Genomic DNA, 57,671 nt, shown 5'->3' on the forward strand with positions numbered 1-57,671 from the left:
TGCGGAATAAGGAACAGCAGCGGAAAATGGCGGAGGACTCCTTAAAATTAGCGAATAAGCGCATATTTGAGATTTTGGACTACATCAATAAAGAATTTGCCGGGCCGCTCACCCTGAGTGGAGTCGCACAGCAATTTTATATCAGCAAGTTTTACCTGAGCCATGCCTTCAAAGACGTAACAGGTTTTACGTTCGTGGAATATCTAAATAATGTGCGCATCCGAGAGGCGCAGCGCCTGTTGACCAAGACAAGCCTGCCAGTCTCCCGTATTGCGGAGAAGACAGGTTTTGAATCCGTCACACATTTTGGCCGCGTGTTTAAAAAGATATCCGATGTGTCGCCGTTGCAATACCGAAAGCAGGAGAGAAGTGGACAGAGCCTCCTGTGAAAAGCATAATGGATCGAGGAATATACAGTGCTCCTCTCTCATATATATAGCAAAAGAAGAAATTGTGAGAGGATGATGAGCCTGTGGCGCAAACCATATATGTAGTCCAGCCGGGCGATACAGTCTACAACATAGCACAGAAGTTCGACGTGCCAGTAGAGGGAATCGTGATACTCAATGACCTGGAGAATCCTTCCCAGATCCAGGTGGGGCAGCAACTCCGAATTCCAGCCTATTTACAGGCGACGGTGCTGTACGAAGAAGTTCCAATCTATCAACAGCCGGTGCAGGAATCGGAAGAGTGGGGAAGGGTCCGCGCGGGAACGCACCTTCAGGTACTGGGAGTCGTGGAGGAGTTTTATCAGGTAACGTATTTGAATCATATTGGATGGCTATTGCGGGATGATGCCCAGCTGGAGGCCTATGATGGCACGCAGCCCATTGCGAGCATCCTCGGATTCTATACCTTGGAGGAGAGCCGGGAGCTTCCCTCTTCTTATGCGTCGTATACAGAGAATATTGATGCATTGTCGGAGGCAGGCCTGTTCTTTTATCGCCTGAATCCTGAAAGTCCGCTGGAGATCTCGCCGGAATTGGGACTTAGGGATCAGGACGTGGTGTTGCTGACAGAGATCGGCCATCAAAATAACGTTCGCGTCATGCCAGTGATCCATAACCTATTGTATGGCGATGTGACCATCTCCTATGAGGTCGTCAACACGATGCTGTCGTCAGAGGAAAATCGGCAAAGCTTTATCACGCAGATCATCAACCTAGTGGATCGGTTCAACTTCGACGGGGTCAATATGGACCTGGAGGATGTGTACGAGAGCGACGAAGAGCTGCTGTCCGTCTTTTATCAGGAGCTTGGGGAAGCGCTGCGGGAAAACGGAAAATTTTTGTCGGTCTCCGTGCCATCCCGCATTCGGGATGAGGACTACAATCCCTTTTCCGACCCGTTTAACTACAGCGCCATAGGCGTGGCGGTGGATGAATTTGTTGTGATGCTATACAATGAACACGGCTGGCCTGGATCGGGGCCAGGGCCCGTCGTATCAGCCGGGTGGATGCGCCAAGTTCTAACCTACGCCGTGGAGCGCGTGGACCCAGCCAAGATCATGGCTGCAGTGTCGGTATTTGGGTTTGACTTCAATTTGGTGACAGATCGTCCGCGCTATGTGAGCTATGAGCAGGCAATGGCTTTGGCTCAAGAGTACGGCGCCACCATCCGATTCGATGAAGAGAGTCAGACACCTACTTTCCGGTACACAGCGTCCAATGGCCAGGAACATGAGGTGTGGTTTGAAAACGCCGAGAGTCTGTTGGCCAAGATTCGGATTGCGGATGAGTTTGGAATCAAGGGCGTGGGCATTTGGCGGTTGGGTCTGGAGGATCCCGCAGTGTGGGATGAGCTGCGGAGTCAGGTTATTGTGCGGAAGTAAGGAATCAAGGGGCTGTCGCTGAAAACGTAGTTCAGCGACAGCCCCCTTTTTGCACGCCGGCAGATTCGAAACGACCAAGCTGGCGGAGAAACGAGATTAAAAATGCACGCCGGTATGATGAAGAAGGGCAGCGGCCAGCGGGCACACGGAGACAAATTCCTCCCCGCCACCGTCAAGACGATCGCGCCGTCGGTGAAATGAGATTAAAAATGCACGCCGGCACGATGAAGAACGGCATGGGCCAGCGGGCAAAAGGCGGCAAATTCCTCCCCGCCACCGTCAAGACGATCGCGCCGGCGGAGAAACGGGATTAAAAATGCACGCCGGCGAGGCAAAGAACGGCAGCGGCCAGCGTGGTAAAAGGTGGCAAATTCACCGCCGGCAGATTCGAAACGACCAAGCCGGCGGAGAAACGAGATTAAAAATGCACGCCGGTATGATGAAGAAGGGCAGAGGCCAGCGGGCACACGGAGACAAATTCCTCCCCGCCACCGTCAAGACGATCGCGCCGGCGGAGAAACGGGATTAAAAATGCACGCCGGCGAGGTGAGCAACGACAGCGGCTAGCGGGCACACGGAAACAAATTCCTCTCCGCCTCCGCCAAAACGACCAAGCCGGCGGAGAAACGGGATTAAAAATGCACGCCGGCACGATGAAGAACAGTAGGGGCCAGCGGGCAAAAGGTGGCAAATTCCCTGCCGTCACCGTCGAAACGATCGCGCCGGCGGAGAAACAGAATAAAAAATGCACGCCGGCACGATGAAGAACAGTAGGGGCCAGCGGGCAAAAGGCGGCAAATTCCCTGCCGTCACAGTCAAAACGATCATGCCGGCGGAGAAACGGGATTAAAAATGCACGCCGGCGAGGCGAGCAACGGCAGCGACCAGCGGGCACACGGAGACAAATTCTTCCCCGCCATCGTCAAAACGATCCCGCCGGCGGAGAAACGGGATTAAAAATGCACGCCGGCGAGGCGAGCAACGGCAGCGACCAGCGGGCACACGGAGACAAATTCCTCCCCGCCACCGTCAAAACGACCTAGCCGGCGGAGAAACAGAATAAAAAATGCACGCTGGCGAGGCGAGCAACGGTAGCGACCAGCGGGCACACGGAGACAAATTCCTCTCCGCCACCGCCAAAACGATCCCGCCGGCGGAGAAACGGGATTAAAAATGCACGCCGGCGAGGCGAGCAACGGCAGCGACCAGCGGGCACACGGCGGCAAATTCCTCCCCGCCACCGTCAAAACGATCCCGCCGTCGGAGAAACGGGATTAAAAATGCACGCCGGCGAGGCGAGCAACGGCAGCGACCAGCGGGCACACGGAGACAAATTCCTCTCCGCCACCGCCAAAACGATCAAGCCGTCGGAGAAACGGGATTAAAAATGCACGCCGGCGAGGCGAGCAACGGCAGCGACCAGCGGGCACACGGAGACAAATTCCTCGCCGCCATCGTCAAAACGATCACGCCAGCGGTAAAACGGGTTTAAAAATGCACGCCGGCGAGGCGAGCAACAGCAGCGACCAGCGGGCACACGGAGACAAATTCCTCGCCGCCATCGTCAAAACGATCCCGCCGTCGGAGAAATGGAATAAAAAATGCCCGCCGGCAAGGCGAAGAACGGCACCGCCAGCGGGCAAAAGGTGGCAAATTCCCTGCCGTCACCGTCAAAACGATCCCGCCGTCGGAGAAACGACATTAAAAATGCACGCCGGCAAAGCGAAGAACGACAGCGGCTAGCGGACACACGGAGACAAATTCCTCCCCGCCACCGCCAAAACGATCATGCCGACGGAGAAATGGAATGAAAAATGCCCGTCGGCGAGCAGTCTTCCAAATATATATAGGGGCAGGACGATCCTTTTCCCGACAGCCCCTAAAAAGATGGCGAACGGCTTCTATAATGGGAAGAACGGGGGCTAATGCCCGCCGGTTCCATTTTATGGGCATATTCACTAAAAAGGAAAAGGGGTATTTGTGCAACTAGACCATTGTGCTTCAAGAAGAATTTCAGTATAATAGGCTTGATGTAAAGGATTACATTTTTCGGAACGAGAATTAGACATAAGGAGGAACGAGAATGGCAACAACTGGTGATGCAGTATTAGGTCAGTTCAAACCAACGGAACATAACGATAGTGAGGAGTGCTGTTGCGGTAAAAAATTAAAGGTCGGAATTATCGGCACGGGCTGGATTGCGGAGGCTCATATTGAAAGCTACCTTAGAATGCCCGATGTAGAGATTGTGGCGGGAGCCGATCTGATCGACGGGAAAGCGGAGAAATTTTTCAAGCGGTATGGGGTTGAAAATGTTCGGTTATATCCGGACCACAAATCCATGCTGGATGCGGAAGAGTTGGATGCCGTCAGCGTATGCACATACAACGCGACCCATGCGGAGTGTACCATCGACGCGCTGAACAAGGGAGTCAACGTCCTTCTTGAAAAGCCCATGTGCGTAACCCTGGAAGAGGGTATTGAGATCATGAAGGCGGAGAAGAAGAGCGGAAAAATTCTGTCCATCGGTTTCCAGCCCCGTCTTGACGAGAACATGAAGATGGTCAAAAAGATCGTGGAATCCGGAGCGCTGGGCGAGATCTATTATATCCAGACTGGCGGCGGCCGTCGGCGCGGTATTCCCGGCAGTACCTTCATCGAAAAGAGAACCGCAGGTATTGGCGCCCTCGGTGACATCGGATGCTACTCTCTGGACATGGTCCTCAACGCCATCGGATATCCCAAACCCTTGACGGTTTCTGCGTATACTTCCAACTTCTTTGGAACGAGCACAGAGTATTATCCGCCGGAAGACGCCAATCGCTTTGATGTAGATGATTTTGCTGCGGCCTTTATCCGGTTGGAGGGCGGCATTATCCTGGACTTCCGTATTGCGTGGGCTATGCATCTTGACACGCCGGGCGATACGATTATCATGGGTAAAAAAGGTAGCCTTCGGATTCCGTCCACTGATTGCTGGAATGGCAGTGTCGGCGGCCCCATGACCATCTATCACGACGTAGCGGGAAGCCAGGTTCAGACCACAATTCCCATTATCGAAAATCGAGGCCCCGGCCTGTTTGACAAGAAGATTCGCTCTTTCCTGGATGCAGTGAAAAACGGCACCGAAGCGCCGGTTCCCACCAGCCAGATCATCTATAACCAGGCCATCATCGACGGAATTGCGAGATCGGCGGCTCTCAACCATGAGATTACGCTGGAAATTCCGGAAGTGTAATGCCTGGACTGAAAATCCAATCTCAATGAAAATACCATATGCCACAGAATGATTCCTCGTTCTGTGGCATATCTTATCCTATAGGAAAGTCCGCCGTGAGGCGGACCTAGATAAGTTTGCGGAACGCAAACTTTTTGTATCAATGGCTGAGTGCTATGGGTCAGGATTCATAGGGGCGGATCCGGAGCGGCACGCCTACTCTCTCACACACCCGACGGCACGCCTCCTGCTCTTGAGCTGATGTCACAACGTCAACAATGGTAAAGACAACTTTGGGCACATAGCGCTTACATTGCGCTGCAAAGTGGAGCATAGCGTCATAGGAGGGAAGGCCGAACTTGCTGCGGGTCAACTCCAGATACCGCTCCTTTGTTGAGGCGTTCAAGCTGATGGATACCATATCCACCAAGCCTGCCAGAAGAGGGGCAGTCTCTCTCTGCCAGATTAGGTCAGAGAGCCCATTTGTGTTGATTCGGACAGGGGGATTCCCCTGGGATTTGCAGTGGGCGGCAACCTTAAGCAGGACATCCAATCGTTCGGTAGGCTCGCCATATCCACAAAAGACAATTTCCTGGTAGGAGTCCAACTTGTAGGAGCCCAGAGCCTCCACGATCTCTTCAAGCGATGGCTCGTGCTCCAACCAGAGGGAATCACAGCCACCTACGCTATCGCCGTTTTGACGGAGACAGAAGGTACAGGAACAAGGGCAACGGTTTGTTATATTTAAATACAAGCTCTGATGTAGAACATATGCGATGGTCATATTGATCTCCATTTCTGCGCTGCTTATGTATTAGTAGGAAATCCGCCGGCAGGTGGATTCTACAGATAGGAAGTTGTGTCAAGCAACGCGGAGACACAAATCCAATGGGGATGGCCTTATTATAAACGTTGGATTCTATAAAAACAAGAGAAAAAAACGCTAAAAAAATGAACCTTTTGGTGCACTCATTCGTATCTGTATATGAGCACAAAAAGGTGAGGAGGCGCGCGGAGTGATCAATCAATATATTGCGCAATACGGAACAAGATTGTACGGTCTATGTCTGACTCTTTGTGCCAATACCTATGACGCGGAGGACCTTTACCAGGAAACATGGCTCAAGGTTCTGCGGAAAATTGAGAAATACGACGCCGCTCGCCCTTTTGAAGCCTGGCTGACCGGGATTTGTGTGAATGCCTATCGGGACGTGTTTCGTCGCAGGAAGAGGTGTCCCATTGAAGGGGCCTTTGCCAGCGGTGAGGAGAAAGAGCGGGCGATGGAGAGCGTGCCAGAGGAGAGAGCGCCCGATTACAGCTACGTCCGTGAGGCGGTGGACCGGCTGCCGGAAAAACTGAGAACTACGGTCATCCTGTACTATTTTCACGGATTCAGTGAAAAAGAGACCGCCATGGCGCTACATATTCCGCCGGGCACGGTGAAATCAAGGCTGCATAAGGCGAAGCGAGTGTTGAAGGAGGAATTGAGCGATGCCAATGATTTACAATTTTGAGGAGAAACAGCCGCCGGAGCTGAATGAAAAAATGCTGCGGGAGCGGTTAAAACACCGGGACTTATGTAGGCAGACGCTGATTCTGCGGATCGCGGCCGTCCTTGTAAGCCTTTGCTATATCCTATTTGCATTCTGCATCGCGCCAGAGTCCATGGCCCTTGCGGTTGTAAGCATCCTTGTGGCCTACGTGACCATTGTGGGGAATGGTGTAATCTCGATTGTATTTTATAAAAAAGGAGCGTGCCTCGAATGAAATTGTATAATTTGGAAGGCTCAGAACGGCTGGAGAGGAGTGACCGATCGTGCTGATTCCCATTATTTTGCTGGTGCTCATGGTGATGCTGCCCATTGCAATCGGAATTTATGTCTATCGGGATGCGAAGAACCGGTCAATGAATGCGGCGCTCTGGACATTGGTCGCCATTTTTGCACCTGGCTTTATCGGGCTAATCATATATTTAGTTGTCCGCAGCGAACACTCTGCGCTGCACTGTCCCCAGTGCAGCGCACCGGTGCAGGAGCGCTTTGCCGTCTGTCCGCGCTGTGGGGTTCCGCTGAAAGATCACTGCCGAAAATGTGATTTTCCTCTGGAACAGGATTGGAGCGTCTGTCCCAACTGTGGGGAGCCGATCCCGCCGGAGCAGCGGGAGAGCATGTCGGTTCGCGCCAAGACCGACACGGGGATCAAAAAATTGTTGGCCCTGGTCATCATCGCTCCAACCCTATTTTGCATTCTCCTGGTGGTGGGGGTCAGCGCGTACTCGGCTGGAGGAGTGAGCCAGAGCGTGTCCGCCACCATGTCCCTCGACGATCCAAGCCTTGAAAACCAGCAGATCCGAAGCTGGATAGACGGCTGTGACGGGGCGGGGGAAGGGATCTATGTTCTGAAAGCTGTATCCAAGGAAGGGGATGCAGTGCAAACCCAATATCTCATCTATCGAAATGATGGACATTATGATGTGGACGCCTCCATCAGCATGGGGGGCTGGCTTTCAAAATCGAGGGTGACCATCCGGTTTCGCGACGGCGAGGAAGCGCAAGATTACTCCTTATTCTATTATGAATGTACCGGGGACAAAGAAATTGATATTCGAATCCGGCAATTTAATCGAAGCGTAAAGTTTAGGATGGAGACTGCGGAGGCCATCCCTCTTCCGTGATCACAGCGGCAGCCCGCTGTGGTAAGAGCGATTGCCGACAACGGAGAGAAAAGAGTCCGTGTTTAAGCTTGTCAAGAGGGTAAGACTCAACTTTACAGCCTGTCGAAACAAATCCAGAAACGTATCACAGTGTAGGGATGCGTCCCAGGGGTTTTTCCAAGGACGGCGGCGCAAGTTCAGGCAATCAGCAAACCGCCTGGGATATTCCAACGTCAGCTTGTCGGAAGCCAGGTGAGATAAAGAGAATACCGATTCGACCCTATACAGGAATCGGTATTTTCGCTTTTTTGGGTCCCGAAGGAGACGGCAGCTGACACGGCCGAGGTCGATGGTGAGCCGCAGGAATCCGGGGGTAATGAAGAAGGAGCCGCACCTGAAGTATCGGCCGAACGCTTCTCGACAGCTGGCACTCATAAACTTTGATACGGCGAGACGGTCAACCTTCGGCAGCGAGAATACGGCTTCCTCATGCAAGTCCAGCACGCGCGCAGCCCGGAAATAAGCCAGTAAACTTTGATCGATGGCATTTTCTAATTCCGCGTGGCGGCTGTAATAGTATTTATCTACACCATTGGGATCAAAGCCAGTGCGGCCGTAGACGAAGGGATGGCATAGGCTGTCCAGGGCATAATGACATAAAAATCCCATCAGATAGGCGCGGCAGCTATCCTGCTCACGCCCGGCGGGCAAAGCCCATAGGACACGCTCTGCGCACGCGAAGAATCGGTTTGTATCGTGTTTGTGCATGAAAGAGCCGATATTGCGGCAATCGTGCATCTGCAAGAGTGGCAAGTTATAGTAAAATAAATCTGGGCCTTGAAGGCCTAGGCGGTACGAAGCGGTGTGGCGGCGAATACAGCACCGCAGGGATGGGTCTTGGAGGGCGCGGTAGACTTCCCTGCCCAATAAATCATGCGTTGCGAAACCAGGCATACTGTATACCTCCTCGTATTCAAAGAAAAGTGTCTCAATTTAATATATTAACATAAACGAAAATGAGTCAAAAGTCAAGGGGTGGCGCATCCTTTTCAAGGGAAATCGCCTTTTTGAAGGGTTGATCTTGCATATTTTTGGGAGGAGTGATAGAATAATTTTAAAGGATTAGGGAAAGGGGATGTGAGAATGAGTATTCCGCTATGGCTACTAGTTTGCGGCATTTTTTTGCTGTTTGTCCTGGTCGATATTGTAGGACATAAAATGTTAAAGATAGGCCGCACTTGGGTGCACTGGTGTCTGCTCATCGCATTGATAGGGGCAATGGGATTGAGCGGGTTTTTGGGACTTCGATCCACCTTGCGGACAAAGAGTGAAAATGATTTGAATTTATATTTGGCGTACCGGTATCTCCAGACTGGAGATGGACTGAACGCCTCCAAAAAGGCTGATTTGTGTGCAGGTGACGCGAAGGGGCATGATCAGGTGGTGGCTCTCTTAGCTGACGCCGTACAGGGAGACTACATAGCGGCGTATTTTGCCGCAACACAGATTATGGAAAGCCAGCAGGTAGACCAATCCCTCATGGGCAGTGTGGAGGCTGTGCGCAACATTGCCTCAGAGATTCTCGGCATTTCCGAGGGCGAGGGGGCAAAGAATGAACTGCCGTTGGTGGGAATCTCGCTGGAAAGCGATGATATGGCTGCGGTGGAGACCATAACAGCAGAGGAGGCGCTGTTGGAGATCGAGCAGGAGGTCAGCGCCTGTTTTGAAACTCTTGGATTCAGCGAGGAGCAAAAGCTTCACTACCACAATGTATATGAGCTGGACCGCATGATCAATTCCAGTGAACTGTCGCAGCTGGACAGCGCTTCGGTTGATGGGATGATCGAAAGCTATCCGAAAGATCCAGATATCCTGCGGCTTGGCGCCAAGTATTATATGTACAGCAAGCAGTACGACAAAGCGCGGGATTGTGCATATCGCCTGCTTCGGGAGGAGCGGTGCGCAGAAAACTATGTGGTGTTTACGGATGTGATCGCTCAGACAGCAGCGGAGCGGGGCTTGACGGCGGAACAGATGGAGGACGAGGAAGTCAAGAGCCTGTTCAAAAAAGCGGAGTCGCTGGAAGAGCAGGCGGCAGAGTATGAGGTCTTTGGCGACTTCGAGGCGGACAAGCGAGATGAGTTGCTCAACCAAGCCCAGGACTTGCGGGATCAGGCAGCTCGGATAGACATAAGCCGCGCGGTCAACTATCTGCTGGCAAAGAAGCCTCTGCTCGGGGATGATACGGGTCTTTTCGACATCCAGCTTGCCAAACTGTATATAGCGCTGGATGACCGGGAAACGGCGCGAAGTTACATCCATAAGGTGATTGACCGAAATAATGAAATTCGGGAGGACTCCCCCATCAAAAAGCCGCTGTTGGATGTGGTGGACGCGTACAACCAGCTGGGACAGGATGAGACCAGCCCTCTGCTGAGCAGCTCCGTCAATAAATTGGTGGTGGCGGAGAGCCAGGGCGTTATAACCGTAGCGGAAGGCAATATCAATGGGGAGCTTTCCAACTATATCACATCAACTCTTAAATACGATCGTATCTTCGTACATATCGGCAAAATCGACACCTCGCAGTACCCAACGATCCGCGCCTACGCCAATGTCAACGGGACGAAAGAAAAGATGTTTGGGCTTGTCAGCGATTTCAGCGAGAAGGATTTTGAGTTGATCGATACCCAGTACCAAATCCAAGATTTTTCCTTGATTACATCGGAAATGGACCGCGAGATCGCCATCGCCATCGTGATGGATAAGAGCGGAAGTATGTCGGGAACTCCCATCAACGACGCCAAGCTGGCTGCGGAGGAATGCATCAACAATATGGATACCTCCTCCCAGAAAATAGCCATCGTCTCCTACAACGATGGCGCGACGGTGGATGTTCCTCTTACGTCATCCACGGCCACGCTGACCAGCGGCGTTCGGGAGATCGGCGACGGGGGCGGTACCAATATTTCTGGGGGTATCCAGGCCGGGATTGAGACACTGGCCAGCGCCGGCGGAACCCGCGCGATTATTTTGCTCACCGACGGCCAGGATGGGAACAGTGAGGAGGCGATGAACGCCGCCATTGAACGAGCGAAGCAGGAGGACGTGGTGATTTTCGCCGTTGGATTTGGTGACATCAACAGCGAGTACATGCGAAATATTGCCGAGAGCACAGGTGGAAAATTCATCTATGCGGATAATTCCACAGAGCTTTCGGATATTTATCGGACGCTTCAAAAATATATCGTGAATAACTATTGCTTTGAATATACGGTGACGCAGAACCCTGAGACGGATCCCCGTACTCTGATCTTGAGCATTCCAACCTATCAGACCTCTGCCAGCAAAACCTACCGCATTTCGGGTGATCCCGTAGATGAGACAGAGCTGGAAGAAGGAATTGGGCTGGCGGAAAGCGGCGAACTGGCGGTGTTTTCTGTGGCCCCCGGCGGCGTATCCGCCCAAGAGCTACAGCGAGGTGTCAAGATTGTCGTCAAGGGTGCTGGTTTTGTGGAGGGACTGCACATCAGCGTGGGGGACCTGGTGGTGGATAATCTGAGAGTCCTGGACGCCAACACGGCGGAAGGGACCATAACGGGATCGTTGCCGGTAGGACGGTACCCGGTGCGCGTTACCCTCCCTGATGGGCGTGTGGATATGAAGACGGATACATTTCGAGTCTTTCGCGCTGGGGTATCAAAATCTGTGCGGTTGGGCACGGTGACCATCCTAGCGGACACCATTGGACAGGTGGAGGACAATACGTTTGTGGCCTCCGGAAACGTTAGCATCAATGGTTTTATCCACAGTGATGGGGATTTGAATATTGTGGCCGATTCTCTGCCAGATAACTTCGATATCAACAGCGGAAATTCTCCTTATCTAGGGGAGAATGGAAAGCTGGAGGGGAATGGAAAGCTGTATATCAGCTATCAGCAGGCGAAAGCTGTGGGGGAATCCGGCGGGGACCTTCAGAAGCTGGGCTCCAATACCTTTGCCGAGTTGGTGATGAATGGCAAGGACTACATCGTTCGAAACGGTCTATTCTCCATGGATGTGAATGGGACGGAGACGGAATTTACGGATACCGTGTATGACTTTGACGTTACGATCCCCAATATGGCGAAAATTGAGGTGGCAAAGTGTACGCTGTACGCGGACCGGCTACAGGTCGATGCATCGACGCTGGATGTGGGGGACATCGTGGATACGGTCAAGCAGGCTTTATCCGGCGGGGCGGCCGCGCCCAGTGAAGCGGCAAAACCGTATACTTCTAAGGAAGAAGCTTTTGGATTTAAGGGGATCGAAGGCAATCTGTCGATGGCCCTTTCCGCCGATGATATTCGAGTGGGAGGCGAAGTCAAGTTAAAAGTCAATGACGCCATTCAATTTGGATTTTTTGGAATTCGTGATTTTAGCATCAAATTTAACACCTTAGATGCGGATCAGGAGTACTGGAAGGTCGGCGGAAGTATTGATTTCTCGCACATTGTGCCTGGCTTAGGTGGCGCGGGGGTGGAAGGATTTGAGGCCTCTCTCGGGTCCTACTACTGGTATCCCGACACGGTTGTCTTCAACGCCAATTTAAATCCGGGCATCCCCATCTACAAGGTCATCTATATTGATAAGATCGGCGGCAAGGCTGAGGGGTTGAGTACCTTAATTATGTGGGCCCAGGGGCTTAGCTCGCAGATGCAGAAGGTTTTGGGAACGGATATCAACCTGGATGAGGTTTCGAAGAAAGATGTCATTTTGGCGGGATTGTTGGAAGCCGACGTCAATCTGTTCAAGAGCTTAAACCTTCCGGCATCTGAGGAGATATCCCGGTGGGGAGAGCTGGGGGCGATTCAGGATGGAGAGATCGGATTCAATTGCAGCCAGCTGGAGTTCTATGCCAAGGCGGACCTGGCCATCTTTCAGCAAAAAGTCGCCAACGCGGAGATTAGCCTTGGGAAGCCAGGGTTTCGCATAGCTGGCGGGGTCAATCTGGATGTTTCCGCCTTTGGCCTTTCCTTAGCTGGCGGCGTGGATCTGGGCGCCAAAGCGACGACCTCTTCCAGCAGTATCTGGTTTGCCGGCGATGCGCATTTGAGCTGCTCCTGGACACATACCAACTGGGATGGCGATGTGAGGGCCGAGTTTAACATCGAGAAAAATGAGTACAATGAAACTAGGCTGATCGAAGTCGTGCTGCGAAATGGCGCCCAATATGCCCGCTATTGGTACGATAAAGACAGCGGGGTGACGCTCTTCGGCCGAGTCCATCAGGAGGTCAATTTCTGATGGAGGTCTTTTGGGAGGTTAGCATGAAAAAAATCCTATCCTGTATTGTGATACTGCTTCTGGCGGCGAGTTGCTTTCCGGCCGCTGCCATGGCCAAGACGGAGACCGTGGAGATCAACGTTGGCGAGGGAGCGGAAAACTATGTATTTCAAATCGTTTGGGAAAATACGGACCAGGAAGCGCAAGTGGAGATAACGTCACCGGATGGCGTCGTCTATAGCACGGAGGAGACCCCAGAGGCAGTCTCGGGCGAGGGGTTGATTGTCTTCAATGTTGGCGCCGCAGCTGCCGGTACATGGCAGGTAGCGATTACTGGGGAAGCGTTGGGCAAGGTTCAAGTGGACGGCGGTGAGTTGCCGGGTAGTATGGAGATCCAAGAATTTCAAGTTGTGAATCGCAGCGGCGCATTCTATGTCTCCTGGAAAGTATTGGATTGTCCGGAGAGCCTGCGGTTTCAGGTATTTGCTGATACGGACGCAGACGGATTTGACGGGGAGGAGATTGCCTCCTTCACGGAAGCCGCGGAAGGGGAGCGGGAGATTCAACTGGACCGAATGGACACAGGTGAATATTTCCTATATCTGCGCGTCTCATCGGACTCGGGAATCTTTACTAAAAAATACGCAGATGGCGCAGTTTCCTGGGTTCGGGACAATGCCCCGGGAGAGCTCTCCAATGTGCGGGCTTGCATGTTGGATGGCGATGTAATGCTCCAATGGGACGAGGTGGAGGAGAATACGGCCTACCGCGTGATGATCTTCGATGGAACCACCCATGGATTGATCCAGGATGATACGGTGGAGGGAGAGACCCTCTATCTCTGGACATTGCCGGACCAGTACGATGAAGTGCTGGCAGGAGTTGCGGTATATGACCGGGGAACAGGAAAGTATCAGACATACCCGGTTAAGCGAAGCGCGGAACCCGACGCCACTGTCGTCTATCCGGAGGAAGATGTGATCAACTCGCGGACACTTATGGTCAAAGTGGAGTTTTCTGGCGCCTATGAGGTCAGCGCGGCGCTGAATGGGGAACTCCTGGTAGACGGAAGTACAGAGGCGGGCGAGTACCGTGTGGATATGAAGGAAGGCGATAACGCCATCGTGTTTTATTTGAAGGATGACGCGGGCAATCTGCACTCGTATGTGAAGAACCTGCAAGTCGACACGGTCCCACCTCAGCTTTCCATACAGCGCAATCTCGATGGACTCAAGACATCGGATTCGTATCTCTATCTGGAGGGACATTCGGAGCAAGGCGCGCAGCTCTCGCTCAACGGACAGGAAATTTCCATGATCAAAGGATATTTCAATATTCGCTGTGACCTATCTCTCGGGGAAAATCAAGTGACGCTTATGGCGAAGGACGCGGCTGGCAATGAAACGCAGTATACAGCGGTTATCACCCGCACGGTACAGGGGGGGCACGCCATGTATTGGATTATTGGCGGGGCAGTGTTTCTCGTGCTCCTTGTCCTGTATTTGATTCTTTTTATCCGCGGCGTCAAAAGGAGGAAGCGGCAAAATGAAAATCGTTAAAGGGATTCTACTGGCAATCACCATTGTGACGGTGTGTTTTGCGGTCTATGCGCAGATGGCGGTATTCGGGGAAAACCTATTGTACGCTCCATCCCAATGGGGATTTTTCCTTGCCAGAAGTTATCGGTGGATCACCATCGCCGCTGTAATCCTAGTCATTCTGACAACGGTGCTGTTCGTCCTGGGCGCACTGCGGAGGAAGCGGAAGGCGAAGGGCTTGCCCAAAGGGAAAGAGAGCGAGAAGAATCCGGGGTGAGAGGATGAATGGGGAGCTGATGGCTCTTCTTGAGCCTGTGACGCCGGAAGAGCAAAAAATCCTAAACGGGGCCAAGGAAATTGAAAAGGAACTGTACACCAGCGGTAAGGCTTTTATCGTGGACAGCAAGAAGATGCTGGGAAAAGGAAAGCTCATCGATATACGGCCTCATACCCGGTTTACGCCTTTTCCAGCGCATACCCACAATTATGTGGAGATCATGTATATGTGCAGGGGCAGCACCCACCATGTGATCAATGGAGGAATCCAGGTAACCTTGGAACAGGGGGATCTGCTCATGTTGAATCAGCGATCCTCCCATGAAATTCTCCCCGCGTCAAGGTCCGATATTGGGGTCAACTTTATCATACTGCCAGAATTTCTGGACGGGGCGTTGCGGATGCTCGGGCCCGAGACCATGCTGTACGGGTTTTTCATCAGCGCGCTGTATCGGGATGATGGAAGCGGTGGGTTTCTTCATTTTAAGGTGGCGGATGTGCTGCCGGTTCAGAATTTGGTGGAGAACCTGGTATGGTCTATCGTGCACAGGCAACCCCATGACCAGCAGATCAATCAGACAACGGTGGGGCTATTATTTTTGCAGTTGGCGAATTACGCCGATAAGGTGGAACAGGGCTATGCCCAGCAACAGGATAATCATATGATGGCGCGAGTGCTGGAGTACGTTGAGACCCAGTATCAGACGGCGCGGCTCTCGGAGATAGCGTCGACTCTTCATCAGCCTTTGTCGACTCTGAGCAAAATGATCAAGAATGGCAGCGGTCATACCTTCAAAGAGCTGCTACAGCGCGTCCGCCTGGACCGAGCCGGGGCCTATCTGCGGGATACGAATCTGCCCGTCACCAATATCATATATGCTGTTGGATATGATAATACGAGTTATTTTCACCGTATTTTTAAGGAGGCATATGGCATGAGTCCCAAGGAGTATCGCAGGCGTTTTCAAAACGGAATCAAGGGATGATGGAAAATAACGACGCTTATAATATAAAATAGCGTCGTTGTTTTCTTTTTTTAGATCGAGTATACTGACCATAAGAAATCTTTACAGAAAGGTGGAGTGACACGATGTATGATGTGAAAAAGGGCTTTGAGGTCGCAAAGGAGATCTTTGCCCAGTATGGCGTCGATGTGGAGGGCGCTATGGCGATCTGCGACAGCATACCGCTTTCCATGCATTGCTGGCAGGGCGATGATGTGGGAGGTTTTGAGAAGAAGGAGGGGGGCTTGACCGGCGGGATTCAGGCCACGGGCGATTATCCAGGCAAGGCGAGGACGGCGGAGGAGCTTCGCGCTGATATGGAATTTGCGATGCAGTATATTCCTGGTGTGAAGAAGGTCAATCTCCATGCCAGCTACTTGGAAGCGGATACCTTTGTGGACCGCAATGAGATTGAGCCGAAACATTTTGAAAAGTGGGCGGATTGGGCTGTCGAGAAGGGAATCGGGTTGGATTTTAATCCTACATATTTCTCTCATCCCAAGAGCGATAATGGAACGCTGTCTGCCGCCGACGAGGATGTACGGAGATTTTGGATTGAACATGGCATTCGCTGCCGCAGGGTCGGAGACTACTTCTATCAGAGGACAGGGAAACCCTGTGTGATCAATCATTGGACGCCCGACGGCGACAAGGAATTTCCCATTGACACCCTTAGCCCGAGGTTGCGAATGAAGGACAGCTATGACCAGATTTTTGAGGCGACCGAGGATGTTCAGGGAGTCGTCGATGGTATCGAGTCGAAAGTTTTTGGCATCGGTGCCGAGAGCTATACGGTGGGCTCCCATGAGTTTTGCATGGGGTATGTTATGTCGAAGAAGAGGGATCATATTATTTTGACGCTGGACACAGGTCATTTCCACCCCACGGAGGTGGTATCGGCCAAGCTGGGCGCGATCTTTGCATTTTCTGATTCCCTTCTTTTGCATGTATCCCGCCCCGTCCGCTGGGATTCAGATCACGTGGTGGCCATCGATGACGAGACAAAGACCATCATGGAGGAGCTGGTCCGTCTTGGAAAGCTGCAAGATACCTACATCGCCACGGATTTCTTTGATGCCTCCATCAACCGCATCGCGGCGTGGATCATCGGCCTGCGCAATACGAGAAAGGCTATGCTGGCGGCCCTGTTGCAGCCAGTTGACCTGATGAAGAAAGCGGAGGCTGACGGTGATGTCACTGCGCGCCTTGCTATGGCTCAAGAGTTTAGAGCCTCAGCCTTTAGCCTGGTTTGGGATTATTACTGCGCTGAGAAAAATGCGGGCGTAGGTCTTGACTGGCTGAAAGATGTGAAGGGGTATGAGGCCTCTGTTCTGGCTACACGGTAAGAGCGGTAGCGTGCTGTTGCACTTGTGGGAAACTCCCATGGGTGCAGCAGCTTTTTTTGTATGGGTTGTGGAGTTTAATGGTGTTGACTGTGAGTAAGCCCGCAGCCACCACACACGGAGGGAATGGCGTAGAAAACAGTCAGCCTATAGCTTTACTGGCACACCACTTCCATGGCAATTTCCGCCCACTGGCGGAGTCGCTCGGGTTCATGGCGCACAGTAGAGATATCCTTTAAAATGAATTCCAGATTCACATGGTTCCGCTTCGCGGCGTCATAGGTCCTTTGAAGATCCTGCCGCACAAGGTCACAGTCGAAATCATCGGTGGCCACGTAGGCAGGATTCGGCTTGTTGGACATTACGAGGCTGGGCCCGATCTTTTCTGCAAAGGCCTCCACGTGGCTCCAGGGACTGCACGAGACTTTTTTGAGATGGGGAATGCGCTTGATAATATCCAGCCGGTCATCGAGCCGGTCGCAGCAGCCATAATAGATCATGCCAAAGGCCTCGGCCATTCTCGTAATGTAGGGGAGTTCAAATTCCTCTGTCATATCAGGGGAAACCGAGGAGAAGAGCTGTGCCATCCCAAAAGCCCAGCAGTTTTGCGAATAGGGCCCCTTGCCTGCGCCGCTGTCGGGGAGAAGCTCGTCCGTATAGATGTAAGAGCAGTGACAGGTATTGAGAGTATCCCCGTGCAATCCAAGCGCGTTGGCCTGCTCGATTCCTGATAGGACGGACGAGGTAAAGCGCTCCATGATGGCGTGAAAAAATTCAGGGCGGTCTAGCAATTCATAATAGATGGTTTCCACGCCCATGAGCATGGAGATAGTATCCCAGACGCCAAGGTGAAATTGCATACCCCTGACGCGAACGGGCGCGATCCCCTTAAAAATTTCTTTTGCTTCTTCAAGATACTGCACGGTTTGATGGGAGTTGTAGGTCAATCGCATCGGCTGGATTTTTTCAATGTCTTCCCAATCCTTGAGAACATTCTCAAAATGCTGTGACGCCACACTTCCCTCTTCTTTAGCCAAAAAGGTGGTGACGGAGTTAATGCCATAGCCGGAATTGGTCATGGAGGGAGGGATGGCAATAAACGGGTCCACAACCATATCGACAGGAAAGTGATCCCAGGCATAAATCGTTTTTCGCAGTTGCCCCTCCACTCCGCGCCAGTAGGGATCTTGGACTTGACAGGTCAGAGCGCCAGTTATGTTGAGTTCATTCCAAGGATGTTGGTCGATGACGACCATAGGGCGCTGCATGGCGCCTCGATTTAAAGATTTCCAAAGGCTAATTTTTTCTTTTTGTACTGGCAAGACCGCAATTTCCATATAGCGGGAACCTAACTGCCGGAGCACATCTCGGTCCTGTTTCGAGAGATACATAGCAGACACCTCCACTTATTTTAGAGTGTCTTTATTATACTATGCGAAAATCGTAGATGGATAGGGCATATACTGTGATTCAATACGCAAATCTTGACTTTTTGTGAAAACGAGGTACAATAAAAGGGACAGGAGTTTCTTTGTTGGGAGGGGAGCGGATGGTACTGGACTTTGGAGATGGGCAGGTACAGCGCGGCTGGGGTGTGGAGGAAAAGATTGCCCCGGGCTTCTCAAGAGTGTATTGGGTTCAGGGCGGCGAAGTTTGGTATGAAGATGACAGGACATCCCAAAGGTTGCGACATAATCACGTGTACCTATTCCCATCCGCCTCCTGCTTCCAGATGCATCACAATCCTGAAGACCCACTGGTCTGTACGTATCTACACTTAGATTTATTCCCGACGCTGGTTCAGGAGCTGATTTCCATTCCTTTTTCCGCAGATGGAGTCTTGCAGGGACTTTTTCCGGCCCTTCGCGCCGCCATTGTATCAGGGCAGACGAAGCTAGTGTCTATGTTGTCCGATGTGTTCGAGGCGTATTTGCAAGAAAACGGAATTCTTAGGCAGCCGGCGTTTGAAATTTCGAAGGTTCTTCTGTACATAGCGGAGCACATACGGGAACCCATACATGTGGATGATCTGAGCGGTCTGTCAGGATACAATCCACAGTACTTTACCCGCCTTTTTAAAAAATCCGTTGGTCTCTCGCCTTATCAATACCTGATTCAGTACCGGATGAATGCCAGCATCAAACTTTTAAAAGATCGTGCGCTAACGGTGACACAGATTGCAGAGGCTGTGGGATACCCAGATACAAAGTCTTTTGATAGGGCCTTTCGGGATAAGTATGGAGTGTCGCCGGGAAAATTCCGGAAGTTTTACGTCCCGCTCCCCTAGGCTGGCTGTGGCTTGTCACCTATGTCTCCTTTTTTCATATACTAAGAAAAAAGGAGTTGGTGTTGATGTATTATGTTACCGTCGATCACAGGGTTAAAATCGCCGTATATGATCTAAATCCAACCTGTAAGAAAACGGTGGTGATGGTTCATGGATGGCCTCTGTCGGCTGCAATGTACGAGTATCAGACCAGAGTTTTGGCGGACAGAGGATATCGAGTGGTTACCATGGATTTGAGGGGGTTCGGGCGTTCCGACGCACCGGCATGTGGGTATGAGTATGACCGTCTATCCGACGATGTGTTTCAGGTTATCCAGGCTTTGCGGTTGAGCCGATTCGTCCTGGTCGGTTTTTCAATGGGTGGCGCCATTGTGCTCCGATATATGCGGCGCCATCAGGGCTTTGGTGTGTGCCGGCTGGCACTGTTAGGCGCCGCTGCGCCGCGCTATACTTGCTGTCCAGGATTCCCCTATGGTGTTCCGCGATCGACAGTAGAATCTCTGATTGCACTGTCGCAGACGGATCGCCCGCAGCAGGCGCAAGACTTTAGCCGGCAATTGCTCGCCTGCCCTCATAGCGACGCGATTAAGGATTGGTTTCGCGATCTAGCTCTGGAGGCATCCGGGATTGGAACTGTCAAAACGGCGTATGCCCTGCGAGATGAGGATGGATGTGCAGACCTGGAATGGGCAAAGGTTCCCACAGGTATTTTCCATGGCAAGAAAGATCAGATCGTGCCCTATGAGCTGGGATTAGTGCAGAAGGCATGTATTCCAGGTGCGCAGCTTTTTACCTTTGAGAACAGTGGACACGGTATTTTCTATGATGAATTGGAGCGATTCAATCGGGTGTTTATGGGATTTCTAGAAGACTAAAAAAGGGGCTGCCGCGGTGCGGCAGTCCCTTTTTTTCTAAAAAGTTCGCGGAACGCGAAGTTTCTCAGTCGATGACGATGGAATCAGCCCAGCTGAGGAATTGAGATTCAAATTTATCCTGCTTCGAAAGCTCACAGGCGAAAGTGCACATCCAAAACGCATCGCTGCCTTTAAAGATGGCTCCCAGATAAAAGAAATCTTTTCCATTGGCCGTATTGGTATACGTGAAATACTTATAGTTGCCATTGCTGCCATCCTTGGCAGCGGAGAATTCCGTCTGGTTGTTGGCTTCAACCGCTGCGATGTACTCGTCTAATGTCGAATCTTTTGTGATTCCAACGGACTCTAAAAGGGTAAATTCCTCTTTTAAGACAGTTAGCAGGGAGTCTGTGCTCTCATAGTAGTAGGTAACCGACGCCAGGTCCTTTTTGGTGAAACCTTCAGACATAGTAATCGAAAATCCATCTTCCTCATAGGTCTTTTCCTTGGCCTTACAGCCGGTTACAGCGCTCACCAGTAAGAGGACGGCGAGCAGGGCGGACATGGTTTTTTGCATTGTTTTCATTGTAGAATCTCTCCTTCTTTTTACTTTATATTTTATTCCTGAATCCCAGGAATCTTCGGTAGGCCAGCGAATCCGACTTCCAGATCCGCATCGGTTGGGATATAGTCTGTCATGGTGTGATCGTGAAATGCCGTGTAGGCGGTCATGTCAAAGTAACCGGTCCCCGTGAGGCCGAACAGGATCGTTTTGGCTTCGCCGGTCTCTTTGCAGCGCCGCGCTTCTTCCATGGCGGCATAAATCGCGTGGGAGGATTCAGGTGCCGGCAGGATCGTCTCCATCTTAGCAAACAAGGTAGCCGCCTCGAAGACCTTCGTCTGCTCTACGGAGATGGCGCTCATGTATCCATCGTGGTACAGTTTGGATAGAATTGGGGACATGCCGTGGTAGCGCAATCCTCCTGCGTGATTGGGCGAGGGGATGAAACCGCAACCCAGGGTATACATGCGGGCTAGGGGCGTTACCTTGCCCGTATCACAAAAATCATAGGCATAGCGGCCGCGGGTCAGGGAGGGACAGGATGCCGGTTCCACTGCGATGATTTGGGGATTGGCGCGACCTAGCAGCTTATCCTGCATGAAAGGCGCGATCAGTCCGCCAAGGTTTGATCCGCCACCGGCACACCCAATCACGACATCTGGGTACTCATCCAACAGCTCCATGGCGATCTTGCTCTCCAGTCCGATAATGGATTGGTGCAGCAGAACCTGATTCAGCACAGACCCTAACACATAGCGATATCCGGGAGTTGTGACCGCTTTCTCAACGGCCTCGGAGATGGCACAGCCGAGACTGCCGGTTGTATCTGGATGTTCCGCCAGGATCGCGCGCCCGGCGTTGGTCGTGTCGCTGGGGCTTGGAATCACGTTTGCATCGAAGGTCTGCATGATGGCCTTTCGATAGGGCTTTTGCTCATAAGAAGCTTTTACCATAAAGACCGTCAGGTCAAGCCCAAAATAGGAACAGGCCTCGGAGAGGGCGGTTCCCCACTGACCAGCGCCGGTCTCCGTTGTTAAACCGGTCATTCCCTGTTCTTTCGCATAATAGGCCTGAGCGATAGCGGAATTCAATTTATGGCTTCCAGAAGTGTTATTGCCCTCGAATTTGTAGTAGATGCGCGCCGGCGTATCCAGTGCTTTTTCCAGGTTATAGGCGCGAATCAGGGGAGATGGGCGATACATTTTATACATCTCCTGGATTTCCTCGGGAATATCGATGTAGCGGGTTTCATTGTCCATCTCCTGATGGGCCAATTTTTCACAGAAAACAGGGTAGAGGTCAGCCTCTGTCGCTGGCTGCATGGTCGCCGGATTGATAAGCGGATCCGGGAGTTCTTTCATATCGGCGCGGAGATTGTACCACTGCTTTGGCATCTGCTCTTCTGTGAGATATAAACGGTGCGGGACGGTCTTCATTGTATGAAATCTCCTTTCATGATAAGATTAAAAAGGCTCTTGTCTCAGCGTTTGCTGGGACAAAAGCCTGCTGCTTCTGCGGTACCACCCATATTGACGAATTTCTTCGCCCTCTTGCTCCATATACAACAATATATGCTCCCAGGATAACGGGTGGAGATCCCGTCAGGTACTACTAAGCACACGATACATGCCGTTCATCCCGCCCTTGCAAGCCCATTCGTCTAAGTGTTCGCATGCAGCCGTCCCACTATCGGCAACTCCCTGGAAAGGAACCTCTCAGAGTACTCTTCTCACGCATAGGTTTGATTAGATCATAGTTTAGCAGAAATAAACGTCATTGTCAAGGGGGGATATAATGAAAACCATGTCCCATTTCCATATTTCAGCACTTTTGGTATGAAAATGCGATGCTATGTGAACAAGTGATTGATTTTTAGACGAAACGGATGTATAATTTTTTTATTACGCGGTGCATAATTTCAAAAACATTCTGGTCTATGATGTACAGATTAAAAATTTGTGGAGGGATGCTATGAATACTCTTGAGAAAATCAGTCATGAAACCATGGTGTTTATGCGTGGGAAATACCGCTTAGATGAAATTGGGGATGGAAAAGATGAACTAAAATTTAAGCAGGGGCAAAAGACCATCCTTACCATCTATATACACGAGGACAGATTCACCTTTTTACTTATATTCGGAAAAAAAGAGCGTGAATCCTTTGAAGTGCAGAAGAATAGTTTTTCAGAGTCCATATGCAAGTATTACGACAACGCAAAAACGTACCATGATGGAAAATGGATGTTTCTTGATGTAACCACTATGGAACAACTGGAAGAGATAAAAAGGCTCATACAGATCAAGAAAAAACCTAACCGCAAGCCATTTCCTAAGGAAACGGCCGTTTATTCAAAATGTGGTCAGCGCTGTGATTTATGTGTCCACTATACTGGGACAACCGAAGAACAACGGGCTATGATGGAAGTGTATTTGACAAAAATGTGGGGCTCCACGGACTGGAGTATGCGCTGCAATGGCTGTTATAGCGCGGATTGTTATTGTAAAGATGACCCTTGTCCTGCGAAGGAATGCGCGCCCAAGAAAGGAATTTCAGAGTGTAGAGATTGCAGGGAGTTCCCATGTATTAAGGCAACAGCAGCCGACCACCGCTCAATGATACATACAGAGGTTCATTCTGCTGATGAAATTACATGGGGAATCCTTCCTTATGTTCCGTGGCAGTATGAAAAGTAATGGGATATGACAAAATTGAAGAGGAAAAACAGCTGGCCCGGCTGAGGCAGTATTCTGTAGCACAGATTGAGAAGGAGGAATTTGGAAATGAGAGAATGGAGGATGGGGAAGCCAAGCGAGGCAGGCGTCGAAGCCGGTGCCATTCTTCGGCTTTTGAATTCGTGGGAAGAGGCGCGACTGGGGGTTCATTCGGTGATGATCTTGCGCTACAATATCTGTATTGCCCAAGGATGGTGGAAGCCTTACCGGCCGGAGGAAAATCATGTCATGTTTTCGCTGAGCAAGAGCTTTACTTCGACTGCCATAGGGTTTGCGGTGCAGGAAGGACTTTTGAGCCTTGAGGATACAGTCCTCTCTTTTTTCCCGGATGTCCTGCCATACGCCCCCTGTGAGACCATGGGGCATATGAAAGTTAGACACCTTCTGACCATGGCCACGGGGCACAGCAGAGAGCCGTGGAACTTTCGAGATAATCAGGAGTCGGATTGGGTGTATGCGTTCCTGTCGTCCTATGTGGACAGGGAGCCAGGCAGTCAATTCGTCTACAACACGCCCGCGAGCTATATGCTTTCCGCGATTGTCCAAAAATGTACGGGCATGACGGTGTGTGAGTATTTGCGGCCTCGTTTGTTTGATCCCCTGGACATCCATGATATATGGTGGGAGACATGCCCTAGGGGAATCAATACAGGTGGCTTTGGGCTGAATATAAAGACGGAGGATATCGCCAAATTTGGTACTTTCCTCCTGCAAAAGGGCGCTTACGGAGGGAAGCAGCTATTAAATTCGAAATGGATTGAAGCGGCGAGCGCTTGGCAGATTGCAAATGGAGAGGGGCCGGGGGATTGGTCGCAAGGGTACGGGTACCAATTCTGGCGCTGTGAGCCGGAGGGGGTATTTCGCGGCGATGGCGCCCACGGTCAGTACTGCATCGTGATGCCGAAACAGGATATGGTCATTGCGATCACATCGGGAAGCGTAGATATGGGGGGGATTCTGACACGGATCTGGGAGCACTTGCTTCCAGGAGTAAAGTCCGAGAAGGGCTTGCCGGAGAATGAAGTGGAGCAGGCCCTCTTGACCGATACGTTGGCTTCCTTGCAGTTGCCGGTTCCGGAGGGGGCCGCACAGTCGCCACTCCATACGGGGCGGGAGGCCTTTCAGTTTGAGAACAATTGTGTTGGATTGGAGTCTATGGCATTCGATTTTGCAGAGAGTACGGTCTGTCTGAAAATAAAGGGCGACGAGCTGACGGGTGAACTAGGGTACGGCAGTTGGAAGGATGGCCATTCCACTGCGGCTCCCCACACTTCGTCCATTGGTCTTCGCGTCTATGAAAAGGCGGCCATGGCTGGGGCGTGGATTGGGGAGACGACCTACCGCTTTGCGGTGGTGTACTATACCACGCCATATGTGGACACGGTTACGGTTCAGCTGGACGAGGGGGTGGCGCTGGTAGAGTATAGTCGCAACTGTGGATTTGAAGAGGGAACGGTTCGGATTTTGGGCAAGCGATGGCAGTGCTGCTGATCACAGTTTACCACAGACGATTTTATTTGACGAACGTGCGATGTAATTCTTGATATAAAGAAAGACAGTGTCAAAAGCATTTCTGCCTTTCACGCTGTCTTACGCCGTTGCAACGCCCATATGCCATTGTTTACAGGTTGGCCTTAAGCCATTCACAGTCCGCCTTCAGGCATTCCCAACGATTTTGTGGTGTATTGTAGCTCCACTCCCGCTCTACGATGAACGTGGTTACGCCCTGGGCGTCAGCGGCGGCCTTCACCTGTTTCCAATCCACGATACCTTGACCGGTGGGGCAATTGAGCCTATTGCGGCGGGCATTTTCGGCAGCCCTTTCCTCCTCCGTAAGCGGAACCGCGTTGGGGTCCGGATTTGGGTTGTCCGCGCCGACGACATCGTTATTCTCCTTCACGTGGACGGACATAAGACGTCCCGGGTACTGATTGATGTAATCCTGGGGGATAATTCCAGCAGCGCTGGCCCACCCGCAGTCAAGCTGAAAGCCGACGTTCTCAGGATCCGTGTTTTGGATAACATAATCCAAGAGATATTGACCGCCATCCTGCCAGAATTCGCTGATGTGATTGTGATAGCCCACGCGGATTCCGTATTTCGCACCTTCCTCACCGCATTTGTTCAACCGTTCCGCGCAGCCCAGCGCTTCGTCGCGGTTGCCAAAACGATAGCCAGGACAGACGACCATTTTGGCGCCGAGCTCGGCTAAGTACTCCAGATCCTGGATGATGTTGTCCATTCCAACGTGGGAGGATACACACACCAACCCGGCGTCGGCCAGTGCCTTTTTCATTTCTTTCGCGTTCAATCCACCGTATCCGGCAAATTCGACGCCGCTGTACCCAATGCTGGCAAGCTTCTCCAGCTTCTCCGGCAAACTTTCCGGCTCCGCGCATACAGAATAGGTCTGCACATATACTTTTTCCATGATGATAACTCCCTCCTGATCATTCGGATTTGACGTTTCACAGAAACGTCGAAATTCGGACTAAGTATACTATACTCTGATGAAAATGTAAAGCATTACATTGTAATTTTTTTGATCCTTTTCTCTTAAGAGAAATCGATTCTTAAGCGTTTGCGTAGAGTATATGACAACAACGCCCGCCCAATTCTAAGTTTAGTTTTTGTCGTAAATTGAGTAAAGTAAAAATGTGTTTGGTTTAAATATAGGATAAAATTTACATATTATTCGAAATAATAGTAGAACGAAAGTAAGCAATATGATATAATGACTGCATAAAGCGTTACAATACAAGCGATTAAGGAGTGAGGTAATGGCGCGAGAAATATGTCTTCCTTATAACAAACCAGTATATACCTATTATACAACCATATCATTCCCTTTTGCCATATGTCAGCCGAAGGATTGGCTATATTCTCAATGTTTTAATTGGTATGCCGCGTACCACAGAAATGGTGGCATTAGTGCATATTATGGGAATAAAAGAATCGGCATTCTCACAGGCGACAGTCGTGGTGGAATGCCTTTTCTCTCATATGAATATTTAAAAAAGTCAGATCTTGATTCTCAATTGTACAAAGAAATCTTTTACGAGTGCCTCTCGAAGAAAAAATATATTTTTTTGGATATTAATTTTCAGGGATATTCCCATGATATAAATTCCGAATATACGCATAATGTTTTACTCCATGGAATCGATGAGAACAATTTGTATTTTTTAGGATACAATATGTTAAGTCGTGATGCTCTATCCCCGTATGAATCAAATAAAATGGAATTGGGGGTCGACAATTTATTTTCTGATTCAGCTGGCAATGAAGATGTCATCCTATTATCCCAAAAAGATGTAAAATGGAGCTTCTGTACCGATATTCTAAAGTACCAGATCCGAGATTACCTTGACAGTTCCCTTACAGAGCGATATTTTAAATACTATTTTTCTGAGGGAGAGTCGGAACAAACAAATACATATTTTACCTACTGGCATGATAAATTTTTTGGGCAAAAGATGAATGGAACATTTGCCTATGGATTACAAGTGTATGAATATTTCATCGATCATATAAAAGAATTTTGGGAGAAATATGAAGCTGATAAATCATCTGCGTATCCCGATGCAAGGATCTATAAATGTATGCAAGAACATAAAAGAATGATGGCAGACCGATGGCAATATGTTCAACGAAAGGGTTACGCGAAAGCAGATCTGAGCCCGTATATAGAAAGTGCGATAGAAGTAAGGGATGATGCGGATTGTATCTTTAATAAGCTGATAAAGCAATTTCTAAAGAGAGAATTTTCATATGAAAGCGTATGCGATATTATACAAAAATTAGAGAAAATCAGAAAGATAGAAGAAAATTATTTAGCTGAATTGTATGACAGACTTTAAAGGTTGCACTATTTAAAAGAACCCACCAACCGTTGTCCGCTTTATTGCCCTTGCCGGGGATGCAAGATGATGAGGGCCGAGCGAAATTGGAGGAAGCTATGGAAAAAGTAAAAAGAATTTGCCATGCATATCGATATTTACTTCATATTTTAAAAGAGGACAGCCCATTGCTGTTGGCGAGCACAATCATTGTATCCTTTGTTCAAGGTTGTTGTCCACCGCTGATGACATGGAGTATCAACCAAATTATTGAGAATGGAATGCGTGTGGCCAGCGGAACCCTCCCTCTCCCCCATATGGTTCCATTCCTAATCTTGTTTTTGGCTATTTCCTTAATCCCAAGTTTAGTCAGTCTATATGTTCAAAGTTTTGTACAGCCCCGCACTCAACTTGCGTTGCGCACAACCTTTCGCTCGAAAATGATCAAAAAGCTAAAGAAGTTAAAATATGAGCACTTTGAAAGTCCGCAATCAATGGAGATTATCGATAAAGCCTTCAATCGGACTGAAAATGCAGCAAGAATGCTTTTTCCTATGTATTTTACCTCGACCATTACGTCACTGGTTTCTGTTGTAGGATCATTTTATCTTTTGGCACAAGCGGAATGGTGGTTGGTTTTCACAGTTTTGATCCCTTTTTTGGTGGAGTTCTATTTTTCCCTCGGATTAAATTATGAAATTTATAATGAGATGGAAGCCTATTGGAGCATGGATTACAGCAATGGAATTCTTGGAAAATTCTTAAGTACTCGAGAGGTGGTAAAGGAAAATCGACTTCACCAGGCATCGGAGTATTTGGTTTCCGAATATCAAACTAGACAGAATCGGCGGAATCGCGAATATGAAAAATATTATAGAAAGCACTTGAGAAAAATTTTGACAAGTGGAAATTTGGCGCGCATTTCGATTATTTTGAATGTACTCGCACTCTTGTGGATGTACATTGGCCAGCGCATAGGTTTAGGAATGCTAGTGTCCCTGTCTTTACTCATATTTGGTTCTATGTATAAAGACTTAAACAAGATGACGGTTATACTGAGCGGCGGCCCTTATCATGCAAATACCTTTGAATATTATGAACGCTTTTTTGATCTTTCAGAAGAGCCTGAGGGGAACGATACGGAATTGCCAACAGACGGTTCCATCGAATTTCGAGATGTATGGTTTCGCTACCCTGGAACGGATCAGGATATTCTCAAGGGCTTATCTTTTAAAATCCAAGATGGAGAAAAAGTTTCGATCGTAGGGGAAAACGGAGAAGGGAAAACCACGATGATCAAATTGCTTCTCGGGCTATTCACTCCCGATAAGGGTGAGATTTTAGTTGGAGGGCAGTCGATGGACGACCTGCGATCTTCTTCGAAAATTTCACAACTGTATGGAACGGTTTTTCAAGACTTCATGCGATATAACATGACGGTAAAAGAAAATATTGCGGTAGGTGACATCCATCATACATATCCAGAACAAGCAATCCAGGAAGCGGCACAAAATGTTGGCGCCTATGATTTCATTAAAACCTTTCCTAATGGCTGGGATACCATTCTTGGGCGCATGTTTGATGAGGGCGTTGATCTATCTGGGGGGCAGTGGCAAAGGATTGCCATGGCCCGAGCCTTTTTGGGGGATAAAAAAGTATTGATATTAGATGAACCCACAAGTCAGCTGGACCCTATTGCAGAGAGCAAGCTGTATCAAGATTTCGCAAAGTTGGCGGACGGTAAAACTTCGCTGTTTATCACCCATCGTCTAGGCTCCACCGCGATTTGTGATAGAATTCTAGTGATAGCAGGCGGGAAAATTGTGCAGAGCGGCAGCCATGAAGAATTAGTAGCCGCTGACGGATTATATGCAAGTATGTTTAATGCCCAGAAACACTGGTATAAATCTTGCGAGTCATGATGTTCACTTTCTATACAGCCATGAAAAAACGGAGGGATTGATATGTCTGACCGAACAACGGCCATTGAAAATGATATCCTATCAACACAAAAGCCTGCTCTAAAGAATCTTGTGAGAATGTGGATATATGTTGTAAAGAATTCAAAAACAGTTGCGCTACTCTATTTAGGGCTTTATATTCTGTTGTCTCTGCTACGCCCACTGTCTGCTGTCCTGTGGGGGCGATATGTGGACTCATTATCGGGTGAAGTGCCCTATGAATCGTTAATAGGGGTTCTTTTGCTTCTTCTAGGCTATTATCTCATCAATATTGTGACGGATATATTATATCGCTGTCTTGAAGGGCAGGAAGACATCGAGCAGTTTAATATTGTACAGGAAAACCGTTTTCAAGAGCGTATTCTCTCCAATGTATACCGAAAACTCAACCGGATTCAATATGAATATTGGGAAGTCCCCCAGATGAATGATATCGTGAATCGAAATATGCAATTTATGAATTCTCGAGGGAATGGAATCAGCAAAGCGGTTATGCAGCAAAGCTATGCCATTGTAGCGAAAGCCATATCCGTCATCTCGATTGCAGCTACTTTGTATATCTATAGCCCCTGGCTGTGTCTCATCTTACTTGTCCTGCCTTTACCAGTTTTTTTTACCATTTTCGTCGATGAAAAAATTCGGTACAAATTTATTCAAGATAATTCAAAGCTTCAGCGCAAAGCAAACTATTATCAAGATATCATGCTCGGCGCCGGGGCAAAAGAGATTAAGACAATGGGGCTGCACGATTTTTTTTATGATAAATGGAAGAAACAGATCGAACACTATACCAAAAACGAAAAAAAACTTTACCGCAGCAGTACGATACTAAATTGCCTTACTTCTTTCATCACCAATCTGGCCAATATTGGAGCCTGTTTTCTCGCGATCCTGTTAATGACGGCTGGCAAAATCACGGTCGGCGCCTTGAGTGCGGTTTTATCCTTGATATCAACTCTACTATCGGACGTAGGGAGCCTTATCACGGGGATCGCCCAGTTCGTATCGAAACGCAATGAGGCAACGACATTTTTTCAAATTATGGATTTGAAGGAAGGCTTGGAAGAAAATAAGGAAGATCCGAATCTAACCATAGAGCAGATACAATTCAATACGGTTTCATATCGGTATCCCATGACGGATCAGGCCGTTTTAGATGATATCAACATTACGATCCGCAGAGGAGAAAGAGTGGCGTTAGTAGGGGAAAACGGAGCCGGAAAGACCACGTTTGTCAACTTACTGACAGGGATATTGGAGCCATCAAAGGGTTTGATTTCCTTTAATGGTCTGGATTCCGCCCTGTTAAGCTGTGAAAGCAAATTCTCGGCTACAAGTTGTGTCGTCCAGTTGCCATCCAAATATACAACGTTTACCGTTGGGGACAATGTGTATTTGGGGGACACGCATAGGCCGCGCAACGAAAAGCGGATTGAGGAAGCTTTGGAATTTGGGGGCATCAGCGCTGCAATGAAAAACGAGCTTCTAGGGAAGGACGTCGGCGGACGCGATATCTCAGGCGGGCAATGGCAAAAATTATCAATCAGCAGGGCATATTATCGAAATAGGAGCATAATTGTTCTTGATGAACCGACCAGCAATCTTGATCCGTTAGCAGAATCTGAGATATTCCAAAAGTATATTGATTTAGCGGGGGATAGGACTGTTGTATTTGTAACTCACCGAATCTCCGTTGCCGCACTGGCGCAAAGGATTATAGTTTTTGATAAGGGAAGAATTGTAGGGGATGGGACACACGATGAACTGATTAAAAATAATAGGGTCTATGCAAGGCTGTATCATGAGCAGTCAAAATGGTATGACCGTTAAAAATACGCACTTTACAAAAATGTATACTCCTGTTATGATAGAAAAATGACAGAATCCAGGAGGAGTTTCATGGGAGAGATCATCGCGGCGCGTTCCATGAACACGCTATACATCATCGTGGATGTTGTAATTCTGACCCTGCTCGCCATTTTGTTGCTGATCAAGAAGCGAAGGCTTACATTTTTGTTTGGAGTGGCGGGCGGACTGCTTTATTTCGCAGTGGATTACGGGATTTTCTATTTGGCCTTGGGAACGAGGCAGGTTGTGGGAGCGAATCCCGCCGTATTCTTGTTCTGGTTAAGTATGAGTTTTGGATTTACCAACTTTGTATGGATATGGGTATGGCTGAATCGGGACCTATACTTTAAGGAATTTACGCTGCTTATTGTAGCGGGATGGATGTGCAGCGGCCTGCTCAGCCAAAACTTTGGAGGGAGCTTTCAGGCCATTGAGATCAGCCGGGGAACCGCTTCCTATCACGGGGTTATGGCCGCCATTCTGTTTGTAGGCTACGCGATTGTTTGCGTGTACAACATGGCGGTGCGGGATCAGGGGAAGCGAATCAACGTCTTGTGGCTTCTCGCCACGGGCATTGGGGTACAATTTGGCTGGGAGGCAGCGCTACTTCTCTGTGGGATCCGGCCTGCGGGCATTGGTCCGCTCATTGTCAATTCCCTGATCGAAACCAATTTAGGCGTACCCTATATTTACTTTATTCAAAACGAAATTTATAAGAGGCGGAGAGAGGACCTTTCGCCTGTTCAATAAACAAAACATATACTGTCGGGAAAAGGATCGTTCTGCTCCTACATATATTTGGAAGACTGCTCGCCGGCGTGCATTTTGAATGTCGTTTCACTGCCGGCATGGTCGTTTCGAAGGTGGAGTGGAGGAATTTGTCGCTGTGTGCCCGCTGGACGCAGTCGTTTTTCGCCTCGCCGGCGTGCAAAAAGGGGGCTGTCGCTGAACTACGTTTTCAGGACAGCCCCATCTCCTCTTAAAATCCGATTTCTTTTGCGAGCTTTCTCAGTTTTTGGGCAGAGTCTCGAAATGCGGCGGTTTCCAAATCATCCAACTGAATTTCCAACACTTTTTCCACGCCTTCATGGTCAACGATGGTCGGCAGGCTCAGGCAGACGTCTTTGACCCCGTACTCACCTTGCATCAGCGTAGAGACCGTGAGGATGGAATTCTCATTGCCAATAATACATTCCACGATTCGGCGCACGGCCAAAGCCACAGCGTAAAAGGTAGCCCCTTTCTTCCCTATAATCTCGTAGGCGGCGTTTTTGACAGCCTGGTAGAGCTTATCCGTGTCGTCCAGGCCGCATCCATCACAGCGTTTACACGACTTGCAGAATTCATCGAGGCTCATACCGGCAATGCTGGTGGAGCTCCAGGCCGCCACCTCGGAATCCCCGTGCTCACCAATAATATAGGTGTGGACGTTCCGGAGATCCACCTTTGCGCGCTCCCCAATCATATATTTAAGGCGGGATGTATCCAGCACCGTCCCTGAACCGATAACTTTATGGGGAGAAAAATCCGAGAGCTTGTAGGTGATATAGGTGAGGATGTCCACAGGATTGGTGACGACCAACAGAATGGTATCGTCATGACAGTATTTTGTGATCTGCTGAATGATATCTTTGAAGATAGCCGTATTCCGCTGCAGAAGAGCGATTCTTGTCTCGCCAGGCTTTTGGTTTGCACCGGCGGTGATGATGACGATGTCGGAACCGCGGATCTGCTCATAGTCACCGGCGACAATGGTCATAGGCGAGATAAATGACATGCCGTGGTTCATATCCAAAACATCGCCCTCGGCTTTATCCCGGTTGATATCGAGAATAACGATCTCGGAGGCAACCGCGCCGAGCATCAAGGTATAGGCAGTTGTCGACCCCACTAGGCCATCCCCGATAATGGAAATTTTTCCTTTGAACAATAAAGTCACGTCCTTTCGAGTCTGTCAAATGAATGCAATACGCTTAGGAAACGTATACTATTTTGGGTTGATTCTCAAAAAATATGCATTCCGCAGGAAGGAGGCATCACAATCCATAGGAATTTTTGCATTCTAATTTCTTTATCCTGGGATGTCGCACAAAGAGAATAGGGGCCTTTGATGAAGATTATGGATTTTGACAAATTGTAAAAAGAAGCCGGATATGGTACAATCGAACAAAGAGGGAAGTCCCATGCACCGGTTCATAGCGCTACGAATGCCTTGAAACCTTAGGACGAAGATGGGAGAAGCGGGGCGGAATCTGCCCAAGGAATCCCTCCGAATTTGGCTCCCGGCTTCGCTGATATTCTGTAATCAGAGTGCAGGCCACCTGCGCTGCGGGAACGGCTAAGATCATCCCAACCCCGCCGAAGAGAAGTCCGCCGCAGGTGACAGAAGCTAAAACCCAGAAAGGGCTGACGCCGGACAGATCCCCAAGAATTTTGGGCCCGATCAAAAAATTGTCTAGCTGCTGCCCGGCGATGATGATGGCCAGCACCGCTATCGTTTCCGGCACGCCTTCAAAAAGCGAAAGCAGAAGACAGGGGAGCGCGCCGAGCAAGGGGCCGATGTAAGGGATTATATTGGTGATACCGATTAGGAAGCTAAAGAGACCCGGGTAAGGAATTTCAAGGCGGAAGATCAGATTGACCAGCAGAATGGAAATATATGCGATCATACCTAAAATAAAGCAGGCAATACATTTTCCTGTGATGAAATTCCGCAGGGCTTCGTTTATAATTTCTAGAAAATTCAAGAGTCGATCCGCCACCCGAACCGGGATGGTTTTGTATAAAAATTTTGCAATGCTACAACCCAGTCCTGAGGAATCTTTTAAGGCATAATACGCCATGAAGAGGGAGAGAAAGAAAAAACTCAGAACTTCAAAGAAGCTTGCCACCGATCCCAAGAGATTGGTGGAGTATTTCATCAGGGGTGATACATACCGGCTTAGCAGTTCCGGTATATTCTGTGCCAATTTCTGAGGCAGCCCGCTATGGATCACATTGCGGATCCAGGGCATGGCGGCGATGTGATCCAGCAGCGCGGTATAATCCTTCGGCAGAATCTCTGCCACGTTGGTCACGATGGCGGGGATCAGAGTCCCCACCACAAAGGCGAGGATGGCCAATAAGAAACAATAGCTGACCAGGACCGCCAGCGCCCGGGGAAGATGTAAATTTTGGCTGAGCCAATTGACGATGGGCTGTAGCAGGTATATAATGATGAGAGCGACCATAAGAGGTTTGCCCGCATTAAAGAGCCACTGAAGAGCCCCCTCATGGAAGAGAAATCGGGCGAAGAGGAGTATGCCGGCTACGCAAGCCAGCAGGCCAACACGATTGTGATTTCGGTTAAAACCCATGGATGGACCTCCTTTAGGCGGGTCATACTTGTTTGTATTAAAAATATGAGAATGACGATATTCGCCGAGCAAAACAGCTGGTGTTATCTATAATCTATGTACAGGAGGAGTAACCTATGTCTGCGTATATGAACGAAGATTTCCAGGAAAAAATGAAGCTTCGCCTCAATTTTAACAATATGATGGAGGCCTTTGTCGGGGAGAAAGGAATTCAGGAGGAGGAGATTGCGGCCATTGCGGCTGAGATCGAGGACGCCGAGAAAGCGATGGTCGCAAAGCGGGCCAATGGAGGGATGGATTGGAGGGATCTGCCCTACAACCAGGATCAAGTTGTGGAGGACATTTTGGAATACGCGGCATGGGCGAAAGAGGAATTTGATGCGTTTGTCGTGCTGGGAATCGGCGGATCCGCTCTGGGGCCTATCGCGTTGCAGCAAGCGCTGAATCATCCCTATTATAATGAGCTATCCAAGGAGAAGAGAGGCGGCTGGCCTAAGTTTTATGTGGCGGACAATGTGGACCCGGAGCGGTTGGTCTACCTGTTCCAGACCATCGATCCGGCCAGGACGCTGTTTAACGTGACATCCAAGTCCGGTGGCACCTCTGAGACCATGTCCCAGTTTATGATTATTAAATCCATGTTGGAAGAACAGCTGGGCAAAGAAGAGGCGGCGAAACATATCGTATGCACCACGGATGCAGAAAAGGGAAATCTGCGGCCGATCTGCGATCAGGAAGGATATAAGAGCTTCGTCATTCCTGCCGGTGTTGGCGGACGCTTTTCTGAGCTAACTCCTGTTGGCTTGCTACCCGCAGCCATGACCGGTATCGATATTAAGGAACTTCTGGCGGGCGCAGCGTTTATGGATGAGCAGTGCAAGGAAGAGGACACGTACCGCAATATTGGCCATATGTATGGGATCTTGAGCTATCTCGCCATGAAGCAGGGCAAGAACATCCAGGTTATGATGCCCTACGCGGATTCACTGAAGTATATGGCGGACTGGTTTGCCCAGCTCTGGGCTGAGTCCCTTGGCAAAAAGTATAACAATGACGGTCAGGAAGTCTTCGCTGGACAGACTCCCGTAAAGGCACTGGGCGTTACGGACCAGCATTCCCAGGTTCAGCTGTACGCCGAGGGGCCCTTCGACAAGATGATTGTCTTCCTCGGGGTGGATCAATACCGGGAGGAGATTGTCATACCGAAAATTTATGGGGAGATTCCCTCTCTGGGATTCCTGGGCGGAGCCAGCCATAGCCAGCTGATTCAGACAGAGCAGATGGCAACAGAGTACGCACTGTTGAAGGCGGGTAAGATGAATATGACGTTGACGGTTCCACAGGTCAATGCCTTTACCATGGGAGAACTGCTCTATCTGTTCGAGGTGGCGACGGCTTTTGCAGGGGAGCTGCTGCAAATCAATGCTTTCGACCAACCTGGAGTTGAGGGTGGAAAGAACGCCACCTACGCCATGTTTGGACGTCCAGGGTATGAGGACGTGAAGAAAGAATTGGACAGCCGCCCGGAGGCGGATGCAAGATTCATCATTTAGCACTTTGTGAATCGAATGAAAGGTGTCAGGATTGTCCTGGCACCTTTTTGAACTTTAGGACAACTCCAACCGTAGAGATTGGACTGACAAGCCGAATGGAGGGCGTTATGGAGATCACAAGCTGGAAATTTTGCCGGGGGGAGTGCCCGGGGGCTGAGCAACAGGATTACGATGATGTGCGGTGGGAGACGGTCTGTGTCCCTCACGATTGGAGCATCGAGGGAAGCTTTCGGGAAGACGAGGCGGCGGGCGGTTCTGGAGGCTATCTGCCTACGGGAATCGGATGGTATCGCACCACCTTTGCGGTGGAGGCTCCTTCAGGTGAAGCCAAGGTGTTCTTAGGGTTTGATGGAGTGTACCGGTGTGCGCAGATATGGGTCAATGGACATCTGGCAGGACGCCATGCCAATGGATATACAGGGTATCTCCTGGATATCACCCCCTGGGTTCTGACGCGGGAACAGAATTGTCTGGCCGTTCGAGTGGACAACTCGCATCAGCCGGAATCGAGATGGTATACGGGTTCAGGGTTGTATCGGAGCGTGCGTCTGATCATTACCGGCCTACTTCATTTCCGGCCCTATGGCGTGCGGGTGGAGACGCCCGTCATCACAAGCGACCTTGCCATGCCGCTGGCAGAGGCCGTGATTCTCAATGAGGCCCCGGACGCCATAGAATTTTCACTGTATAATACGATTTTAGATCCACAGGGGGAGCACGTCACGACGACGGAGACGCTGTACAGGCTAAGGGCTGGCGAGGAAGTCCGGCTGCTAGATGAGCTTCTGCGGATTCAGGCGCCGAAGCTGTGGTCTACGGAAGATCCACAGGTCTACACATTGAAAAGCTCCATCTGGGTGGATGGACAGCGGGTGGACGAGCAGGTTGCTACATTTGGGATCCGGGAGGCAGCGTTTACGGCAAGGGAAGGTTTTGTCCTAAATGGCGAGCCAACTCTGATGAAGGGGGTTTGCCTGCATCATGACGGCGGTCTGGTGGGCGCCGCTGTTCCAAGGCGGGTGTTGGAGAGACGGCTGGCCCTGCTTAAGGAGATGGGCTGCAACGCCATTCGCACAAGCCATAATCCGCCGTCGCCAGAATTTTTAGATCTCTGCGACCGGATGGGCTTCCTCGTCATGGAAGAACTCTATGACGAGTGGATGATAACCAAACCCAAGGGGACCCAAACCCGCTATGGCGTGTCTGAATTTTTCCAGGAAACGGTTGTCCAGGATGTACTTTTTACAGTGCGCAGGGATCGAAATCATCCCTGTATTGTGATCTGGAGCGCTGGGAATGAGGTTCCGGAGCAATCGGAGCCGGACGGAATCTTGATATTGGCAAAGCTAAAGGAGCTGATTGCGCGGGAGGATGCCAGGCCCGTCACCGTGGGCTGCGACCGCATTGCCAGTCAGGATGGACAAGCGGCTTTACCAGAATTTTTGGCGCTGCAGGATGTGATTGGCTATAATTATGCAGATCGCTGGGGAGAGAGGCGGGAACTGGCCTCCGAAGCCGATCATGTTGCGGATCCTACACGCTGCTTTATCGGAACGGAGGACTCGGCCGTTCGGATGATCCGCGGGGAGTACCAAGTGGACAGGGAGAATCCATACAGCGCTTGTCTGCCGGATCTGGAACGGATGTGGAAATATACAGTGACGCGGAATCACGTAGCCGGCACGTTTCTCTGGGCTGGGATCGATTATTGGGGCGAGGCAAACTGGCCTTGTGTGGCGTCGAATTTCGGGCAGATGGATACATGCGGATTTCCCAAGATGGGATACTATTTCTATCAGAGCCTTTGGACGGAAGCGCCCATGGTGAAGCTATTCCCTCATTGGAACTGGGAGGGGCGAGAGGGGGAGCCAATCCCCGTCGTGTGCTTTACCAATTGTGATTACGTGGAGCTTTTCTTAAATGGCCGATTTCTGGGCAGGCAAAGCTATGAGTTCCCCAGACTCGGAATGAATATGGCATTTGGCTGCTATGATCGCCCCAATCGGGTGGTGACCACAGGAGATTTGCATCTGACGTGGCAGGTTCCCTACGAGCCGGGTGAATTGCGAGTGCTGGCGTATCGCGGGGGGAGCCTTGCGGCGGAGGATACGGCGAGGACGGCCAAGAGCCCGAAACGCTTCCAGATTCAGTGTGAGCAGGAGATTTTTGCTGGCGAAGAGGATATCGCCCATGTGGCAGTGGACATTGTGGATAAAAATGGGGTTATCGTCCCGGATGCCTCGATGAAGGTCCAATTTGCCGTAGAGGGGCCAGGCGTATTGGTGGGAGTGGACAATGGAAACCCAATGTGCCATAAAAGCCGAAGAGGAACGGTCATACGTGCCTTTCATGGCAAATGCCTGGCTATCATCCGGGGAACCGGGGACGAGGGAATTATCCGGGTTCTGATTCAGGCTAAAAAACTCGAACCGGCTGAGATGCGTATTGTGTGTAAGAGAAGGAAATGACCGCTGGAGTGTTGGAGATGGAGGATCAAGTAGCTTTACGGGGGGTTTATTCCGCCACCGTCAGTCTGGCGGCGCAGAAAAACAACGTGCCGCTGGTGCGGAGTCTAGTTTTGGAGAATCAAACAGGAGTGGACCTGACCAATCTCGCCGTCACGGTTCGCGTGGAGTCAGAGGTAGGGAATTCCTGGACGAGGGAGATTGCACTGCTCCCGGCAGGTAGCCTTTTGGACATTGGGGAAGTGCCGCTGCGATTATCGGAGGCGTATTTACGGGAACTTTCGCAGCGGACACAGCTTCGGCTAATGCTGAGCGTGCAGAAAGGCGATGAGCTGCTGGGACAGTGGCAGCAGCCCTTTGACGTTCTACCCTACAATGAATGGAGCGGGGTTCAGAGTATGCCGGAAATTTTGTGCGCCTTTGTCACCCCGGAGCATCCGAGGATAGCCTCCTTGGTGGAAGGAGCGCAGAAAGCGTCGGGCCGCACCTTCAACGGCTATGAGAGCCGAGATCCCAATAGTGTCCGGCTGCAGATGGAAGCTCTCTATCAGGGTTTGCAGGAGGAAGCCTTTCAATACTGTCCGCTCCCGGCCGGAGCTCTTGAGACAGGCGGACAAGTGAGGCTTTGCGGGGATTTGCATGGGGGAGGAACCGCTACCTGTCTGGAGATCGCGCTTCTCTATACGGCGTGTCTGGAAAGGGTAGGACTCCATCCTCTGCTGGTCTTGCTGGAGGGGCATGTTCTTCCAGGCTGTTGGCTGGAAGATAAAAGCTTTGCCGAATGGATTCAGGATGATCTGACGCAAATCACAGGACGGATGGAGGACGGAATTCACCAGATTGAAGTCATAGAGGGAACCTGCGTGACAAGCGGATCGAAGCTGGACTTTGCAGCGGCGAGGAAGGCAGCCTGGAACCATCTCCAGGAGCCAGCTGCCTTTTTCCTGGCCTTGGATATCCACCGGGCTAGAGCCTCTGGGATCTTGTCTATGGATATGCCGGCGACGGCCATACCCGATGCGGAGCCAACCATGGGAAAACAGCAGATATGGGAACGCCATTTGCTGGACTTGAGTCTCCGGAATACACTTCTGAATTTTCGGGTCACGAAAAAGACCATTCCGCTCATGATCTCAGAGCCTGAGCGGCTGGAGGATCACCTGGCGAAGGGACGTGAGTTTCACATACTGGAACGGCCTTCCAGCTGGGACACGGCGCTGCGAGATATTCAGCTTCACCAACTGCACACGAAAGCCGGGGCGGTTGATGTCTTGATCCAGTCAGAGTTGAAGTCAGGGCGGCTCCACGCCTTTTTGGACGAGCAGGAGGTGCAGGAGCGGCTGTCAGCCTTATACCGGCGGGCTAAAATCAGTTTGGAGGAGAATGGGGCCAACACGCTATATCTAGCGCTGGGATTTCTTAAATGGTATGAGAGTCCTGTCAGTGAACGAGTGCGGTATGCACCGGTGGTGCTGATCCCAGTGGATTTGATCCGCCAGACAGCGCGTGGACGTTTTGTGCTGAAGATGAGGGACGAAGATCCTCAGATGAATATCACGCTTCTGGAAATGCTGCGGCAGGATTTTGGTATCCAGGTGGAAGGGTTGGACCCCCTGCCGCGGGATGATTTCGGAGTTGACCTGCGCAAGGTATTCGCCCTTCTCCGTCAGGCCGTTCACCAGTGTTCCCGCTGGGAAGTGGAGGAGACAGCGTTTCTCGGCATGTTCTCCTTTAGCCATTTTATCATGTGGAATGACATTCGGAACCGAGGGGAGGACCTTAAGAAGAATAAAATTGTAGCCAGCCTTATGTCGGGGAAACTGGAGTGGGTTCCCACTGTCGACTTCCCGAACCCGGCAACGCTGGATGACGAATATTCACCAGCGGATATCGCCGTTCCCATCAGCGCGGATTCTTCGCAGCTGGCCGCTATCTGCGCAGCGGGTCAGGATAAGAGCTTTGTGCTTCATGGCCCACCGGGCACCGGCAAATCCCAGACCATTACCAATATCATCGCCAATGCTCTCTATCAGGGGAAATCCGTCTTATTTATCGCGGAGAAGATGGCGGCGCTGTCCGTGGTACAGAAGCGATTGGAGGCCATTGGACTGGCGCCCTTCTGCCTGGAGCTTCATTCCAATAAGGCGAAAAAGAAAGATGTATTGGAGCAACTGCGTCAAACGCTGGAGATTGGCCGTGTGAAACCCCAGGACGAGTATAGGACTCAGGCTGTGCGGCTGGCCAGACAGCGGAAAAAGCTGAACAGCTATGTGAAAGCGCTTCATCAAAAAAGGCGGTACGGATTTTCGCTGTATGAGGCCATCGCGCGCTATGAGCAATATAAAGACGCGCCGGCGGGAATAGATTTTGCTGGGAGGATCCCTGAGGATTTTTCCTGGGAGACCTTTCAAGCCTGGGAGGACGCTGTGCGGGATTTGCAAGCCGCCTGGAAACTATGTGGAATGCCAGGGGAACACCCTCTGCGGGAGATGACCATATCTGCGTACTCCAGGGCATCTCGGGACCGGATTAAGAAAATGATTGCGGAACTGCGCCAAGATCTACAAATATGTGGCGAAGGCTGGAATGCCGTAGAGGAATATTTGGGGCTGCCATCCCGCCATCTGTCCCATGGACAGATGGGGAAGACCGCCTCCTATCTGGAAGAAATTCTGAGCTCGGATTATATTTCTCCCGACATGTTGCGGAGGCAGGATCTCTCGGGATGGAGGGAATCAATCGCGCAGGTATGCCAGTGGGGAGCGCTGCGAGATGCGGCCAGGGAGGAATTGGAAGAGACCTTTGAGGATACGGTATTTCAGTTGGACGAGGCATCGCTGGCCAAGACCTGGAAAATGGCGGAGGCCAGTTGGTTTCTGCCAAGGTGGATCAAGCAGCGCCGTGTCTACAAAGTGTTCAAGCTTGCGAGCCGGACACCGAAGGCATACAAAAAGGAACGGACGCCTGAGAGCCTAGCGGTCCTGCATGAATTTTGGGATAAAGAGGGACTTGTGCAGGAGCGGCAGGGGGAATGGCGGCAACTTTTTGGAGATGCCTGGAAGGATGGACGTCCAGATTGGAAGAGTTTGGAGGCGATGTTCGACACGGCTCAGGATCTCCAGGAGCTAGCGGTGCAGATTGAGCCGGACCAAGGGGGACATACACTGTTGCAAAGGACAGCAGAGCGAGCTCTTCAAAATTTGGATGTCTTTCGGCGGCAGACCGGAGGCTGTATTTTAGAGCTTACGAGGGCGTGGCTTCATATTGCTGAGATGGAGGAACAACTGTCAGATGAAGCGGGGATTGATTTTAAGCAGCTTCACCAGCAGGAGAATGCTTGGGTTCCCTCTGCTCTTGAGATGGCGGAGCGTTGGCAGAGCGGCATTGGCGGTCTCCGTGATTGGTGCGGCTGGAATCGCGCTTGCGAGCAGGCGACAGGGATTGGACTCGGCGCTGTGGTGGACGCCATCGTACATGGCCAGCTGCAAGCCGGCACAGCCCTGGAATCTTTTTATCAAGGCTTTTACCTGACATGTGCTCAGGAAATCGCAGATGAGGTGGAATGCCTTCGGAATTTCAATGGTCCCCTGTTTGAAGAGGCGATTGCGAAGTACAGGGATACCACCAAACGATTTGAGCAGCTGACGCGGAGTGAACTGGCCGCCAAGCTTTCCGCTAAGATTCCCCACTTGCAGAGCGGCGTCAGCGTGGCGGATTCCTCTGAGATCGGAATCCTGCAGAGGGCCATCAAAAGCGGTGGGCGGATGATGCCCATCCGGCGTTTATTTGAGAAGATCCCCAATCTGCTTCGTAAATTATGTCCATGTATGCTGATGAGCCCCATCTCGGTTGCCCAGTACATTGATCCCACGTATCCGCCCTTTGACCTTATCGTGTTTGATGAGGCGTCCCAGCTCCCTACCTGTGAAGCGGCTGGCGCCATCGCCCGCGGAAAGAGTGTGATCATTGTGGGAGATCCAAAACAGCTGCCGCCGACGAATTTTTTTGCCGCCGGACAGATGGATGAAGACAACATGGAGCAGGAGGATCTGGAAAGCATTCTCGATGACTGTCTTGCCATTGCCATGCCGCAGGAGCATTTGTTGTGGCATTACCGCAGCCGGCATGAGAGCTTGATTGCCTTCAGCAACCGTCAGTTTTATGAGAATCGGCTGCTGACGTTCCCATCGCCCAACGATCGCATCAGTAAAGTGAAGCTGGTGGAGGTGGAGGGCTACTATGACAGAGGACGCTCCCGTCAAAATCTGGAGGAGGCGCGGGCGGTGGTGGAAGAGATCATCCGCCGTTTACAGGATCCTGTTCTCTCCAGGCAGAGCATTGGCGTCGTAACCTTTAGCTCCGTTCAGCAAAATCTCATTGACGACATGCTCTGGGAAGCTTTTTCCGAGCGGCCGGAATTGGAGGAGCTCAATGATAACGCGGAGGAGCCCATCTTTATTAAAAATCTGGAGAATGTGCAGGGGGATGAGCGGGACGTCATCCTGTTTTCCATCGGATACGGGCCGGACAAGGAGGGAAAGGTTGCCCTGAATTTTGGCCCTCTCAATCGAACTGGAGGCTGGCGCCGCCTCAACGTGGCAGTTTCCCGCGCGCGGTATGAGATGATTGTATACTCCGTTTTGCAGCCTGAACAGATTGATTTGTCGCGGACTATGGCAGAGGGCGTCATAGGGTTAAAGGCGTTTCTGGAATATGCCAAGCGGGGAAAGCGCGCACTTCCAGCGCCTGAGGAGCCGGTATCCAAGGAAAATGAAGCGCTGTTGCGGTTGATCGCCAATCAAATCGCGCAGCGGGGGTATCAGGTTAGGACTTCCGTTGGAACGTCCCAATATCGAATTGATATTGGCGTGATCCATCCCAAGAGGCCGGAGGAGTATATCTTAGCGATTCTATTGGATGGAAGCCGCTATCGAGATACCAAGACATCAAGAGATCGAAATCTGTTACAGATTTCGGTCCTGCGGTCTCTGGGCTGGCATGTCCACCGCCTGTGGATTCTGGACTGGTGGGAGAACGAGGGCGAGCAGCTGAACCAGATCGAACGGCACATCCACGAGATTTTGCGCGTCGAGGCGGAAAAGGGAATTAAGCATGCAACAATCCGTCCCGGCGTGAAAGAAGTCAAGACGGAATTTGAGACCTTCGATCAGGAGGAGACAGCGCTGCCCAACGGACTGGAAGAATATCGGATTGAAGAATTGCAGGAGGCTGGCTCTCCTGATGAATTTTATGATTCGGAAAACAATGAGTTGATCCTATCCCAGGCGGAGCAGATTCTTGAGATTGAAGGCCCCATCAGCGAGGACAATCTTTGCCGACGTCTGATGGGCGCGTGGGGGATCCAGCGCCTGAGCGCTCGGGTTGAAGCTCGTTTTCAGGAGATACGGGCTCTTGGCGCGTGGGTTCGGACAACGGGAATGGGAGTCACCTATTATTGGGCCAAAGGCATGAATCCCAGACAGTACACTGGATTTCGCGTTCCGCCGTCGGAACAGGGCGAGGAGCTGCGGCGGGATCTGGATGACATTGCGCCGGAGGAGCTGGCTGCTGCGGTTCGTTTTCTGTTGGAGCAGCAGGTGAGCCTGCCGCGGTCGGATTTGGTCCGGGAGATCTGCCGTCTCTTCGGGTTTGCCAGAACCAGCCCCGCCATTGAAGAAAAGGTGATGCTGGGCGTGAAGAAAGCGGTGGATCTCGGGTATGTGACGCTGGAAGAGACAGGTCGAGTGGTGTACCGGCAGTAGCGGATGGACAGGATGGTGAGGGAGCTATTCTATGGCATGGTTGAATAACTCCTATCATTCTGTTGTTTACGTAATTTGAATTACTTGGAGGAATGGGCTGTGAAAAATACACCGGAAGCGGCTATTATGTACGATATGATAAGTTATTCCGTTATTTATTTTAACAAGAGTACCGCCGTGGAATTTTTGAAAAGAGAGACTGGTATCCCAGACGAAGACACACTATTACAAGCTTATCGCGAGTTTTCGGCTTCCTGCCATCTGGAAGTTCCTCCGAACGTCTATCCCTTTTTTTATTTTAATGGAACAATATCATGTCCCTTGTCCAAAATGTGGAGTGATTATTTTAAGACGTATCAACAATATCGCCAGCAAATATGTAACATTCATGCGTTTAAGAGCTTTATCATTAAGTACTTTTTTGAAAATCTAGTGGGAGAGGAGGATACGGAAAAAATCATAAAAGGTGATGGTGAAACCATTGCAAGAAGTTTATCGCTACTGACCGTTTCCTTGCATCTGGATGCAAATTTGGTCCCAATATTTTCTAATATCTGCTACCATTTCGCAGATCTAGTTAAAAGTTTACTTGCCTATCTTGACCGTTTGCAGGTAATATTACGGCAATATCATGTAAAGAGGATGCCTCAATCAAACCGGATTTTGCGGGAGTTTTTTTCAAACGAGGATCAACAAAATTTATTTCGCAAATCGTATGAACTTGAGGAGAATATTCGATTAAAGGAACAGGTCTATTCAATCTGTTACATTCAACCGTACGTTCAAACTTTTTCGACAAGAGATAAACGGGAGTATGTTTTTTTATTTGGGTATTTAATGTTACACTGCATTGAGGACCGAATTCACTATGGATATATCAATGCGGTCCATGCTCTTCAAGTTTTTGGCAAGGTATACACGCACGATGTATTGGAATGTCTCAAAAGTGGAAATAAAACCATATCCCAAATTGCGAGAATTATGCATATATCCAGAACATCCATAAGCCGGCTGATCTATGTTCTTGCAGATGAGTTAGTATTAAAATCTTATAAAAAGGGAGCTGAGATCTATTACGAATTGAATTATGAGTATCTAAAGCATGCAAGGACAAAGATTATCCGATATCTTGACGAACTGCTCCTGAATGGATATAATAATGACAGAGACTAAGGGGAGGTGGGATACATTGATATGGAATCGACCTACAATTCAGTCACTTTCAGAGATGCGATTACAAACTGTCTTGACTGTGCAGGGACGATCTTGTAATGGCGGCAAGTTTCGATGAGATTGAGTGGCGGTTCAGATCCGCTTGCTTACATTGGCCAATCGATCACACAGCGCTTGGATTTCCGTGTGACGTCTATACATTTGTGGTCTCAACCTGTGGCAAAGCGGCCCACCGAACATGGTTTTTTATTCGGTGGGCATAGTATTCAATAAGAATAATTCTGGGTATGATAAGATGATTCAAGCCTGTAGTTTTGGAGGAACATCAATATAGTGAAGGTACGAGCATGTTTTGGGTGAAATGTTTTATTAAGGAATGGTAGGATGACAGATACCGGTCATATATTTTGAAATGATGTCAATTGTGACAGCAAATTAATACCGTGAATTACTGCAAACTCAGAACCTTATCAACTTCTTGCAGAATTGTAGGTGAAATATCCATCGAGTGAACATCATTTTTGCATTTCCGCCTTTGTCGAATCGACATACTCATTTTTGCAGACTTTGAGAAGGTAGGCATCCAAGCTACTGGCATTTCCTTTGATTAAATTGTCGAGTGCTTCTTTAATAAAATTCATATCATCACCTTAAGTCCAACGTTGACTCTCTGCCCGCCACATCTTTTGGAACTCATCCTCATTCACAATTGCATCAAATACAGTCTCAAGGAATTTCTGTATCTCCTCAATAACCACCGAAAACTCAAGCCTATCATCTTTTATGGTTTTCAAGAAATATTTCCACCGCTTTTGCATGTCCACATCTTCGGCAAGCGTGAGAATACGCTTGAAGCTGTCCTTATCGTAAGGCGTCCCTCGCCGTTCCAATGTTCTGGATATTGCCGTCTGCAATTTCGCTCCGTCAAAATCAAAAGTCCTTGCAAGATAGTAAATATCGTAAAAGTCTTTCATCCTGCCCGTTAGTTCAAACCGTTGCAGAATAGCGTCAAATTTTTCTGCTATGGTGCTTTCGAGAGAATAGGTCATAATAACTGGAGCTTCAAAATTGGGAAGCTGTGTATGGATAATCCGCTGCTCAGCACGGGGAACAATCACATCGCCCACACCAATATCCACATTAAAGGGGACTCGGACATTTTTTATCTTTCCGATAATCTGGGTGCTGATACCATGATATTTTCTTTGCGGTGAAATTTCCTCAAACCCTTTTGCACTCATCTCAATATAATCGTTGCCTGTAGGCGTAGCAAGAATTTTTAGGATAAGGGCTTTTACTTCATCCAACGAATTGGAAACGCTTCGAAGCAGGAAATCCACATCAATCGTTGCTCGGCTTTCAAAATTGGTGAGCGTATAGATAAACAATCCGCCCTTGAGAATAAGGGTATCATCATATCCAGACTTCGAGAGTTTTCGCAAAAATTCCTCCTGTATAAAAAGCTGTAGGCACTGCTGATAGCTGATGCCAGCCGCCTTCGCCTTATTCTTAAGCTTTGCCAAAACAGATGCCGCTACATCAGCCATCACAACCACACTCCAATCAATTCTTTTACTCTTTTTTGCATTCTCAATACTTTGGCATACTCCATCAGATTCGGTATATTCTTTTTCGGGTCTTTTACATACCCTTGTATTGCTTTATTAAAAATTTCTTTATCCATTTTGTTCATATTCCGCAGTACATCGCAAATGGTACGGTCACGGTCGTAGATACGGACATCAACAAAATTGATACTGCCTTTTGTTTCGCCGAGAGATACTAAAATAGGCTCAACCCGATATGCCTTTACAAAGGGGTAGTCGATATTTGTACGGCTTCTGGAGACATTTTTATCAATCGTAATATTCCACTCGGCAGGATTGCGGTCACTGTACTGATAGTAAAAGAGGGCAGTTTCCATACAAAGAACCGCATCGGGAAAAAGACGGTTGATAATTTTAACTTCCTGTTCGCCATAGGTTTCCGTCCAGTGATAATAGCCCCGTTTGATTTTTTCAATGAAGCCCTCGTTTAATAGTTGTTGAATATCAGCATAGTAGATTCTATAAGAATCCAGTTGAGCAGTTGTCATTATATTATCGTGTTTGGAAAAAATCTTCCTGACAGTGTTTATTGATTTTTCATCAAGCATTGTCTCACCTCTACTAAACCACACGCAAATTTTTCAACGATTGTGTACTTTACTATAGTATACCCGATTTTTCTCAAAAAGTCAACTCAGTAAAGCACACACGATTAAAGCTGACAATGGTGTGGTTTTCTATAGAAAAATGAGCCTGGCCAACTCCATTCAGACAAGCTCATTTTCTCACGCTTCATAGTTATAATAGACATCTGCATCCGCTGCCGCATAGAGTTTTATCCATCTCGGCGTACCGCAAAGTTTGATAAAATAAGGCTTTCTGCCACCTTTCCTGTATCTTTTCTCATCCCACTTGCCAATTCTTTCATCAAAATCAAGGGGTGTATTTGGACTGTATGAGATCTGTTTTGAGCAGTCGTGGAAGGCAATTAAAGAAATCTTGGAGTATAATGGTGTCCCAGAAAGTCAGACAGGTTCGCCTAAAAATAGAAATTGAAGAAAAATGGAATTGAGTTGAGAATGCCGTGTGTTTGAATGAATCGTGATCAAACGCGCGGTATTTTTTGGCCCGTGGAATAATTTTTCGCAAATCGGAGAATACCAATTGACAATCCAACACAAATGTCGTATGATAATACCACACCCCCCGAGGGGGGTGTGGTACGAGAAAGGAGGACGGACCATGAGCCGTCATAAATACACAGTAACAGGAATGACCTGCTCCGCCTGTTCCACCCACGTGGAGAAGAGTGTCCGCAAGGTGGACGGCGTAGAGGATGTGGCTGTCAATCTCCTGGGAGGCAGCATGGTTGTGGAGTACGACGAAGGGAAGGTTAAGGATGAGACCATCATCCGTGCGGTGGAACACGCGGGGTACGGAGCTCAGCCCCAAGATCGAAAGGAGAAAGCGGTTTCCTCTGTAGCGAAGCGCGATAGCAAGAACGAGGAGCGTGCGATGGCGCTGCGGGTGATTCTTTCTTTCGTCTTCCTAATCCCTCTATTTTATCTGGCCATGGGGCATATGATGGGGTGGCCGCTACCAGGGATTTTCCTAGGCCATGACAACGCCGCGGTCTATGCGTTTACTCAGTTTCTGCTCTTGTTGCCGATTCTGTATATCAACGATCACTACTATAAAAATGGTTTTAAAAGCCTATTCCACAGAGCGCCCAACATGGATTCTCTTATTGCAGTGGGGTCCGCGGCGGCTTTAATCTACGGTATCTTTGCGATTTTACAGATCGGGTACGGTCTAGGGCATGGCGATATGGACAGGGTACATCACTATACGATGGACTTATATTTTGAATCCGCGGGTATGATCCTGACGTTGATTTCCCTGGGGAAATATTTGGAGGCCCGTTCCAAGGGGAGAACATCGGACGCCATCTCGAAGCTCATCGATCTAGCGCCGAAGACAGCGTTAGTGCTTCGAGATGGGGAGGAGAGGGAAATCCCCGTGGAGGAAGTCGGCATCGGGGAAGTGGTGATCGTCAAACCGGGCCAGAGTATTCCCGTGGACGGTGTGATTTTGGAGGGTCACACCTCTGTGGATGAATCAGCCATCACAGGAGAGAGTATTCCGGTGGAGAAACGGGCGGAGGATCCTGTTATCGCGGCAACGATCAATCAGTCTGGCTATATTCGGTTTCGCGCCACTAAGGTTGGGGATGACACGACGCTGGCACAGATCATTCGGCTGGTGGAGGAAGCGAGCGCGTCTAAGGCACCCATAGCGAAACTGGCGGATAAAGTCAGCGGCATTTTCGTCCCTGTCGTCATGATCATTGCGCTCTTATCGGCGGTCATCTGGTTACTGACCGGCGCAACCTTTGAGTTTGCCCTGTCCATCGGGATTGCGGTGCTGGTCATATCCTGTCCCTGCGCCCTTGGGCTGGCGACGCCCACAGCCATCATGGTAGGAACGGGCAAGGGAGCGGAGAACGGAATTCTAATCAAATCAGCGGAGGCGCTGGAGATCGCGCATACCGTGCAGACTGTGGTGTTGGATAAGACGGGAACCGTCACGGAGGGAAAGCCAAAGGTCACCGATATCATTGTAGGAGATTTGGAGAGACAGGAGCTATTGAAAATCGCCGCCTCTCTGGAGCAGCTGTCAGAACACCCACTGGCGGAGGCCATTGTGGCAGCGGCTGCCGCGGAGAATATTGAGCCGGAGGCCGCGGTGGATTTTGAGGCTCGAGAGGGCCGCGGCATTATGGCACGGCTGGGGGGAACGCTTTATATGGCTGGCAATCGACGGCTAATGGAGGACTTCCAGATCCCCCTCGGCTCCTATGGGGAAGAGGAAGAGCGGCTGGCCGCAGATGGAAAGACACCCCTCTACTTTGCCCGGCAAGATGGGGTTTTGGGCCTTATCGCCGTGGCGGACGTGATCAAGCCCACCAGCAGGGCGGCAGTGCAGGAACTGGAGGCCATGGGGATTGAAGTCGTCATGTTGACAGGCGATAACGAGCGGACCGCCCGCGCCATCCAGAAGCAAGTCGGCATTTCGAAGGTCATTGCGGAGGTGCTGCCCCAAGACAAGGAGCGGGAGGTTCGGCGCATTCAGGAGTCAGGCCGCAAGACGGCTATGATCGGAGATGGCATCAACGATGCTCCGGCGTTGGCTCGAGCGGATGTGGGGATCGCCATCGGGGCTGGGACGGATATTGCCATCGAATCGGCGGATATCGTTCTGATGAAAAGCGATTTGATGGATGCCGTCAAGGCGATTCAGCTCAGCAAAGCGGTGATACGAAATATCAAACAAAACCTGTTTTGGGCCTTTTTCTACAATGCCATTGGAATTCCCCTGGCGGCCGGTGTGTTTTATACCATCTTAGGCTGGAAGTTAAACCCCATGTTCGCCGCTGCTGCCATGAGTTTAAGTTCTGTCTGCGTGGTCACCAACGCCCTGCGTCTAAAGTTCTTTAAACCCAAGTTTACACAGCAGGTTCCACCCCTTGAGAGCGATATGCCGTCTCAAGAGGTCAAACCAATACAAGCCAACCAGAAAGGAGTCACGAACGTGAAAAAAGAAATGATAATTGAAGGCATGAGCTGTGCTCATTGTTCCGGGCGTGTTGAAAAGGCGCTGAATGCCATTGAGGGAGTCAAAGCCTCAGTGGATTTAGAAGCGAAGACCGCTTATGTGGATCTGGAGGAAGAGGTGTCCGATGATGTTTTGACACAGGCCGTCACAGAGGCGGGATACGAAGTTAAGGATATTCGATAATGCAAGCAAATAAACAGGATGTCGGCCGCCTGCTGAAAACAGCAAAGGGGCAGATCGATGGGATTTTGAAAATGATTGAGGAAGATCGCTATTGTATGGAGATCAGCCACCAGATCATGGCGGCGGAAGCGATTCTGAACAAGGCTAACCGGGAAGTGCTGAAGGCTCATGTCCAGGGGTGCGTCAAGGATGGCATTGAGAGCGGCGATGCCGATGGCAAGGTTCAGGAGATCTTGACGATTTTGGATGCCATAATGAAATGAGGGAGAAGGACAGATGAAGCGACAATTGCCCAGGCTGCCATCTGAACCGATGGCAGTCCAGCCATTGGAGCAGGCGGCCTGGAGGGCGGTGGAAGAGGAGGAACATATCGAGAGAGCCCAATTTTATAATGATATGTTGCTGGAAACCGATTTGCAAAGGGTGGACATCGACACCTGTTTCTTTAAGGGCTGCAAATTCTCGGAGTGTATCATACAGAAATCCTATGTCACCGACGCTGTATTCCGGGATTGCGATCTGTCCAATGTGCATTTTGAAGACACGAATTTTCAAAGGGTGGAATTTTATAACTGCAAGCTTGTGGGAACGAATTTCACCGGCGCTATTTTGAAACATGTGCTAATGTCAGAATGCTTAGGGCGCTATTGCAACTTCAGCTTTGCACACATCCAGGACTCCTGCTTTCAGACCTGTGATTTTACCAAGATGGGAATGACCGAGGCCAAGTTGACGAGGATTCTTCTGGAGGGCTGTTGTCTGACAGAGGCGGAGATGCTCAATACCCCGTTAAAGGATGTCAATCTAACGACCAACGACCTGCAAGGGATCCGGCTATGTGGCAGCGAACTACAGGGCGCCATTATTTCAAGTCTCCAGGCAGTGGATCTGATCCGGATTTTTGGCGTGTCCATTCAGGATTGAATTATTTCCCAATAGGAAACAATTCCGAAATACTAAAGATTTTTCCCCACAATCTGGTCAGCAGACTATTCTTTGGCATCGTCCATTTCCAGAATTTCAATTTCCAGTGCATCATAGGAGATTGGTTCTATAAAATGATCTTGCCGGAAATTTGTCCGCCCAAAGCTTCGAATATCCTGTCTATTTTGTTCTAGCCAGATAGGCCGCTGGAGATCCAGCTCCATACAAATCTCATCCAGGCACAGATGAAGGCGCTCCCCCAGCGGTAACTTCGAATCATTGTTGACTGCAATGTAATTCTGTTTAATTTGATTTTTCTTAATTAATTTGCCCCAAACTCGTAACATCGGTCTCTCCTTTTCCTATGTGAGAATCGCTTCACGCTTATTCCATAGTATACCCTACTCCAGGGGAAAGTGCAAGAAGGTTCTGAAGTATAGAAAGATGTCTCTTCACGCATACTAGTCCATAAGAAACCGCGAAGGAGGCTAACACCATGGCTGTATCACATAAGGGCGCTATCAGCTTTGGACTCGTGCATATTCCCGTATCCCTGTACACTGCGACGCAGGATCATGATATCCATTTCAATCAGTTGTGTAAGGGGGACATGAGCCGCGTGCGATATAAAAAAGTCTGCGCTGGCTGCGGAAAGGAAGTCGGTCCGAAGGATATTATCAAAGGATTCGAATATGGACAGGATCAATATGTAGTCGTCACGGAGGAAGATTTTGAAAAGATTAAAACGGAAAAGGACAGAAGCATCCAAATTATGCATTTTACGGATCTTTCCTCCATCCGTCCCATCTATTATGATAAGACGTACCACGTTTTGCCCGACGCGGGTGGCGAAAAAGCCTTCGAATTGCTGCGTGTGGCCATGAAGGACCAGCAAAAAATCGGCATCGCAAAGACGGTTATGGGCCAAAAGGAGACGCTCATGGCCCTGATTCCCACAGAGGATGGTATGCTCTCAGAGACTATGTTTTATGCAGATGAAATTAAGGCCCTTCCGAAAGAGATCCTTCACCCACAAGTGAAGGAAGCGGAATTGGAGATGGCAAAAACTCTGATTCAATCCATGGACCGTCCCTTTGAGCCGCATCTCTATCACGATGAATATCAGAAGCGCCTGCGGCAGTTGATTGAGCAAAAAATAGCCGGTCAGGAAGTCGTAGCCGCACGACAGGAAGAGCGAAATAGTGTAATTGATCTTATGGAGGCGCTTCAGAGAAGTATTGAACAGCAGGCAGCGGCCCCAGCGAAAGGGCGTAGGAAGAAGGGCGCATAATGGCGGACCTATTGGCTCAAAAAAATATACTTCCCATGTTGATTGCGGATAATGGTCATCCCTTCGACGATCCAGACTATGTCTATGAATTAAAGTTTGACGGCGAGCGCTGCCTCGCCTATGTGGACGGGAAAAAGACGGTTTTACAGAATCGGCGGTTGCTGCTAGTCACCTCAAAATTTCCAGAATTATCGGATTTACACAGGCAAGTTCGCGTGCCGTGTATCTTGGACGGTGAGCTGGTTGTGCTTCGAGATGGCAAGCCCGACTTTGGGGAGCTGGTGAGACGGTCCCTGATGTCCAACCGAATCAAAATTGAATTTGCCGCCAAACAAGCTCCGGCCACCTATATCGCCTTTGACATTTTGTACTACCAGGATCAACAAGTAACAGGACGGCCGCTGACAGAAAGAAAAGAACTGCTGAAAAAAGCAGTGCGGGAAAACGAGCGGCTCGCCGTCTCCAGAATCGTGGAGGAGAAAGGGCGAGCCCTCTTTGAAGCAGCGAAGACAATGGATCTGGAAGGCATTGTCGCCAAACGCAAGGATAGCTCTTACACCATGGGGATACGGTCAAAGGACTGGATCAAAATCAAGAATCTGCAAGATGATGACTTTTATGTCTGTGGATATATCCATAAAACGGACGCGGTGACCAGTCTCGTGTTAGGACAATACGAGCAGGGACATTTGGTATACCGTGGACATGTAACGATGGGGGTAAGAGGAGAAAGCTTTCATCATATCCTTCGGCAACGTCCCATAGATGTATGTCCTTTTGCAGAGGTTCCCAGAGGAAATGACGGTGCGGTGTGGCTTTTTCCTGAGTTAGTCTGTACCGTTTCATTTATGGAGAGGAGCGCCGGCGGATTTTTGCGGCACCCAGTGTTTAAAGGGTTGCGAGCTGATAAAATTTAACTTGACTTTTTGAATTGAACTAAGTTCGCGAAGGCGAACTTTTTTTATAGGTGTAATCATGAAGAGCATATTTCACTTATTACTAATTTTTTAATTTTTATTATGTTTCTATAAACCTATTCTTTTTTCCGATAACTTGTGCTATGATTGTAACATAAATGTAATGTTGAAGCAAGGCCGTGGGGGAGTGTGAGACAGATGTGGATTTCAAAGGAAAATGGATTCAAGATCGTGATGAGTTTAATTCTCTGCACCGCGCTGCTGGTGGTGCCTGCTCCGTCCCCCTCGGCGTCGCAGGAGAGCAATAGCGCGCAGCTGCAAAGAGAGGTCGCCATTATCGCCCCTGTGGACCCTGAGTCCGATGAATCGGCAGAGCGCATGGAGGTTCCCAAAGGGAATTCAGATGCGCAGAAGATTTATTACACAGACGAAGACCAAAAATTTAACTCCATCAGTGAACGGCCAGGATCCATGCTCATTACGCTCCCATCTACATATGATAGCCGTCAGGTGGGACGCGTGTCATCCGTAAAGGATCAGGGTGCTCTGGGGACTTGTTGGGCATTCGCCGCGCTCGGCGCCATGGAAAGCCTTCTGATGCCCCAGGAAGTATACGATTTCTCAGAAGATCACCTATCCTTGAATCATGGCTACGCGTTGGACCAGACGACGGGTGGAGATTATTCCATCGCCCTGGCCAGTCTCGCGGCGTGGAAGGGGCCGGTAGCGGAGAGCGACGATCCCTACGGTGATCATGAGACGAACCCCGATGCGAAGGTTCTAAAACACCTGCAAGAGGCCATTATCCTGGATGGCAATGTTCCGGGGATCAAGGAGGCCGTGATGAAATATGGCGCGGTTCAGTCTTCTGTTTTTTCGCCGAACCTGGAGTATACCCAGGGGGTGTCGCCTTTCTACAACGCTAATACCTATGGTTTTTACTATAACGGACAGGAAAGTACCAACCATGACATTCTTATCGTGGGGTGGGACGATGCCTACCCCAAGACGAATTTTTCGCTGGAGCCGGAGGGAGATGGAGCCTTCATCTGCAAGAACAGCTGGGGCGAGTCCTTTGGGGATGGTGGGTATTACTATGTGTCCTACTATGACAGGCACATTGGAAACAAAGCCATAGCTTACACACGCCTGGATGAGATAGGCGTCTACGATACCATCTATCAATACGATGAACTAGGGTGGGTTGGCCAGATTGGTTACCGGAAGCCGTCCGCGCATATCGCCAACATATTTGTGGCAAATTCCAATGAAGCCCTGGAAGCTGTCAGTTTTTATACACTGGGGGAAAATACGGATTACGCCGTCTACGTGGCGGTGAACCCTTTGGGGACGGATTTTCATGGGAAAGTACAGGTGGCGTCAGGCACAATCCAAAACAAGGGCTACCATACCATTGATTTAGAGAACGAGATTTCCTTGCAAGCAGGTGAGAGTTTTGCTATAATAGTAGAGATCAATACTCCTGGCAGCAGTACACCCATCGCGGCAGAATTTGAGGACGATGGCGTATGGGCTAAGGATGTGACGGTTGGCATAAATGAGAGCTTTATGAGCTATGATGGAAGCATCTGGATGGATGTGGGCGAGAGCCTGGGATGCAATATATGCCTCAAAGCCTTCACGAAACAGAAGTAAACAGAAGGTGTGAATCGAGTGTTGAAAAATAGTCAGCGCAGGGATGAAATCCTCAAGATATTGAAACAGGCCAGCCAGCCAGTGCCGGGAACCGATCTCGCGCAGCGGTTTCAGGTGAGCCGCCAGGTGATCGTGCAGGACATCGCGATCCTTCGGGCGTCCGATGAAAAGATTCTGCCCACGGCCAGAGGTTACATGATGATGCCAGAGGGAGCACAAGGAGTTCGAAGAGTCATCGCCGTATCCCATGGCATGGAGGGGATGCGCCGGGAACTGGAGCTCATGGTCGATATGGGGGCGAAGGTGCTCAATGTCATCGTGGAACATGATGTGTATGGTTCAATCCAGGGGGATCTGATGATTGAGAATCGCCGGGATGTGGACGCATTTATGGACAAAATCGAGAATGGTTCCTCCGCGCCGCTGTACTGCCTCACCAGCGGAGACCACTATCATACCATCGAGGCCAGAGATGAGGAGACGCTGGATGCGGTGGAAGAGGCGCTTATGCAGGAATTTGGAGCGAATCAAAACTAGGCCATGGGAGCATTCCCATGGCTTTATGTTGCGCTCGGTTGCGCTATTCCTCTAACGCTAAGCGCCTTCCCATGAGGACTCCCATGGCGGAGGCCATCATCAGCCCTCGCGTCCAGCCGCTAGAATCGCCAAGACAATGGAGGCCGGCGATATTGGTATTGAAGGCCGAGTCCATTTTTACACGGTTGCTGTAGAACTTCAGCTCTGGAGAGTAAAGGAGAGTTTCAATGGAGGCAAACCCTGGAACCACATGATCCACTGCCTGAATAAAATTGATAATGTTGATCATGGCCCGGTAGGGCATGGCGGCAGTAATGTCACCGGCCACGGCGTCAGGGAGTGTCGGCCGCAGGTTGGACCTGGACAGTTCCTCCTGCCAAGTTCGCTTTCCATCTAGAATATCGCCGAGGCGCTGCACGAGAATATGTCCAGCGCCCAGCATATTGGTCAGCTCTCCGACTTTTTGGGCATAGGCGATGGGCTGATGAAAGGGTTCATTGAAATTGTGGGAGCAGAGAATTGCCAGATTCGTGTTGTCCGATTTGAAATCCTTGTAGGAATGACCGTTGACCACAGCAAGATCGTTATCGTAATTCTCCTGACTCACGATGCCGCCCGGGTTCTGGCAAAAGGTGCGGACCTTATTTTTGAACGGCTGGGGGTATCCAATAAGTTTCGATTCGTATAACACATTGTTGACCCGCTCCATGATTTCACTGCGAACTTCCACTCGAACGCCGATATCCACCGTCCCAGGTTGATGGGCGATATGGTGGTCCGCACAGAGTTTTTCAAGCCAATCGGCGCCCCGACGCCCGGTAGCGACTACGGTATGAGGGGCAAAGACCTCGAGGTGGTCCCGGCCATTGTTGACAAGGACGCCGCGGCAGACTTCACCCGAGAGGATTACATCCGTGCATTCGTATCCAAATAGAATCTCCACCCCATGATCCAACAGATACGTTTCAATACTCTGGTAGATCTCCTGTGCCTTTTCCGTACCGAGATGGCGGATGGGACAGTCCACAAGTTTCAATCCAGCCTGGATCGCTCGCTTGCGGATCTCCTTCACTTCGTCACTGTTGCCGGTGCCCTCTATATGGGAATCCGCTCCGAATTCCAGATAAATCTGATCAGTATAGTCAATGGTTTCCTGGGTTTGAGCGTCACCGATGAGGGATGGGAGGTCCCCACCGACCTCACTGCTCAGGGAGAGCTTTCCGTCAGAAAAAGCACCTGCGCCGGAAAAGCCGGTGGTGATGTGGCAATATGGCTTACAGTTGACGCATTGCTTTGTTTTTTGCTTGGGACAGCGGCGCTCCTCGATGGCCTTTCCCTTTTCCACTAGGAGTATGCGTTTCCGGCTTCCGCGCCGAAGAAGCTCTAGAGCCGTGAAGATCCCAGACGGACCTGCACCGATGATGACGACATCACAATTCATATCTGTACCTCCGCGTTTTGTCGGATATTATACCATAGGA

At 50.0% G+C, this 57,671-nt stretch carries 45 protein-coding genes (1 of these 45 only partly in view); 33 read left to right on the plus strand and 12 right to left on the minus strand.

What is annotated here, in order from left to right:
* The 6 genes from H8730_RS08840 to H8730_RS08860 all read left to right on the plus strand — a co-directional run.
* Positions 1 to 389: the 3' portion of a helix-turn-helix transcriptional regulator gene (locus H8730_RS08840; protein ID WP_249289731.1), read on the plus strand. It extends 505 nt beyond the left edge of the window; 389 of the gene's 894 nt are visible here — the last part of the coding sequence; its start codon lies beyond the left edge, outside the window; it ends in the stop codon at positions 387 to 389.
* Between the two features lie 83 nt (positions 390 to 472).
* Positions 473 to 1,831 (plus strand): glycosyl hydrolase family 18 protein, encoded by a 1,359-nt coding sequence (locus H8730_RS17885; RefSeq protein ID WP_177717465.1) that lies wholly within the window; start codon positions 473 to 475, stop codon positions 1,829 to 1,831.
* 316 nt (positions 1,832 to 2,147) lie between these two features.
* Positions 2,148 to 2,360 carry a hypothetical protein gene (locus tag H8730_RS08850; RefSeq protein ID WP_249289732.1) on the plus strand — a complete coding sequence of 71 codons (213 nt, stop codon included), beginning with the start codon at positions 2,148 to 2,150 and terminating at the stop codon, positions 2,358 to 2,360.
* A gap of 109 nt (positions 2,361 to 2,469) precedes the next feature.
* Positions 2,470 to 2,595: a hypothetical protein gene (locus H8730_RS17640; protein WP_283243923.1), complete on the plus strand. Its 126-nt coding sequence runs from the start codon at positions 2,470 to 2,472 to the stop codon at positions 2,593 to 2,595.
* A gap of 730 nt (positions 2,596 to 3,325) precedes the next feature.
* Positions 3,326 to 3,574, plus strand: coding sequence for a hypothetical protein (locus H8730_RS08855; protein WP_249289733.1), 249 nt, complete (start codon positions 3,326 to 3,328; stop codon positions 3,572 to 3,574).
* A 340-nt stretch (positions 3,575 to 3,914) separates the two neighbouring features.
* The gene (locus tag H8730_RS08860) at positions 3,915 to 5,069 is read left to right on the plus strand and encodes a Gfo/Idh/MocA family protein (protein WP_177717982.1); all 1,155 of its coding nucleotides are present in this window, start codon (positions 3,915 to 3,917) and stop codon (positions 5,067 to 5,069) included.
* 160 nt (positions 5,070 to 5,229) lie between these two features.
* Here the strand turns inward: H8730_RS08860 and H8730_RS08865 are convergent, their stop codons facing one another.
* On the minus strand, positions 5,230 to 5,832 hold the full coding sequence (locus tag H8730_RS08865; protein WP_177717980.1) for a TIGR04100 family radical SAM protein: 603 nt from the start codon (positions 5,830 to 5,832) through the stop codon (positions 5,230 to 5,232).
* A gap of 232 nt (positions 5,833 to 6,064) precedes the next feature.
* On the opposite strand from H8730_RS08865, the gene H8730_RS08870 reads away from it, so the two are divergent.
* The 3 genes from H8730_RS08870 to H8730_RS08880 are packed head-to-tail and all read left to right on the plus strand — an operon-like array spanning position 6,065 to position 7,722.
* Positions 6,065 to 6,562, plus strand: coding sequence for a sigma-70 family RNA polymerase sigma factor (locus H8730_RS08870; RefSeq protein WP_177717978.1), 498 nt, complete (start codon positions 6,065 to 6,067; stop codon positions 6,560 to 6,562).
* Positions 6,540 to 6,815 carry a hypothetical protein gene (locus tag H8730_RS08875; RefSeq protein WP_177717976.1) on the plus strand — a complete coding sequence of 92 codons (276 nt, stop codon included), beginning with the start codon at positions 6,540 to 6,542 and terminating at the stop codon, positions 6,813 to 6,815. Before H8730_RS08870 ends, H8730_RS08875 begins: the two co-directional genes overlap by 23 nt.
* Before the next feature lie 49 nt (positions 6,816 to 6,864).
* Positions 6,865 to 7,722, plus strand: coding sequence for a double zinc ribbon domain-containing protein (locus H8730_RS08880; RefSeq protein WP_177717974.1), 858 nt, complete (start codon positions 6,865 to 6,867; stop codon positions 7,720 to 7,722).
* On the opposite strand, the gene H8730_RS08885 is transcribed toward H8730_RS08880, so the two are convergent.
* A complete protein-coding gene (locus H8730_RS08885) occupies positions 7,723 to 8,655 on the minus strand; it encodes a zinc dependent phospholipase C family protein (protein ID WP_249289734.1) in 933 nt (310 codons plus the stop codon).
* Positions 8,656 to 8,844: 189 nt separating this feature from the next.
* Between H8730_RS08885 and H8730_RS08890 the strand changes: the two genes are divergently transcribed.
* The 5 genes from H8730_RS08890 to H8730_RS08910 all read left to right on the plus strand — a co-directional run bounded on the left by H8730_RS08890 (position 8,845) and on the right by H8730_RS08910 (position 17,130).
* A complete protein-coding gene (locus H8730_RS08890; protein WP_249289735.1) occupies positions 8,845 to 12,987 on the plus strand; it encodes a VWA domain-containing protein in 4,143 nt (1,380 codons plus the stop codon).
* 23 nt (positions 12,988 to 13,010) lie between these two features.
* Complete coding sequence (locus H8730_RS08895) at positions 13,011 to 14,525, plus strand: hypothetical protein (protein ID WP_249289736.1); 1,515 nt, start codon at positions 13,011 to 13,013, stop codon at positions 14,523 to 14,525.
* Complete coding sequence (locus H8730_RS08900; RefSeq protein ID WP_249289737.1) at positions 14,512 to 14,781, plus strand: hypothetical protein; 270 nt, start codon at positions 14,512 to 14,514, stop codon at positions 14,779 to 14,781. The genes H8730_RS08895 and H8730_RS08900 overlap by 14 nt, the downstream gene beginning before the upstream one ends.
* Positions 14,782 to 14,785: 4 nt before the next feature.
* Complete coding sequence (locus H8730_RS08905) at positions 14,786 to 15,766, plus strand: AraC family transcriptional regulator (protein ID WP_177717963.1); 981 nt, start codon at positions 14,786 to 14,788, stop codon at positions 15,764 to 15,766.
* 104 nt (positions 15,767 to 15,870) lie between these two features.
* On the plus strand, positions 15,871 to 17,130 hold the full coding sequence (locus tag H8730_RS08910; protein WP_249289738.1) for an L-rhamnose isomerase: 1,260 nt from the start codon (positions 15,871 to 15,873) through the stop codon (positions 17,128 to 17,130).
* 152 nt (positions 17,131 to 17,282) lie between these two features.
* Here H8730_RS08910 and H8730_RS08915 read toward each other — a convergent pair whose 3' ends face one another.
* Positions 17,283 to 18,518: a uroporphyrinogen decarboxylase/cobalamine-independent methonine synthase family protein gene (locus tag H8730_RS08915; protein WP_249289739.1), complete on the minus strand. Its 1,236-nt coding sequence runs from the start codon at positions 18,516 to 18,518 to the stop codon at positions 17,283 to 17,285.
* Between the two features lie 158 nt (positions 18,519 to 18,676).
* On the opposite strand from H8730_RS08915, the gene H8730_RS08920 reads away from it, so the two are divergent.
* The gene (locus H8730_RS08920; RefSeq protein WP_249289740.1) at positions 18,677 to 19,414 is read left to right on the plus strand and encodes a helix-turn-helix transcriptional regulator; all 738 of its coding nucleotides are present in this window, start codon (positions 18,677 to 18,679) and stop codon (positions 19,412 to 19,414) included.
* 65 nt (positions 19,415 to 19,479) lie between these two features.
* Positions 19,480 to 20,289 carry an alpha/beta fold hydrolase gene (locus H8730_RS08925; protein ID WP_177717955.1) on the plus strand — a complete coding sequence of 270 codons (810 nt, stop codon included), beginning with the start codon at positions 19,480 to 19,482 and terminating at the stop codon, positions 20,287 to 20,289.
* A gap of 64 nt (positions 20,290 to 20,353) precedes the next feature.
* Here H8730_RS08925 and H8730_RS08930 read toward each other — a convergent pair whose 3' ends face one another.
* On the minus strand, positions 20,354 to 20,854 hold the full coding sequence (locus H8730_RS08930) for a hypothetical protein (protein ID WP_249289741.1): 501 nt from the start codon (positions 20,852 to 20,854) through the stop codon (positions 20,354 to 20,356).
* Positions 20,855 to 20,886: 32 nt separating this feature from the next.
* A complete protein-coding gene (locus H8730_RS08935; RefSeq protein ID WP_177717951.1) occupies positions 20,887 to 22,266 on the minus strand; it encodes a TrpB-like pyridoxal phosphate-dependent enzyme in 1,380 nt (459 codons plus the stop codon).
* A gap of 535 nt (positions 22,267 to 22,801) precedes the next feature.
* Here H8730_RS08935 and H8730_RS08940 point away from each other — a divergent pair.
* Together H8730_RS08940 and H8730_RS08945 are read left to right on the plus strand one after the other, a co-directional pair.
* Entirely contained in the window at positions 22,802 to 23,524 is a 723-nt protein-coding gene (locus H8730_RS08940) for a DUF3788 domain-containing protein (protein ID WP_177717949.1), read from the plus strand.
* Positions 23,525 to 23,611: 87 nt separating this feature from the next.
* Positions 23,612 to 25,054, plus strand: coding sequence for a serine hydrolase domain-containing protein (locus H8730_RS08945; RefSeq protein ID WP_177717946.1), 1,443 nt, complete (start codon positions 23,612 to 23,614; stop codon positions 25,052 to 25,054).
* 130 nt (positions 25,055 to 25,184) lie between these two features.
* Here the strand turns inward: H8730_RS08945 and H8730_RS08950 are convergent, their stop codons facing one another.
* Positions 25,185 to 25,994, minus strand: a complete 810-nt coding sequence (locus tag H8730_RS08950; RefSeq protein WP_177717944.1) for a sugar phosphate isomerase/epimerase family protein — start codon at positions 25,992 to 25,994, stop codon at positions 25,185 to 25,187.
* Positions 25,995 to 26,343: 349 nt separating this feature from the next.
* On the opposite strand from H8730_RS08950, the gene H8730_RS08955 reads away from it, so the two are divergent.
* From H8730_RS08955 to H8730_RS08970, 4 genes are all read left to right on the plus strand, one after another.
* Positions 26,344 to 27,423, plus strand: a complete 1,080-nt coding sequence (locus H8730_RS08955; protein ID WP_177717941.1) for a hypothetical protein — start codon at positions 26,344 to 26,346, stop codon at positions 27,421 to 27,423.
* Between the two features lie 98 nt (positions 27,424 to 27,521).
* Positions 27,522 to 29,324 (plus strand): ABC transporter ATP-binding protein, encoded by a 1,803-nt coding sequence (locus tag H8730_RS08960; RefSeq protein ID WP_177717939.1) that lies wholly within the window; start codon positions 27,522 to 27,524, stop codon positions 29,322 to 29,324.
* Positions 29,325 to 29,366: 42 nt separating this feature from the next.
* Positions 29,367 to 31,193 (plus strand): ATP-binding cassette domain-containing protein, encoded by a 1,827-nt coding sequence (locus tag H8730_RS08965; protein ID WP_177717937.1) that lies wholly within the window; start codon positions 29,367 to 29,369, stop codon positions 31,191 to 31,193.
* Between the two features lie 69 nt (positions 31,194 to 31,262).
* On the plus strand, positions 31,263 to 31,961 hold the full coding sequence (locus H8730_RS08970) for a hypothetical protein (protein WP_249289742.1): 699 nt from the start codon (positions 31,263 to 31,265) through the stop codon (positions 31,959 to 31,961).
* 229 nt (positions 31,962 to 32,190) lie between these two features.
* Here the strand turns inward: H8730_RS08970 and H8730_RS08975 are convergent, their stop codons facing one another.
* Both H8730_RS08975 and H8730_RS08980 read right to left on the minus strand, forming a co-directional pair.
* Complete coding sequence (locus H8730_RS08975; protein ID WP_177717933.1) at positions 32,191 to 33,141, minus strand: L-lactate dehydrogenase; 951 nt, start codon at positions 33,139 to 33,141, stop codon at positions 32,191 to 32,193.
* Positions 33,142 to 33,412: 271 nt separating this feature from the next.
* On the minus strand, positions 33,413 to 34,567 hold the full coding sequence (locus H8730_RS08980) for an AI-2E family transporter (RefSeq protein WP_177717931.1): 1,155 nt from the start codon (positions 34,565 to 34,567) through the stop codon (positions 33,413 to 33,415).
* A gap of 116 nt (positions 34,568 to 34,683) precedes the next feature.
* On the opposite strand from H8730_RS08980, the gene H8730_RS08985 reads away from it, so the two are divergent.
* From H8730_RS08985 to H8730_RS09000, 4 genes are all read left to right on the plus strand, one after another.
* Positions 34,684 to 36,120, plus strand: a complete 1,437-nt coding sequence (locus H8730_RS08985) for a glucose-6-phosphate isomerase (protein ID WP_177717929.1) — start codon at positions 34,684 to 34,686, stop codon at positions 36,118 to 36,120.
* Between the two features lie 107 nt (positions 36,121 to 36,227).
* Positions 36,228 to 38,588 carry a glycoside hydrolase family 2 TIM barrel-domain containing protein gene (locus tag H8730_RS08990; protein WP_177717927.1) on the plus strand — a complete coding sequence of 787 codons (2,361 nt, stop codon included), beginning with the start codon at positions 36,228 to 36,230 and terminating at the stop codon, positions 38,586 to 38,588.
* Between the two features lie 17 nt (positions 38,589 to 38,605).
* Positions 38,606 to 44,347, plus strand: a complete 5,742-nt coding sequence (gene proA / locus H8730_RS08995; protein WP_177717925.1) for an anti-phage protein ProA — start codon at positions 38,606 to 38,608, stop codon at positions 44,345 to 44,347.
* Between the two features lie 99 nt (positions 44,348 to 44,446).
* Positions 44,447 to 45,520: an ArsR/SmtB family transcription factor gene (locus H8730_RS09000; protein ID WP_177717923.1), complete on the plus strand. Its 1,074-nt coding sequence runs from the start codon at positions 44,447 to 44,449 to the stop codon at positions 45,518 to 45,520.
* Positions 45,521 to 46,170: 650 nt separating this feature from the next.
* Here the strand turns inward: H8730_RS09000 and H8730_RS09005 are convergent.
* Entirely contained in the window at positions 46,171 to 47,067 is an 897-nt protein-coding gene (locus tag H8730_RS09005; RefSeq protein WP_177717921.1) for a nucleotidyl transferase AbiEii/AbiGii toxin family protein, read from the minus strand.
* Entirely contained in the window at positions 47,067 to 47,675 is a 609-nt protein-coding gene (locus H8730_RS09010) for a type IV toxin-antitoxin system AbiEi family antitoxin domain-containing protein (RefSeq protein WP_177717919.1), read from the minus strand. The genes H8730_RS09005 and H8730_RS09010 overlap by 1 nt, the downstream gene beginning before the upstream one ends.
* Positions 47,676 to 48,309: 634 nt before the next feature.
* Here H8730_RS09010 and H8730_RS09020 point away from each other — a divergent pair.
* From H8730_RS09020 to H8730_RS09030, 3 genes are read left to right on the plus strand one after another with little or no spacing between them, the layout of a single operon-like run.
* Entirely contained in the window at positions 48,310 to 50,865 is a 2,556-nt protein-coding gene (locus H8730_RS09020) for a heavy metal translocating P-type ATPase (RefSeq protein WP_177717916.1), read from the plus strand.
* A complete protein-coding gene (locus H8730_RS09025) occupies positions 50,865 to 51,128 on the plus strand; it encodes a metal-sensing transcriptional repressor (protein WP_177717914.1) in 264 nt (87 codons plus the stop codon). Before H8730_RS09020 ends, H8730_RS09025 begins: the two co-directional genes overlap by 1 nt.
* A gap of 13 nt (positions 51,129 to 51,141) precedes the next feature.
* Positions 51,142 to 51,789 carry a pentapeptide repeat-containing protein gene (locus H8730_RS09030; RefSeq protein WP_177717912.1) on the plus strand — a complete coding sequence of 216 codons (648 nt, stop codon included), beginning with the start codon at positions 51,142 to 51,144 and terminating at the stop codon, positions 51,787 to 51,789.
* 65 nt (positions 51,790 to 51,854) lie between these two features.
* On the opposite strand, the gene H8730_RS09035 is transcribed toward H8730_RS09030, so the two are convergent.
* Positions 51,855 to 52,136: a hypothetical protein gene (locus tag H8730_RS09035; RefSeq protein ID WP_177717910.1), complete on the minus strand. Its 282-nt coding sequence runs from the start codon at positions 52,134 to 52,136 to the stop codon at positions 51,855 to 51,857.
* A 149-nt stretch (positions 52,137 to 52,285) separates the two neighbouring features.
* Here H8730_RS09035 and ku point away from each other — a divergent pair, with 149 nt between their 5' ends.
* From ku to H8730_RS09055, 4 genes are all read left to right on the plus strand, one after another.
* On the plus strand, positions 52,286 to 53,080 hold the full coding sequence (gene ku / locus H8730_RS09040; RefSeq protein ID WP_177717908.1) for a non-homologous end joining protein Ku: 795 nt from the start codon (positions 52,286 to 52,288) through the stop codon (positions 53,078 to 53,080).
* Positions 53,080 to 53,997: a non-homologous end-joining DNA ligase gene (gene ligD, locus H8730_RS09045; RefSeq protein ID WP_177717906.1), complete on the plus strand. Its 918-nt coding sequence runs from the start codon at positions 53,080 to 53,082 to the stop codon at positions 53,995 to 53,997. The genes ku and ligD overlap by 1 nt, the downstream gene beginning before the upstream one ends.
* A 198-nt stretch (positions 53,998 to 54,195) precedes the next feature.
* Positions 54,196 to 55,653 carry a lectin like domain-containing protein gene (locus H8730_RS09050; protein WP_177717904.1) on the plus strand — a complete coding sequence of 486 codons (1,458 nt, stop codon included), beginning with the start codon at positions 54,196 to 54,198 and terminating at the stop codon, positions 55,651 to 55,653.
* A gap of 18 nt (positions 55,654 to 55,671) precedes the next feature.
* Positions 55,672 to 56,190 carry a transcription repressor NadR gene (locus tag H8730_RS09055; RefSeq protein ID WP_249289743.1) on the plus strand — a complete coding sequence of 173 codons (519 nt, stop codon included), beginning with the start codon at positions 55,672 to 55,674 and terminating at the stop codon, positions 56,188 to 56,190.
* Positions 56,191 to 56,233: 43 nt separating this feature from the next.
* Here H8730_RS09055 and H8730_RS09060 read toward each other — a convergent pair whose 3' ends face one another.
* Positions 56,234 to 57,631 carry an NAD(P)/FAD-dependent oxidoreductase gene (locus H8730_RS09060; protein ID WP_177717902.1) on the minus strand — a complete coding sequence of 466 codons (1,398 nt, stop codon included), beginning with the start codon at positions 57,629 to 57,631 and terminating at the stop codon, positions 56,234 to 56,236.
* Positions 57,632 to 57,671: the final 40 nt, after the last annotated feature.

The organism is Bianquea renquensis (assembly GCF_014384895.1).
Lineage (GTDB): Bacteria > Bacillota > Clostridia > Lachnospirales > Bianqueaceae > Bianquea > Bianquea renquensis.

Excerpts from the sequence above, each read along its gene's own strand:
- H8730_RS08850 (WP_249289732.1), top strand. The coding sequence starts at position 2,148 with ATGCACGCCGGCGAGGCAAAGAACGGCAGCGGCCAGCGTGGTAAAAGG.
- H8730_RS17640 (WP_283243923.1), top strand. The coding sequence starts at position 2,470 with ATGCACGCCGGCACGATGAAGAACAGTAGGGGCCAGCGGGCAAAAGGT.
- H8730_RS08855 (WP_249289733.1), top strand. The coding sequence starts at position 3,326 with ATGCACGCCGGCGAGGCGAGCAACAGCAGCGACCAGCGGGCACACGGA.
- H8730_RS08860 (WP_177717982.1), top strand. The coding sequence starts at position 3,915 with ATGGCAACAACTGGTGATGCAGTATTAGGTCAGTTCAAACCAACGGAA.
- H8730_RS08865 (WP_177717980.1), bottom strand. The coding sequence starts at position 5,832 with ATGACCATCGCATATGTTCTACATCAGAGCTTGTATTTAAATATAACA.
- H8730_RS08875 (WP_177717976.1), top strand. The coding sequence starts at position 6,540 with ATGCCAATGATTTACAATTTTGAGGAGAAACAGCCGCCGGAGCTGAAT.
- H8730_RS08885 (WP_249289734.1), bottom strand. The coding sequence starts at position 8,655 with ATGCCTGGTTTCGCAACGCATGATTTATTGGGCAGGGAAGTCTACCGC.
- H8730_RS08890 (WP_249289735.1), top strand. The coding sequence starts at position 8,845 with ATGAGTATTCCGCTATGGCTACTAGTTTGCGGCATTTTTTTGCTGTTT.
- H8730_RS08895 (WP_249289736.1), top strand. The coding sequence starts at position 13,011 with ATGAAAAAAATCCTATCCTGTATTGTGATACTGCTTCTGGCGGCGAGT.
- H8730_RS08900 (WP_249289737.1), top strand. The coding sequence starts at position 14,512 with ATGAAAATCGTTAAAGGGATTCTACTGGCAATCACCATTGTGACGGTG.
- H8730_RS08905 (WP_177717963.1), top strand. The coding sequence starts at position 14,786 with ATGAATGGGGAGCTGATGGCTCTTCTTGAGCCTGTGACGCCGGAAGAG.
- H8730_RS08910 (WP_249289738.1), top strand. The coding sequence starts at position 15,871 with ATGTATGATGTGAAAAAGGGCTTTGAGGTCGCAAAGGAGATCTTTGCC.
- H8730_RS08915 (WP_249289739.1), bottom strand. The coding sequence starts at position 18,518 with ATGTATCTCTCGAAACAGGACCGAGATGTGCTCCGGCAGTTAGGTTCC.
- H8730_RS08920 (WP_249289740.1), top strand. The coding sequence starts at position 18,677 with ATGGTACTGGACTTTGGAGATGGGCAGGTACAGCGCGGCTGGGGTGTG.
- H8730_RS08925 (WP_177717955.1), top strand. The coding sequence starts at position 19,480 with ATGTATTATGTTACCGTCGATCACAGGGTTAAAATCGCCGTATATGAT.
- H8730_RS08930 (WP_249289741.1), bottom strand. The coding sequence starts at position 20,854 with ATGAAAACAATGCAAAAAACCATGTCCGCCCTGCTCGCCGTCCTCTTA.
- H8730_RS08935 (WP_177717951.1), bottom strand. The coding sequence starts at position 22,266 with ATGAAGACCGTCCCGCACCGTTTATATCTCACAGAAGAGCAGATGCCA.
- H8730_RS08940 (WP_177717949.1), top strand. The coding sequence starts at position 22,802 with ATGAATACTCTTGAGAAAATCAGTCATGAAACCATGGTGTTTATGCGT.
- H8730_RS08945 (WP_177717946.1), top strand. The coding sequence starts at position 23,612 with ATGAGAGAATGGAGGATGGGGAAGCCAAGCGAGGCAGGCGTCGAAGCC.
- H8730_RS08950 (WP_177717944.1), bottom strand. The coding sequence starts at position 25,994 with ATGGAAAAAGTATATGTGCAGACCTATTCTGTATGCGCGGAGCCGGAA.
- H8730_RS08955 (WP_177717941.1), top strand. The coding sequence starts at position 26,344 with ATGGCGCGAGAAATATGTCTTCCTTATAACAAACCAGTATATACCTAT.
- H8730_RS08960 (WP_177717939.1), top strand. The coding sequence starts at position 27,522 with ATGGAAAAAGTAAAAAGAATTTGCCATGCATATCGATATTTACTTCAT.
- H8730_RS08965 (WP_177717937.1), top strand. The coding sequence starts at position 29,367 with ATGTCTGACCGAACAACGGCCATTGAAAATGATATCCTATCAACACAA.
- H8730_RS08970 (WP_249289742.1), top strand. The coding sequence starts at position 31,263 with ATGGGAGAGATCATCGCGGCGCGTTCCATGAACACGCTATACATCATC.
- H8730_RS08980 (WP_177717931.1), bottom strand. The coding sequence starts at position 34,567 with ATGGGTTTTAACCGAAATCACAATCGTGTTGGCCTGCTGGCTTGCGTA.
- H8730_RS08985 (WP_177717929.1), top strand. The coding sequence starts at position 34,684 with ATGTCTGCGTATATGAACGAAGATTTCCAGGAAAAAATGAAGCTTCGC.
- H8730_RS08990 (WP_177717927.1), top strand. The coding sequence starts at position 36,228 with ATGGAGATCACAAGCTGGAAATTTTGCCGGGGGGAGTGCCCGGGGGCT.
- proA (WP_177717925.1), top strand. The coding sequence starts at position 38,606 with ATGGAGGATCAAGTAGCTTTACGGGGGGTTTATTCCGCCACCGTCAGT.
- H8730_RS09005 (WP_177717921.1), bottom strand. The coding sequence starts at position 47,067 with ATGGCTGATGTAGCGGCATCTGTTTTGGCAAAGCTTAAGAATAAGGCG.
- H8730_RS09010 (WP_177717919.1), bottom strand. The coding sequence starts at position 47,675 with ATGCTTGATGAAAAATCAATAAACACTGTCAGGAAGATTTTTTCCAAA.
- H8730_RS09020 (WP_177717916.1), top strand. The coding sequence starts at position 48,310 with ATGAGCCGTCATAAATACACAGTAACAGGAATGACCTGCTCCGCCTGT.
- H8730_RS09025 (WP_177717914.1), top strand. The coding sequence starts at position 50,865 with ATGCAAGCAAATAAACAGGATGTCGGCCGCCTGCTGAAAACAGCAAAG.
- H8730_RS09030 (WP_177717912.1), top strand. The coding sequence starts at position 51,142 with ATGAAGCGACAATTGCCCAGGCTGCCATCTGAACCGATGGCAGTCCAG.
- H8730_RS09035 (WP_177717910.1), bottom strand. The coding sequence starts at position 52,136 with ATGTTACGAGTTTGGGGCAAATTAATTAAGAAAAATCAAATTAAACAG.
- ku (WP_177717908.1), top strand. The coding sequence starts at position 52,286 with ATGGCTGTATCACATAAGGGCGCTATCAGCTTTGGACTCGTGCATATT.
- ligD (WP_177717906.1), top strand. The coding sequence starts at position 53,080 with ATGGCGGACCTATTGGCTCAAAAAAATATACTTCCCATGTTGATTGCG.
- H8730_RS09050 (WP_177717904.1), top strand. The coding sequence starts at position 54,196 with ATGTGGATTTCAAAGGAAAATGGATTCAAGATCGTGATGAGTTTAATT.
- H8730_RS09060 (WP_177717902.1), bottom strand. The coding sequence starts at position 57,631 with ATGAATTGTGATGTCGTCATCATCGGTGCAGGTCCGTCTGGGATCTTC.